Below are 57,671 nucleotides of genomic sequence, written 5' to 3' on the forward strand. Positions count from 1 at the left end.
TCATCTTCAGCGCCAGGCTCTTCACCCAGGTCCAGACTCATGTCGTCATCGCCCAGGTCCAGCTCATCTTCAGCGCCAGGCTCTTCACCCAGGTCCAGGCTCATGTCGTCATCGCCCAGGTCCAACTCATCTTCAGCGCCAGGCTCTTCACCCAGGTCCAGGCTCATGTCGTCATCGCCCAGGTCTAGCTCGTCTTCAGCAACGCTGTCTTCACCCAGGTCCAGGCTCATGTCGTCATCGCCCAGGTCCAGCTCATCTTCAGCGCCAGGCTCTTCACCCAGGTCCAGGCTCATGTCGTCATCGCCCAGGTCCAGCTCATCTTCAGCGCCAGGCTCTTCACCCAGGTCCAGGCTCATGTCGTCATCGCCCAGGTCCAGATCCTCTTCAGCGCCAGGCTCTTCACCCAGGTCCAGGCTCATGTCGTCATCGCCCAGGTCCAGCTCGTCTTCAGCGCCAGGCTCTTCACCCAGGTCCAGGCTCATGTCGTCATCGCCCAGATTAAAATCTAAATCCATATCATCTGTAGCGGAGTCGGCATCTGTTTCAGTCTCTGAAGGCATTTCCAAACCACTATCACCAGATTCGGTAGCCATATCCAGATCGTCGCCCATATCGGTATCCAGATCAAAATTTAACTCATCTTCATCTGTCGCCGCTTCTGTTGTGCTACTAAAATCCAGTGAATCAGCTTCTTCTCCTGGTATATCCAGGTCCATGTCCGCTTCGGGTGATGCGGCTTCAACATCTTCACTTGTCAATGCTGCTGTGGCAGCACCTGCCAGACCCACAGCCCCTGCAACAGCAGCAACTTCACCTAAGCCGCCATCTTCTGATTGTTTTAATAAAGGACGACCGGTTTCAAGCCCATCCCAAAGTTTTTGAGCAGTTTCCCACTCATCCCCCTGGCCTCCAGTTGCTTGGTGTAATGCCATTGCGTGACTTTCAAAAGCATCTACTTGTTTTTGTGCCGCATCCAATTCCAGACGTTTAAGCAGGAAAGGGGGGTGATCTGGATTTTCAGCCAATGCAGCATCCAAGACTTCTTCTGCTTGCTCAAAACGCTCATAAACAATATAAACTTCAACCTCTTCCAGCACATCTGCGGTATTTGGTGCTACTTTACCCGTTTCCGTCTCGACGCCCTGTCCAGTTAAAGCATCTTCATCCCAGGTATCTGACTCAGTAGAGGTTTCAGCCTTAGAAGACTCAAGTTCTGCTTCGGGCATTTCTCCCTGATCTAATGCCTCCATTTCACGCTGCACTTCAGCTTCCATGCGACGTTTTTTAACCATCGGTATGCCAATTAACAATGCCAGTAAACCGCCAATACCACCAGCGACACTCATCCAGCCACCTGGTATCATTTCATTAATCGTTGCCAGCCAGCCATCAATAATTGGCATGATGCCGCCATCTTGCTCCATAACAACCGTTTTAGGTGGTGTTGCCGGTGTGGTTTCTACGGTTTCAGCTTGCTCAACTGCTGCCACTTCAGTTGCTTCACCTGGAGCAGTATCAACATCGATAGCAGTTTCAGTAGCCGCCGTTTCGTCCTCAGCCTCTTGCGCATCCACATCTTCTGCTGTGCTTACAGAAGCATCTGCTTCTTCAGCAGTCGCCACTGTTTCATCTTCATCCGTTTCATCAGTACGACTGCCACCTGTCAAGTTTTTCAGAGAAATTCTTTTTACTGGTTTGCTGACAACTTCTGCTGGTGCTGCCTCTGGTGTCACTTCTGTTGTTGCAGCACTCTCTTCTGTTGTTTCAGTGGTTGCTTTCTCTGCTGTATCAGTCGTGGTTTCTACTTTTTCTGATGAGATTAGCGGGGCTGCCGCCGTTTCTACCGTTTCTACAGGTACTTCTGGAGCAGCTTTTCCTTGTCCTTCGGCCTGTTTAGCCAGTTTTGCTAAAACTTCACTATTAACCTGTAACAGTCTTTCCATTTTTGCTTGCGTGTCATCCATCATGCCACGCATTTCTGACAACTCTTTTCGGAATTGTTTATTTTCTTCTGCTAAAGCTTTATTTTCTTCTGCTAATGCCGTGATTTGCGCGCGTAAGGCACCATTAACCTTGTCGCCACTGCCACTTGCGGCTTGGCTGTCACCACCTGCGCTGAGAATGGATAAGCGGCCTTTTTCCGGCATCAGGGGAGTAACAGGCGCTATTGCAGGGGCGCTGGCAATGCGTTTAGTGCGTGCCGCTTTACTCGGTTTTGCCGCTAATTTATCTTGATAACGTCCCCAACTGCGTTTTTTCTGATGCATCATTTGCAATGCAGATTTATTACTGGCAGCAGCCAAATCTTCCTGTTCCGGCATATTTAATGTCGCGCCTTTGCGCAGCAAATTGATATTACCGCGAATAAATGCGTGAGGATTAGCCTCATACAGCGCAACCATCATTTGCTCATGACTGATATCTGTGCCACGACGCATACGATTTGCAATCACCCACAAGGTGTCGCCTTTACGAATTTTTTTACTTTGTATGGGACTCCCCGCTGTTTTTGTTGAGGTGCGAGGTTTATCCGTTGCAGCCGGTACAAGAGAGCCATCGGCAGTAAATATCATGCGTTTGGGCTGATCAGGACGTGTGCTGAGGGTGCGGGAAGTGGTGCTGGCAGGACGCTTACTACGGGTTGCTGTTTGTACAGCAGCAGGTGTTTCATCGCCATATATCGGCGGATCCAGTAACACCGTATATTCCCGCAAAATACGCCCATTAGGCCAATTAACTTCAATCAGGAAATTTAAAAACGGCTGAGTGACCGGTTGCAGGGTGGATATGCGAATTGCACCACGTCTGCCAGAGGTGATATGTACCTTGCTGAATTTCAGCGTCGAAAGAATCGAAGGTCGTTGCAGACCTGCACGCCGGAAAGCATCCTGGCTGGCCAACGTCGCTTTGACGTTGTCATCATCTCCCCGGGGAATTGAGAGCAATTGAACGGTTGCATTCAATGGCTGGTTTAACTTGGATTTGACCTGAATATTCCCCAGTCCCAGTGCAAAAGCACCGCTGCTTAGAGCCATGCTGATCAAGAGGCTCAATACTACAGCAAGTTTACGCGTCATTACAGTCTCTCCGTTCCATCACCATTTTTTATACGGATAGCAACCACCTTGAAAATAAAATTTTAAATAATTTCAAGGTGGCAATATTAAAAACTCTTAACAAGTTACTTTATAAGTTACCACTAACTATAAATTATATATAGTCTTTTATCAAAATTTCCGCAATCTGAATACTGTTGAGCGCAGCCCCTTTGCGGATATTATCGGCGACAACCCATAAATTCAGCCCTTTAGGGTGAGAAATATCTTCGCGGATACGTCCGACATAAACCGGATCGTTACCAGCACCCTCCGTCACTGCGGTCGGCCAACCACCATCTTCATGCGCATCAACGACCACCACGCCCGGGAAGCTTTCCAACAATTCACGCGCATGTTCAGCCGTGATTTTGTCACGGGTTTCAATATGCAATGCTTCAGAATGCCCAAAAAATACCGGTAAGCGCACTGCGGTAGGATTGACCTGGATATTATCATCTTCAAAAATTTTCTGGGTCTCCCACACCATTTTCATTTCTTCTTTGGTGTAGCCATTATCCATAAAAACATCAATCTGTGGCAATGCATTAAATGCAATCTGTTTAGGATAAACCTTAGTATCTACTTCTTTCATATTCAATAGCGCAGCAGTTTGTCCTGCTAATTCTTCCAAAGCAGGCTTGCCAGTACCCGATACCGACTGATAAGTGGCCACATTAATCCGCTCAATCCCTACCGCATCATAAATGGGTTTTAAGGCAACCAGCATTTGAATGGTTGAGCAATTAGGATTGGCGATAATATTGTGCTTTTTATACCGAGCAATCGCATGAGGATTCACTTCCGGTACAATCAGTGGAATATCATCGTCATAACGAAACTGAGACGTGTTATCAATCACCACGCAACCCGCTTTACCCGCGATGGGCGCATAGACTTTAGATACTGAGGCACCGGGTGAAAATAAACCAATTTGCACTTTAGAGAAATCAAATTCTTCGAGGTTGCCAATTGTCAGCATTTTATCCTTGAAGCGAATTTTTTTACCCGCACTGCGACTGCTCGCCAGTGGGTAGACTTTACCTACCGGAAAATTACGCTCTGCAAGAATGGATAACATGGTTTCACCCACGGCACCGCTTGCGCCAACAACTGCAACATCGTATAAACGACTCATTATTGCTATAACCTCTATCTATAAATTAAAATTATAAGTTGTGATGATAAATTAATACCACTCAGTTATGTAGAATCAGGAATGTCTAAAGTTATTAATTTATTATGTAGTTTTTCTATAAAACCCTTCATCTCGCTAATTAATTCATTTAAGCTTGGACTAGTTAAGTTAGTCTTTTCATCTCTAATATTCTTACCATTTCTGTGGACAATATCATGGCGTTTTGAAATGGCTGAATAAATATATGTCAATTCTGCTGGAGTTTGTAAATCTATCACAATAAGATATACTATGATATTACGCCTATTATGAAATAGCATCCCCTTACCACTAGTACCAAGAATATAATTTTCCTCAATGGAGTTTAATGTTTTATATATATTATTAACATTTATTTTTTCACTTTTAAACTTTAAATACTTTTCAATGAAAATTTTCTTTAAATTATCATCACTTGATATGGCATACTTAAATGTATCCATTAAATATGTTTCCATCAATGTAATAACATTAGCATAGAGCAGTCGTTCTAAATGGGCTTTATTTTCTACATTAATATCAGATAATTGCTCTATAGCTGATATATCAGTACAAAAATCGTCATATATTTTTTCTATACTCATAACTCTTTTTCTGTCATATAGTCAGCACAACCAATATAAATTACACCAGTTTCATTAATTTCAAAAATATGTCCATAGTTCCCTATTTCTTTTACAGTACTAAAATTCATTTTGTCCATTGAGTGCCAACCTCCATAATCATATTCTTCAGCATCATCATTATGAATATGATTTTTAATTTCATTTATTTCCTCTATTTCAGCTTCATCAAATATTTCTTCTACCTCTTCATTGCTCAATATTTTTACTATTCCTATTCCACTATTGAATCTTGATTTCTCGTCATCATTTAGCATATCTTCTATACACTTAGTGTCCAGGTTATCATTCATTTCTTCAATCCTGTTTATCATCATATTTATATAGAGTAGAGTCCAGTTGTTATAATCAACAACTGGATACTTAGGAGTGAGAATTTTATAACTTCAGCAACTTGGCTGGTCTTTTTCTCCATTTTCTACGTTGTGAAAACAGTTACATAGCTTGCTATGCGCCTGTTTTCACGCCTTGAAAATGAATGAAAATCCTGTGCCCAGTTTCTGTATTTATTTCATCCTCACTCCTTAATCAGTGAGAATATGCCTGCAACTATTTACAAAGCAGCCAAGACCGCATCACCCATTTGCGTGGTTGACACAGGTGTTTGTCCAGCTGCACAAATATCCGCAGTGCGCAGACCATCGGCTAAAACTTTCTGCACCGCAGTTTCCACCACATCAGCTAAAGCGGGTTGTTGCAGCGAATAACGCAGCATCATTGCCACCGATAAAATCGTCGCCAGCGGGTTGGCTTTATCCTGTCCGGCAATATCCGGTGCCGAACCATGAATTGGCTCGTACATGCCTTTATTGTTTTTATCCAATGACGCGGAGGGCAGCATACCAATAGAGCCACTGAGCATAGAGGCTAAATCTGATAAAATATCACCAAACATATTAGTGGTTACCAGTACATCAAATTGCTTGGGATCGCGTACCAACTGCATGGCGGCATTATCTACATACATGTGAGAGACTTCCACATCCGGGTAATCGCTGCTGATCCGGTTCACCACTTCACGCCATAACTCAGTGGATTCCAGCACATTGGCCTTATCCACAGAACATAATCTGCCATTGCGTTTTTGCGCTGCTCTAAACGCAACCCGGGCGATACGTTCGACTTCACTTTCCCGGTATACCAGGGTGTTATAACCTTCACGCTCACCATTTTCCAGGGTGCGCACGCCACGCGGTTGACCAAAATAGATGCCACCGGTTAATTCACGGACAATTAAAATATCCAGGCCCGCAACCACTTCTGGGCGCAAGGTTGAAGCTTGCGCTAATTCTTCAAACAATAAAGCCGGGCGTAAGTTGGCAAACAATTCCAGACCTGCGCGCAAACCTAACAGGCCTTTTTCCGGGCGAATCGAGGCATCCAGGGATTCCCACTGATAACCACCGACCGCGCCTAATAAAACTGCATCAGCGGCTTTCGCCAGGTTTAAGGTTTCTCCCGGCAAGGGGCCGCCTGTGGCATCAATCGCCGCGCCACCGACTAAAGCTTCCTGCATGGTAATATCCAGCCCTCGCTCATCACGCAGGTGTTCCAGGACTTTAACCGCTTGTGCAACGATTTCCGGGCCAATACCATCGCCCGGTAAAATAACAATATTCTGACTCATGTGATTTTTTCTATGTTAAAGATTAAATCTTGGTGTTATGCAAAAGCTTCTTTTTTGTACTTTAAGGCACAAAAAAACTGCTTTTTGCTTCACGCTGATTTTTGGTTTAATTTAGCCGCAAACATCCAAGGTGTTATCTGGGCTTGTTTTTGTTCATACTGACGAATTTCTTGCGCATGTTGCAAAGTCAGACCAATATCATCCAGCCCATTAAGCAAACAATGTTTACGAAATGGCTCAACTTCAAATTTAATAACCGGGCCTGAGGGCGCGCTAATAGATTGCGTTTCCAGATCAATGTTTAAGCGATACCCTTCGCTACGGGTAACAGCCTGAAACAGATTTTCAATGACATCTTCTTCCAAAATAATCGGTAAAATACCATTTTTAAAACAATTATTAAAAAAAATATCGGCAAAACTGGGGGCAATAATGGCGCGAAAACCATAATCTAACAATGCCCAGGGCGCGTGCTCCCGTGATGAACCACAACCAAAATTAGTGCGCGCCAATAAAATCTGCGCACCTTGATAACGTGGCTGATTTAACACAAAGTCCGTATTTAGCGGACGTGCGCTGCAATCCTGCCCGACTTCACCGCAATCCAGATAACGCCACTCATCAAACAAGTTCGGTCCAAAACCACTGCGGTGAATCGATTTAAGAAACTGCTTGGGAATAATTGCATCGGTATCGACATTGGCACGATCCAATGGCGCAACCAAGGCATCTAATGTTGTAAAAGCATCCATGAAAGGCAAAAAACCATCTGATTAAAAAAAAGCACATCATAGCATTATTAGACCTATGATTTCATATTTAACCTGAGTTCGACATAAGCTTCTTTTTGCGCTAATTGCGCAAAAAACCGCTTTCTTCTCACGCCAAGTTATTAGTAGCATGTACCAAATTTGACTGTTTTTTCTAAAAAAATCTTACGCCGGGTTCAAGTTATTTAGAAAATTTGCTAATGAAAATATCATAGGCCTGTGCTATGGTCTGCCCATCTTTTTCCTAAATTGAAGAGGCTTGGTGTTATGCTGGAAATCCGCATTCATGGACGCGGTGGACAAGGCAACGTGGTGGCGGCCTATTTGCTGGCTGCCGCAGCCTTTGAAGTCAACCGCTATGGGCAGGCGTTCCCCAATTTTGGCGCAGAACGGCGCGGTGCGCCAGTAACGGCATTTGTACGCATTAAAGACAGCCCGATTAAACGGCGCAATCAGGTGCAGACGCCGGACTTTCTGATTATTCAGGATGAGGCGCTGTTACATGTACCCGGCGTGTTAGACGGCTTAAAACCCGGTGGCGGCATCCTGGTCAATGCGCGCCAGCCCATTTCCGGCATCAGTAATGATTTTACCGTTGCGACCCTTCCCGCAACCGGATTGGCGCAGAAAATTCTGGGCAGGCCAGTGCCAAATACTGCTTTATTGGCAGCTTTTCTGACCCTGACGGACATCTTGCCGCTGGATGCCTTAAATCAAGCCCTGGGAAGACGTTTTCAGGGTAAGATTTTAGACAATAACCTGGCATTGATTGCAGAAGCAGCCACCCAGGTGCCGCAAGCAGCCTGGGCTGATTTACAAACGGAGGTGGCCTGATGTTAGAAGCACTAGAAGGCTCTCAAGCCCTGGCGCGCGCGGTGGCCTTATGCCGTCCACAAGTTATTTCCGCTTATCCTATCACCCCGCAAACCCACATTGTGGAGAATATTTCCAAACTGGTGGCTGATGGTAAGCTGGATTGTGAATTTGTCAGCGTGGAAAGTGAATTTTCTGCCGCTTCAGTGGCATTGGGCGCGGCAATGGCGGGTTCCCGGGCGTATACTGCCAGCGCTTCCCAGGGAATTTTGTTGATGGCAGAGGTGTTGTACAACATTGCAGGCAGTCGGGTGCCGCTGGTATTAACCTGTGCCAACCGCGCTGTTTCCAGTCCGCTTTCAATTTGGAATGATCAGCAGGATTCCATGTCAGTGCGTGATGCCGGTTGGATACAACTCTATTGCGCAGATAATCAGGAAGCCGTAGATACCACGATTCAAGCCTATCGCATTGCCGAGCGTTGTGAACTGCCGGTAATGGTCTGTGTGGATGGTTTTACCCTGACCCATACTTTAGAAGGCATTGATGTGCCGGAGCCGGAACAGGTGGATGGCTTTTTGCCTGCATATCAGTTCTCCCGCACCTTAACCCCTACTAATCCTATCAGCATGGGAACCCTGGTTTCTCCAGATTTTTATCCCGAAGCCCGTCACTCCCATCATCAGGCGTTACTCAATGCGGCAACAGAAATTATCGCAGCAGATGAAGACTGGGGCGAAGTCTGCGGACGTCGTTATGGTGGTTTGCTGAAAACGATGGGTGACCCGGAAGCTAAAACAGTGATTTTAAGCATGGGTTCAGTATTAGGCACTTTGCAGGCCTCATTACAGGAATACCCGCAACAGGAATCTATTAAACTGGTGCAACTGCGCTGCTTCCGACCTTTCCCACGTCAAGCGATACAACAGGCTTGCGCAGGTGCAGAACGAGTGATTGTGCTGGAGCGCGCCTTATCACCCGGCAGCGGTGGTATCGTCGGCAATGAGGTATTGGCGGCGCTCAGTGAAGTGGAAACCCGTCCACAACTGTTTAATTGCGCCGCTGGTCTCGGTGGGCGCGATATTCCGCTGGATATTGTGCCACGCTTGCTGGATGCAGCAAGTCAGGCTACGCCTGGGCATTTCCAGATTCTGGATGTGCAACTGGATAAATTACCACAAGAGGATCGCTGACATGCAGGAAACAACCATTCCCGCAACAAATTTGCGGCAAAAACAACCTCGTTTTCAGGGCATGACTGCCGGACACCGCGCCTGCCTGGGTTGTGGTGAAGCTTTAGGCGCGCGCCTGGTGACAGAGGCCGCTGGCCCTGATGTCATGATTGCCAATGCCACGGGGTGTCTGGAAATTTTTACCACATCCTGGCCAGAATCCGCTTGGCGCGTGCCCTGGATGCATTCTTTGTTTGAAAATACCGGAGCGATTGCCGCCGGTATGGAAGCGGCCTTAAAAGCCCAGAAAAAATCCACTAAGGTGCTGGCTTTCGGCGGTGATGGCGGCACTTTTGATATTGGCTTTCAGGCATTGTCCGGGATGCTGGAACGGGGGCATAATGTGCTCTACGTTTGCTTTGACAACGAAGCCTATATGAATACCGGTATCCAGCGTTCCAGCTCCACTCCGCACGCGGCGATGACGACCACTTCGCCCCCCGGCAAAGAACGCATGGGAAAACGTCATCTGAAAAAAGATATGGTATCAATTGTTGCGGCGCACCATATTCCTTATGCCGCTACCAGTTCTGTGGCATGGCCTTCAGATATTCGCAAAAAAGTACGCCGTGCAATGGCGATAGATGGCCCAACTTTTTTACAGATTCATGTGCCCTGTCCGCTGGGCTGGGGTTTTGATGGCGCAAAAACTATTGAGGTGGGACGACTTGCGGTACAAACCGGTTTATTTCCTATTATTGAAATCGAGCGTGGCGGTTTAACTGGTGTATTACCTATCCGTAACCCCCGACCTGTAGAAGATTATCTCAAGGAGCAGGGACGTTTCCGCCATTTATTCAAAAAAAATGATCTGCGCGCACAACAGGAATTAGCACATATTCAAGCGATTGCGGATCATAATATTGAAGTATACGAACTGAAAGGTCACGGCAGTAGCGCGTTTGATGATGAGGGCATGACGCTGGTACAACGTGGAGGACTGCGGCGGGCTTAAACCCCGTCCATTTTATATTGTTAAAGGCACACACGCCACAGGCGTGCGTGCCTTTAAAGCTTACAGTTTTTGCATCACCAGACAGGCATTGGTGCCGCCAAAACCAAAGCTGTTGGACATCACGGTTTTGAGTCCAGCATTTTCAATTTTTTCACGCACAATGGGAATACCTGCCGCGCCGGGGTCAAGCTCTTGAATATTGGCTGAAGCAGAAATAAAATCATTTTCCAGCATTAACAAGCTGTAAATGGCTTCATTGGAGCCTGCTGCACCCAGGGCGTGACCCGTCAGGGATTTGGTGGAACTAACGTGGGGCATTTTGCCATCGCCAAATACCGTGCGCATGGCTTCCAGTTCTTTTAAGTCGCCAGCAGGCGTGCTGGTGCCGTGAGCGTTGATGTAATCAATCGGCGTGGAAACGGTTTCCATTGCCTGCTGCATACAGCGCACTGCGCCTTCACCAGAGGGCTGAACCATATCGTAGCCATCAGAGGTTGCGCCATAGCCAATGACTTCGGCATAGATTTTTGCACCGCGTGCCTGCGCATGTTCCAGCGACTCCAGTACCACCACGCCACCGCCACCGGAAATCACAAAACCATCACGGTTGGCATCATAGGGACGCGAAGCAATGCCTGGGTTGTCGTTGTACTTGGAAGACAGCGCACCCATAGCGTCAAACAACATGGTCATGCTCCAGTGCAGTTCTTCACCGCCACCGGCAAACATCACATCCTGCTTGCCCATTTGAATTTGTTCCACGGCGTTGCCAATACAATGCGCACTGGTGGAACAGGCGGAACTGATAGAGTAGTTCAGCCCTTTAATCTTGAAGGCCGTGCTAAGACAGGCGGAAGTGGTACTGCACATGGTGCGTGGTACCATATAAGGCCCGACTCGGCGCAGCCCTTTTTTACGTAATAAATCTGCTGCCAGCACCTGATTTTCTGAGGAACCGCCACCAGAACCCATAATCAGGCCAGTGCGGGTGTTGGATACCAAGTCTTCACTCAGTTGCGCATCGGCAATGGCCTCACGCATGGCGATATAATTATAAGCTGCGGCATCACCCATGAAGCGTTTGAGCTTACGATCAATTTCAGCCGCCAGATCAATATTTAAACCGCCATGCACATGGCTGCGAAAACCTAAATCTGCGTATTCCTGCACAAAATTGATGCCGGAGTCTCCATTTTGTAAAGATTTCAGAACTTCCTGTTTATTATTTCCAATACTGGAAACAATGCCGATACCGGTAATGACTACACGTTTCAATGTATTTAACTCCTTAAAAGTTTTCGGTATTCTGGAATAAACCTACGCGCAGATCTTTTGCGGTGTAAATTTCCTTGCCATCTACCGACATGCTGCAATCGCCAATGCCCATGACCAATTTCCGTATAATAACGCGTTTCATATCAATATTGTAGACTACACGCTTTTTCTCCGGGGTAACTTGCCCGGTGAATTTCACCTCACCACCACCCAGCGCGCGACCACGTCCAGGGCCGCCCATCCAGCCAAGAAAAAAGCCGATCAACTGCCACATGGCATCTAAGCCCAAACAACCCGGCATTACCGGATCGCCAGGGAAATGACAATCAAAAAACCATAATGATGGATCAATGTCTAATTCAGCAACAATCTGGCCCTTACCATAAGCACCACCATCTTCAGTAATACTGACAATGCGATCAAACATCAGCATTGGCGGCATGGGCAGTTGTGCATTGCCAGGGCCAAACATTTTGCCCTGCGCGCAATCGAGCAGTTCATCGCGACTATAACTGTTTTGTTGGGTAAAGTTCGTTGAATTTGCCATAAAAGTGGTTCTTTAGTTGTTGTGAATAAGCGGTTAGGAGAAAAAGCTTTCTCGGGGATCCAGGGGCAGGCTGTTTGCCATCGTTTGGTAAAACTGCTGCGCTGTTTCATTATCCGCAGGCGGGGTGAATATCTGCAAAATCAGATACAAATCGCCACTGATTTTACCGGGCAGGCCACGACCTTTCAGGCGCATTTTTTTCCCGGACTGGCTGCCAGCGGGAATTTTAATACCTAAGGTACCACCCGGTGTTGGGATTTCAATGCGCCCACCTAAAGCAGCTTCCCAGGGGGTGATCGGTAAATCCAGATGTAAATCGCGCGCTTCAATTCGATATAAGGGGTGCTCTTCAAATGCGATTTCCAGATATAAATCCCCGGCTCTGGCACCATGTCTGCCAGGCCCGCCTTGCCCTGTGAGACGAATTTTTTGTCCGGCAATGACACCTTTGGGAATTTTGATATTCAAGGTACGTTTTTGTGAACGTAAGTGACCCTGAGCATTGGTTGCCGGAAGGTTTAACTGAATCGCGCGACTGGCACCAGAATACGCATCTTCCAGACTGATTAAAATTTTAGCGTGGTGATCTTCACCTTTTTGTGGAAAACCCTGGCTGCCAGTATGACCGGAAAAGCCGCTGCGCTGACCAAAAAAACTTTCAAAAAAATCACTAAAACCTGCGCCAGTGCCTGCACCACCTCTGCCACTGAATTCAAAACCTGAGTCCCAGTTTGGCGGTGGTTTGAATTGTTCGCCGGCACGCCATTGAGAACCCAATTGCTCATAAGCCGCACGTTTTTCGGGATCTTTTAAGACTTCGTAAGCTTCACCAATTTCTTTAAATTTTTGTTCAGCATTGGCTTCCTTGCTGACATCAGGGTGGTATTTACGCGCTAATTTGCGATAGGATTTTTTTAATGCATCCTGCGTGACATCACGGGGTACACCCATGATTTTATAATAATCCTTATATTCCATCTGGCGACCTCAGCGCACATCCAAAGATAATAATTGCTGGAGATAAACACCATAACCACTTTTTAATAAAGGGCTGGCCAGGCGTTCAAGCTGAGCATCATCAATATAACCCATGCGCCAGGCAATTTCTTCAGGACAGGCAATTTTCAGCCCCTGGCGTTTTTCAATGGTGGCAATATAAGCCGCCGCTTCCAGCAGCGAGTCATGGGTACCGGTATCCAACCAGGCCATGCCGCGACCCATGATTTCCACATTCAGTTGAGCATTATCCAGGTAGTGCTGGTTGATATCCGTTATTTCCAATTCACCACGGGGTGAAGGTTTAATCTGTCGGGCAATATCCACCACTTGATTATCATAAAAATACAAACCGGTTACCGCGTAACTGGAACGGGGTTTTTGAGGTTTTTCCTCCAGGCTGATGACCTTATTGGAACCTTTCTCAAACTCAACCACGCCATAGCGTTCCGGATCGCCGACTTTATACGCAAATACGCGCCCACCCACCGTCAGGCTTGCTGCCTTATGTAACTGGGTTTGGAAATCATGCCCGTAAAAAATATTATCGCCCAGAATCAAAGCACAGGGAGAATTACCAATAAACGATTTACCAATAATAAAAGCCTGCGCCAGACCTTCAGGTTCTGGCTGTACCGTATATTGGATGGAAATCCCCCATTGGCTGCCATTACCCAGTAATTGTTCAAAACGCGGAGTGTCTTGTGGCGTGGAGATCAATAAAACATCCTGAATTCCCGCCAACATCAGGGTAGACAGTGGATGATACACCATGGGTTTGTCATAAACTGGCAATAATTGTTTGGAGACGGCCTGGGTTGCGGGATGTAGTCGTGTACCGGAACCCCCAGCGAGAATAATGCCTTTCATTGTGCCCTTGTCCGTGATGTTGAATGAAAAGTCTGTTTTTAATCCTTGTTTTTAGCACCTGTTTTTAATGAGGCGAGTTTTCCCCATAAAAATAAAAACAGGATTAAAAAAACCGGTCAGTATATCAAGTTTTTAATTTTTTTAATGATTTAATCACTAATGCTCACTAATGGATGCTAAGGCTTTAGTCTTTATTTTGGATTATGGCGATAGATTTGGCATTTTTGCCTGGGCTGCATAATATAACAGCAATAATTCCAGCCAATCCATTTCTTTAACACCTGCATTAATATCATCTAGTTCCGCCTCATTCATCGCAGTGAGACGTTTTACCATTTTTTGTGGCATTTCGCGTTTGTTTGTTTGAAAATCTGACATGCTGTGGCGCAGGTAAGGCAGCCATTGTCCGGCAAGTATGCCCACTCCATTGTTATCAATACGCCCCTGCTTTTTATGACACCTCGCGCAATAGGTCTGGTGCAACGCTTTCCCTTTTTCCATTTGTTGTGGCGTAAGCTGTTTAAATGCCTGAGTTTGCTCGGCAGGGGTAAAACCTAGTGCTGCATAATAGCGGGATAATTGCTGAATTTTTTCTCTTTGTCTTAAGTCGCTGTTGCCTTGCAATAAATGCGCTTGAATAGCGTGGCCCTGAGCAGTTAAATTAGGGCGTTTATCCGCCTGAAATGCAAATAAAGCACGTTGCAGGGTTTTCTTTGCCAGTCCTGCAATAATGGGAATCTCAGGATTTGTACTAATGCCATCCACGCCATGACATTCCGCGCAAATATTAAGCTGGGATTGTACATAGGGCGCTGCTGGATTGGCTTCCTGCTGCTGGGCTGCTGCCAGACTGCTTGTTATCAATAATAGGTAAGCGGGGAAATGAGTTATCATCATATTACTTCTACTTTGTCAGATTCCAGGAAACCGCTATCACGCATTCCCGAAACAGTCTGTTTTAAAGAAAAAGTGACAAACTAGAATTACCAGGTCGGTGTTTTCTCAGTCACTTCATTCGTCGTCCAATCCCAATCAATTGACTGCCGTGCTGATTTTAGTTTACCTTTGCTAAAGTCCAGTTCCGCAAAGGCATATTGAATATAGTTATACACCAGTTTAACTGTTTCAGTGCCGCCGTCTTCAGCAGTAGGTTCAATCGTATAGTCGCTGATGTAGGCTTTTTTCATGCTAATCATCATGCTTTTATTATTTTTATAAACCGGGCTGGCTTCCCCCAGAGAGCGATAAATACAGATTTGCGCATCCAGGCACTGCCCAATCCAACAGGCTTTGATTAAGTTATCTGAGGCATTGTCATTGTATTTTTTAAATTCCAGTCCTTCATGATTACAACGTGCGGAGGGACCGAGTTCGCTGCTACGGGTTGCCGAGCTGACAGGCTGCGTAAAGCTGTGACTTAAGTCAAAAATCTCTATCCATTCTTTATGGGTTTTAACCTGACTGTTGCCTTTAAAAAAACTGCCTTTTTGATCAGTGGGGTAAATTTTCAGATAAATACTGGCAGCCATTTTCTCTTCCCCTTACCAACTTGGTAATTTTGCAGTGATTTCGTTTGTTGTCCAGTTCCAGTCAACCGCCTGACGTGCGCTTTTGAGCTTGCCTTGGGCAAAATCAAGTTCCGCAAATGCGTATTGAATATAATTATAAACCACTTTAATTTCTTCCGTGCCACCTTCCTCAGCACCTGGCGTAATGTTGTATTCAGTAATGTAAGCCCGTTCCATATTAATCACCAGGCTTTTATTATTTGGGCCTACAGGGCCTGTCAAATCCCCCAGTGAGCGATAAATACAAATGGTCAAATCCAAACACTGTCCCAACCAACAGGCTTTCATCAGGTTATCAGTGGCATTATCATTAAACTTTTTAAAGCTTGCGGGTTCATGATTACAACGTGCGGAAGGGGCCAGATCGCTGCTACGGGTCGCTGCGGTAATGGGTTGCTGGAATGTGTGACTGTATTCCTGAATCTCAATCCATTCTTTATGCGCCTTAACCTGAGAATTGCCTTTGAAAAAATCACCGGTTTTTGTCGTAGGATAAATCTTTAAAAAAACACTGGTACTCATGACCCCTCCTCTCAGCAACAAGATTGCCCGTATAATGCGGGTACAGACTGTATTATGATAGTTTTACGATGAACTATAAGCGCCAAGCCGTTCAAAACTATCGATAAAAGACAGTTGATTTAGTATCAGAATACAGTTACTTTAACAAGTTATTTTCCAGATTGAAAATTTTTTATTGAGGTTATTCTAAACCATGAATACGACAGCCATGCTTTCTACATCGTACCCTTTGGCTAAAAAAACGCTGAAAATGTTAGTGCTGCTTACCCCTATTGTCGCCACTACCGCTTGCGGTCGTTTTCAGAATATTTTTGAAGATCCTCAACCGGTGGCACAAGTGCCTGGCGGCACGGTTGTAGTGCCTTCCGTTGAAACCGGCGAAGGGGGAATGTCCTCGCCCGTAATTGCTGCGCCAAGTATGCCAGCAAGTGGGCGCTTCCATACGGTACAGGCGGGTGATAGTTTATATAAAATCAGTCACTATTATGGCATTGATTATAAAAATGTTGCGCTGTGGAATGGCATCAGCGCGCCTGCTTACACCATTCACCCCGGTCAGCGCTTACGCCTGGAACCCGCAGCAGGTCTGCCAGCACCGGTTGCCAGTGCACCAGTGCATAGCTATCCCAGTGCACCACCGGTCAGCAGCACACCGCCTGCGGCAAGACCCGTCCCACCGGTTGCCAAACCTGAATCTTCTGAGCCGGTCAGATATGAATTTGACTGGGATACAGGCACGATTAAACCAAAAAAACCTGCTGCGGTGGTTGCTTCTGTACCAGTAAGACCGATTCCTGTGATTGCAGCAACCCCCACAAGGGAGCTTGCGCCCATTGTTATACCTGAAAATATCCCCCTGGTTAATATGCCTGTGCCCGTGACTGCCGTTGCCAATGCCTCGCAATACCATACCGTCAAACGGGGTGATACACTGTATGCCATTGCCAATCAGTATGGTTTAAAAACGGCTGAATTAGCGGCCTTAAACGGTATCAGCAAACCTTATTTATTAAAAATCAATCAAAGCCTGTTAGTTTCAGCACCCTCTGTTGCTCCAGCAATTGCTATGGCACCGGCTGAGTTTCAAATTACACCACCGGCTATTCCAGTCGCCAGCATCCCTGTCACTGCCCAAGCTTCAGTTGCGCCAGCCGGTAGTGCAACGATTTATCACACGGTACAACGCGGTGATACACTCTACAGTATTGCCACACATTACCAGGCCAATTATCGTGATGTTGCAGCATTAAACAATTTACCCAAACCTTATCATCTAACGGTGGGACAAAGTTTACAAATCAACGCTGCAATGCCAGTAAATACCACAGTAACAACAAAATCAGTCAGGCCGCAGATTCATACTGTTGCCAAAGGTGATACGCTTTCCAATATTGCGCGTCAATATAACCAGAAATTACAACAACTGGCCGCATTAAACCAGCTAAAAAAACCCTATATGCTGCAAATTGGTCAGGCATTAAAAATTACTGAACCAGTACCTGTAAAACAAAGCCTGATGCTCGCCAGTGCAGCACCCATTGCGCTTGTAGCAACAACAGAAAAACAGGACAGCTTAAGCGGTGAAGTGATTTATCACACGGTGAACACCGGGGAAAGTCTGGCAAATATTGCCACGCAGTACCAGGTAGGACTGAATGAACTGGCTTTATGGAATGGGATTGCGCCGCCTTACCGGATTTATCCCAATCAGACAGTAACCATTTACCGCTAAGTGCAGCTTAATCATGCAATGGATAAAGCACAGTCAGTGCAATGGGCGCTTAAGCTGGCTGGCAATAATAGTATTATTCGGGCTTAATGCCTGCACCAGCCGTTATTACGCCGCGCCGGTTGAAAACCGGCAACAAAACGGCTATAGCGTGCCTGCCCCCGTTGTTGCCAAGCCTGCCAATAGCGCAACAAGGGCGGCATCCGCCAGTTATCAAGCACTGGATACTCAGGGCCGCCACCAGGTAAAGGCAGGCGATACCTTGTACCGTATTGCGCGGCACTATCAACAAAGCGTCAGGCAATTAGCAGCCTGGAATCGTTTATCGCCCCCTTATACCGTATATCCCGGTCAGGTTTTACAAGTCAGGCCGGTTGTGGCAGCGCCGGTACAAACTTCACCACGCACAGTGCCACACACAAGCAGTCAACGTCCAACGCGGCAGCTTGCACCGCGTGCCATGCGCCCGGTGCCTGCGCAAAGCCACGCCCGTACATCCGTTAATTGCACACCTAATGGTGGTTTAAGGCATTGGCGCTGGCCCACCCAGGTGCATAAAATCAGCACCACCTTTACCCGCAGTGGACGGCGTGGCATCACAATTGCGGGGCAAACCGGACAACCGGTACTTGCCGCACATGCCGGTAAAGTGTTATACAGTGGTGTGGGCGTGAATGGCTATTATGGGGATCTAATTATTATTCAACATCACCCGGCCTGGTTAAGCGTTTATGCTTACAATCGTACACTACGTGTACGCGAAAATGATCAGGTACAAGCCGGACAGATCATTGCCTCAATGGGAAAAAACAGCCAGGGACAAACCGCCCTGCATTTTGAAATTAGTTGTGATGGTAAAACCGTCGACCCCTTAAAATTTTTACCTACTTTTTAGGAAAATTATATGTCACCGCGTCCGCCTAAGTCTGATACAGCACAGCAAAAAGATAAAGCGAATGTGGAAAAATCAGCCCATGAAACAGCCGTGACAAGTTCACAGATTTCATCAGTCAGTGATGATGACATTGTGGAACTTCCTGATAAAGCCCTGCATGAAATCAATCAGGCGCTGGAAGAAAATGAGCTGGAAAAAGAAATCTTTGTACCCAGTGAAACACCTTTATTTGGCGCAAATAACAATGATAGTGAAAGAGATCCCACCCGCTTATATCTCAATGAAATCGGCTTTGTTCCCTTATTAACGGCTGAAGAAGAAATCAATCTGGCCCGCCGCCTCCAAAAAGGTGATGAAGCTGCGCGCAAACATATGATTGAAGCCAATCTGCGTCTGGTCGTTAAAATTGCAAGACGGCAGATGAACCGGGGACTGGCACTACTCGATTTGATTGAAGAAGGTAATATCGGTTTAATGCGTGCCGTTGAAAAATTTGATCCTGAACGTGGTTTTCGTTTTTCAACCTATGCCACCTGGTGGATACGCCAAACCATTGACCGCGCCTTAATGAATCAAACCCGCACCATACGCCTGCCAATTCATATCATTAAAGAAATCAATCTCTATGTTCGCGCCACCCGCTATCTAGCCCATGTTTTAGGACGCGATCCCACTCCCGAAGATGTCGCGCGCCACCTGGATCATCCGATTGCAACCGTTAAAAAAATGATGGGCTTGAATGAGCGCACCACCTCGGTTGATGCAATACGTAATGACGATCAGGACAAGTCCCTGCTCGACACCCTGATTGATGAAAGCACGCCCGACCCATCAGAAGTACTGCAAGATGATGATTTACACCGGCATATCAACTTGTGGTTATCACAACTCAGCAACAAACAAAAAACTGTGGTGGAATATCGTTTTGGCCTGCATGGCAAAGAAGTTTCAACCCTGGCAGAAGTAGGTGAAATTATCGGCATCACCCGCGAACGGGTGCGCCAGATTCAAATTGAAGCACTACACCGATTGCGTGATATTCTGGAACGGGAAGGCTTGTCTGAAGATGTCCTAAAGTAGGGTGGAATAGCGCAGCGTATTCCACCCTATGATCTATTTATACCCTTTCAACAAAATATACAGCTAACAATACAAATCCAGGTTAAGCAATGGAACTGACACAAATTATTTTCCTCGCCATCCTCCAGGGACTCACTGAATTTTTACCCATTTCCAGCTCCGCGCATCTAATTTTACTGCCTTACCTGCTCAACTGGCCCGATCAGGGACTGGCTTTTGACGTGGCGGTGCATCTGGGCAGTTTAGGCGCGGTACTGTGGTATTTTCGTCGGGACTTGCATCTTTTGCTGGGTAATTGGTTCAACAGCCTGCGCGGACGCGCGCAAACGCCGGAAAGTCGTCTGGTCTGGGGCGTGGCCTTAGGCACCATTCCCGTTGCCTTATCCGGCCTGCTGTTTGCTGATGCCATTGAAACCCATTTACGCAATATACCGGTGATTGCCTTAGCCACTATCGGTTTTGGTGTGTTGCTGGGTTATGCGGATTGGACGGGGAAACGCCAACGCAGTGAATACCAATTAAACTGGAAAGATATTTTGATAATTGGTCTGGCACAAGCCTTAGCCCTGATTCCTGGCACTTCACGTTCCGGTATCACGATTACTGCGGCACTATTGCTGGGTCTCAATCGTACCGCTGCTGCGCGTTTCTCATTTTTATTATCAATCCCCGTCATCCTGCTGGCAGGGGGTTATGACATCTTAAAACTACTGTTGCAGGAAGCCAGCGTTGATTGGTTTGCCCTGCTGTTAGCAGCGGTTATTTCCGGTTTAATGGCTTATGCCTGTATTTACACTTTTATCAAACTGCTGGATAAAATTGGGATGCAGCCTTTTGTCATTTACCGTTTGTTGTTGGGTTTTGGTTTATTATTATTCTGGATATATTAGTCTGATGCCAGCGGCCAACGCGGTCTGGCACCAAAAGACAGGCTTTGCTGTTGCCCCCGCTGTAAATGAATAGCACCGGCATAGGCGATCATCGCACCATTATCCGTGCAGAATTCCAGACGCGGATAAAAAACCTCAATGCCTTGTTGCTTCAGTCTATTTAACTCGGTACGTAAAGCAGCATTGGCACTGACACCACCAGCCACGACCAGACGTTTCAGACCCGATTGTTTTAAGGCGCGTTTGCATTTAATCAGCAGTGTATCCACCACCGCATCCTGAAAAGCGCGGGCAATATCCGCTTTGCTTTGCTCGTTTTTGAATTCAGCTTTCTGCCAGGTATTCAGGGCAAAGGTTTTTAAACCACTGAAACTGAAATCCAGTCCTGGGCGGTTGGTCATGGGGCGTGGGAAACGGTAAATATCCGGGCGTCCTTGTTGTGCCAGCCTGGAAATGACCGGGCCGCCGGGATAATCCAAGCCTAACATTTTTGCCGTCTTATCAAAGGCTTCACCTGCTGCATCATCAATGGATTCACCCAATAATTGATAATGCCCAATGCTTTCCACTGCAATAAGTTGGGTGTGACCACCGGAAACCAATAAGGCCAGAAAAGGAAATTGTGGGGGATTATCTTCCAGCATGGGGGCTAATAAATGGCCTTCCATATGATGCACGCCAACAGCAGGAATCCCCAATGTCCAGGCCAAAGCACGGCCTGTGGCAACGCCCACCAGCAATGCACCGATTAAGCCAGGGCCTTCCGTATAGGCAATACCATCCAGTTGCTGCTTGGTGGTATTGCTTGCGGTTAAAACCTGCTGAATCAGCGGTGTCAATTTACGGATGTGATCCCGCGAAGCCAATTCCGGCACCACGCCACCATAAACGCGATGCAAGTCTATCTGGCTGTATAAAGCATCTGCCAATAAGCCTTGCTCAGTGTCATAAATCGCAACTCCGGTTTCGTCGCAAGACGTTTCAATACCCAGTACACGCATATCAGAAATGAATACCCGCAGCAGACATCAGCCCCAGCGCACCGGTGATGATGAGATAAAAAGCAATAATATAATTCAGCAGCCTGGGCTGAATCAGAATGGCAAAACCTGCCAGTAAAGACAACAAATAAAACAGATTTTGGCTCATAATATGATTTCCTGTTTCGGGAATGTCTGTTAAGGCTTTCCCGGAACATTGGGTCTGACGCTCCAGGAAATACGCTACGCTACATTGCCCGAAGTAAACGCTGAAATCCAGTACCTACTATCAAAAACTTAGCGTGAGACGCAGGCAGTTTTCAGCGCCATAAGCGCTGAAAGAAGCCTGTGTCGAACTCCTTTTAAATAACCTGTAGGCCTGCATTTTCCAGCATCCGTACTAAACGGATCAAAGGTAGGCCAATGACCGCAGTAGGATCAGTACCTTCCATTTTATCCAGCAAGGCAATACCAAAACCTTCAGATTTAAAGCTGCCGGAACAGTGATAAGGTTTATCTTTTTGCAGGTAGCGTTCAATTTGTACATCTTGCAGTTGACGAAAGTGTACGCTAAACACCACAATATCGGTCTGACTTTCTCCGGTCGCGGTATTATACAAACACAAACCGGTAAGAAAATCGACTTGTCTGCCACTGGCCATGCGCAATTGCTCGACTGCACGATCATGACAGCCGGGTTTGCCCAAAATCGTATCACCAACTACTGCCATTTGATCAGAGCCAATAGACAAGGCATGATCATAATGTTCTTTGGCTTTCATGGCTTTTTCTTTTGCCAAACGCTGCACCAGTGCTTCCGGTTTTTCACCAGGTTTTGCGCTTTCATCAATATTAGGCGCAAACAATTCAAAAGATAAATGTAAGCGTTCCAACACAGTTTTACGAAATGGGGAAGTCGATGCCAACACCAGGGTAGGCTTATTTTTTTCAGTTATCAGAGACATAAAAACCTTGCCAATTACACCTTAAATTCTTCAAAAAAATTCTTTACCTTGTCCAGCCAGGATTGTGACTTTGGACTATGGGGCATGTTACTTTCTTTCATGGAATCATCAAAAGCTTTAAGCAACTCTTTTTGCTGTGCGGTTAAACGTACCGGTGTTTCCAGCACAACTTTACAATGCAAATCACCCACCGGACCGCCACGCACCGGTTTCACGCCTTTACCATGCAAGCGAAAAACTTTCCCCGTCTGGGTTTCTGTGGGGACTTTTAACACCACCCGCCCCCCTAAAGTCGGTACTTCCAGTTCGCCGCCCAAGGTTGCGGTGGCAATGCTGATGGGTACTTCGCAAAACAAGTGGCTTTCTTCACGGGTGAAAATAGGATGGGTTTTGACGTTAATCTGCACATAAAGATCACCGGCTGGGCCACCATTTGCACCCATTTCACCCTCACCGGACAGGCGAATACGATCCCCGTTGTCAACCCCGGCAGGCACTTGTACGGATAAGGTTTTATGCTCTTGTATACGACCATCACCGCCACAAGCAGGACACGGTTCTTTAATCATCTGCCCTTGCCCATGACAAGTCGGACAGGTCTGCTGCACGGAGAAAAAGCCCTGCTGCATACGCACCTGACCATTACCGCCGCAAGTGCTGCAAGTCACCGGCGCGCTGCCTTTTTTCGCGCCACTGCCATTACAGGCACCACATTTGCTCTGGGAAGGTATTCTGATTTTAACTTCAGTACCGGCAACAGCCTCTTCCAGTGTTAAGCCCAGATCATAACGTAGATCCGCGCCACGATAGACCCGGCTTTTACTGCCGCCACCGCGTCCGCCACCGCCGCCAAACATATCACCGAAGACGCTTTCAAAAATATCGCTGAAACCAGCGCCACCGCCGCCGCCAAAACCAGCACCACCCATACCGGCAGCACCATCTAAACCCGCATGACCAAATTGATCATAGGCTGCGCGTTTATGCTCATCAGAGAGCACTTCATAGGCTTCTTTAACTTCTTTGAACTGCGCTTCCGCTTTTTCATCCCCTGGATTTCTGTCAGGGTGATACTTCATCGCCAGACGGCGATAAGATTTTTTCAGCTCAACTTGCGTGGCGTTATTTTTAACGCCGAGGACTTCGTAATAATCACGTTTAGACATAGTGTATTAGGCTTTTGACAGAGTAAATAAAAACAGACTTATTCAGTATGAGGAAAAAAAACCTTATTTAAAATCTGCTCTTGTGTATAAGGGCATTGTTCAGGAAAAGTTGCTGTTGGCAAACCTGTTTCATCACTTGCAAGCTCTACTGCATCTTGATATGCCTCTGTAATGACATCGGGCAACCGGGACTTTAGCCCCGGCGATTTACGTAAGCGTCGATTCAGGCGTAGACGCTGCTCAATGATGGTTGCCTTCCAGCTATCTCCCTTAAATTCTTGCCAGCGCTCGGATAATTGCGCATATTGAAATTGCCATTTTAACAGATGTGCCAACAAGATAATTAAACGGTTTTCCAACTCATTACGCTCAGCCCTGCCCATTTCTTCCAATTCTTCTAATAAATGTTGAATATCTAATTTGGAAAATTGCCCTGTTTTTAACAGAACCGCGTTTTGATGCGCCCAGGCAGTATAATTTTCCTCGTATAAATGGCTTAAGGTTTTCATATATTTAAATCTTCTTTCCGATGTAGAAAGCATAACCATAAAAATCTTTGTATTTATAATACAATTCAGCTTCAATCCGTTGGTTTTCCACGAACTCCTCGGCAATTTTATTGCCAGCATACTTTTTCAAAAATACTTCCTGCGCAAATACTTGTGGCGCATAAAAATGCTCTATCCAGCAATTTTCCGGCAGCACAAAAGCAGCAACTGGCATGTACCCGGCTTTTTGCATTTGCATGAGCTTACGTGGAATCAGGTCTATTTCCGGGTAAGCATCTTCCCAGAAGGTTTCAATTTCCGCAGGTCGCTCCTGGGTAAACCATGAGGCTTCTGAAACGGCAATAAAGCCTCCCGGCTTTAAAAATCTGCGCCACTCGTTGATACCACGTTCAAACCCGATATTGTAAATTGCGCCTTCCGACCAGATTAAATCCAATGTTTCATCTTGAAAAGAAAGTTGATCCATTGAACCAACAACACCATTCACCCTGTCTTGAAGCTTTAGTTTCTGACTGTTTGCATTAAATAAATCGATAAAAATTGGAAACAGATCAATACCTGTAATATGACCGGGTGCATGATTCGCCATAACCATTGTCTGACCACCGGTTCCGCAACCAATATCGGCAATTTTTGATTTACCCGTCAAATTATCAATAAAGCTCAAAGCCTTGGCAGTCACTTCAGGGCTTCCAGGCCCTTGCCGTTCTATGGTCGAAAAATACTCGCAAATTAATTTTAAGTCGAACTCATGAATTGATTTATTTTCATCGCTCATCATTCTTTCCCTTTCTATAGATTTTTATATATTAAACTTCCAAATTGCGTACTGTTAACAAGCCAAGTATTATCACTACTGGGAAATTATTTATCTAAAAATCTATATACTGGACTATTAGCCAAACAGGGTTGAAAAAATCTGTGTAAGTTTTGTGCAAAAACAAGGTGTCATTGAACAGATTTTACTCCTCCTAGGAGGCTATCCGAGAACAGAGGCCGTAGCGAGGGAAAGCTGGTTTGAGGCAGATTTTTTCATTATTTGAGGCAAATATTGGGTATATTTAACGAAAATAAGGGAGAAATCTGACCAAATCCAGCTTTTCCGCAGTAGGTCTTGTGTTCTCAGACAGCCTCCTAGCTACTTAACTATTCGTAGTGCGTCCACAACCTGAGAATCTTGACGATACGCTCACGCTCTAACACTTGATATACAACACCGGGCTTAAGAATCAGCTTGTATTTCAGTGCTTTCATCAAACTCAATTAATTCATTCAAAAGATTATCACAAATATTGACACTTTGTTTATAACCCTCACAATCAATTAAAAAATTATATCTGTATTCTTCTGCACAAACAGTAATTACTTGGAGTGCCATAAAATATTTTGTTTTATCTGTTCTAAATTTTGTACTCACGATGACCTCCTCTAATAATTTTTGTAATTTATGAGATTTGCTATATGATCCAAATTGGCTTTTTGTTTCTAGTAAATGCTTAAAAAATAATTCCATCATTTGCTGGTAATGGAAACATTCTATTGAACAATCATTAATGTCAGCTTTTGATAACAAATCAATGGCCATAGCATGTTCCCACGCCTTTCCAGCAAGATTTTCAATATTCTTAAATTGCTCTAGTTTTTCTTGATAGGTAGTTGCAATGTTCATTCAATCATATCTGCCTTTGCTAACTTATTTTTAGCCAAGTAGGGTGGATGAAATGCTGCCACAATATTTGTTTTTTGTTATAATTACCTTGTTCCCAACGTCCTCGTTAGGAATGCAGACCTGGAAGCTTCTGCCTCCCGTATCCACTCAGCAAGCATGAGCTTGCAAGCAGCAATTCCCGCTCAATCTTCCAGTCCCTGTAATATGGAGTAGAAAATCACCATATTTGACAGCTTTGTGGACACAGAGAACGTAACTATCAGCACAGCAATCGATCAGGGCGGGAATTGCTGGCTTGCAAGGTAAATATTATCAACGCTGGAACTTGGTAACGAGCTAATTTGATCTGCTCTTGCCTCTGGTTAGATTATTCATTATTTTGAAATTCTTTTGATAATGGCTCAATAGAAATAACAAAAGACAGAGCATTAGTGAATTTGTCATAGATCTCTTCAGATGTAAGGCCTAAAACAAACAGTGCATAATTATCATGGGCTAACTGATTTCTTAAGTTACCTAATTCTAAAAAGTCTCTTATTGAGGAATTTAAGTTCTCATCTTCTTTAACTTTTTTTATCATGAATTTTTTAAAATCTTCACCAAAAAGGCCAAAAAAACTATTTGCATTTTTATCTCTCCAATTAAACAGAGTATGGTATTGCCTTGATAATGCTTTTTTAGTAATAAAGCTATATGTTAATTTACATTTTTTAGTATCCAGAACATCAAGAATAACATTGCAGATTTTTGTTTCAAAATAACTTGCACATGCTAAAAGCAGGACTTTTGAAAACTGCCCTTTGTACTCTGTTGCAAAACTAATTTCATTAGCCTTCTCAAGCCAGTGATAATTGTTTATGTAACTCTTATAAAGTTCTTCAACCGCAATAAGTGCATCATCTTCCAATAAATTATCCTCTCAAAACTACATTTGCTCTTTCTAACCGTCCAAGCACGCTTGTTTTTAATGTTGTTTTACCATAGGTAAAATACTGAAAGTCATCATCATCTTTTAATCTATCAATAAATTCAGCAGTAATTGACTTTGCATTCAAATCTTGATTCTCAATAGCTGATTTTGTTGAGGCATAAAAAACAGACTCAAAAAGCATAATACTAAATCTATTTGATGTGATTCTAAAATTTGTTATATCTAAACCTTCACATCCATCTAAAAAAGATGACCAAATATTATTGTAATATTTGATTTTCTCGTTATCAAAAATTTTTGCATGATTTGCAAATTTATTTATAAAGCCATTAATTGTAGCCTTGTAGTTATCAACAAAAGTAACCATGGCAAACACTCGTAATATTGCTTCAACATCATTTAACCGTATATCAGGATTATCTTTACCAAGAAGCTTTCTCCATCTTTTATCTTTATTCATTTCTAATAAAGATTTTAGAAAGTTTGAATGGTAGAGACTCATTCTTATTTCCTGAGCACCTAAATTAACTCCACCACTATTGAGACGGTTAAAAATCTCAAACATTGCTCCACTTTCTTCACCACCTGACGCAGGTTTAACAACCATATTTCTTATTGTGGCTAAATCTAATGATGTTTTGAATTCATCTAATGTCTGATAATTTTTACCATTAAAGCGATTTCCACCACCCTCAATAATCCCATCAAGTTTTAAATTAAATTTTTGAAATAATTTATCATCTGCCATTACATCATCCGGCATATGACCATGCTCATCAAAAACATCACGTAATTCTGCTCTTTTTTCTTTTCTTGGAAAACGACCTTTTACAAAATAGTATATTGTCATTAATCTTTGCTGACCATCAATGACAAGGAATTCATTTCTGCCACTTTCATAAAGAAATATTTGTGGAATTGGCAAACCAATAAGTAAAGATTCTATTAGTTTCGATGCGCGCTTTAAATCCCATACGTAATGACGCTGAAATGATGGAATTTTAAACACCCTCGATTCAATAAAACTGACAATTGTTAAAATGTTAAAATCATTTGGAGTTGTTGTTAGTTGATATTCATTCAGAGGATAGCCTTCTTCCTCTTTCTCAATATCTAGCTCTAACTCTTTTTCTTGAGTGCTCATTTATTCTCCGTTTGTTTATTTACAATAATATTGATGGCCGATTGTTTATTGAGTCTAACTTGTTTTTAGCCATGTAGGGTGGGCGAAATGCCGCCACAATATTTATTTTTGGTATGATTTTTATCGGCATTTTGCCCACCAATTGCCATTGATTGGGGAAATGGTGGGCAAAATCCGTGTAAGTTTTGTATAAAAATAAGGTTTATTGGACGGATTCTGCCCACCCTGTCATAGGAAGCAAAGCATTCCTGAGACCGTCAGACTATAGAAAAGACAACAACTTACGAAGACCTAAAAGAGTTGTCTTTTCTATAGCTGACTACCTAGCTGAACAAGTAAAAAACTTTATTCAATATAATGAAAACGACAAGTAATAATTCTTACCGTATAATCAACAACTTCATAAACCAATCGGTGTTCATTGGTAATACGTCTTGACCAGCAGCCCTGTAAATGATGTCTTAACGCTTCAGGCTTTCCTGTAGCTGTAAATGGTGTTCTGGATATTTCTTTAATTAGATTATTTATTTTCTATAAAATTTTTTATCTGTTTTTTGCCAAAACAAATAATCCTTCCGGGACTCATCTGTAAACAGAATATTCATTCTTCAATCAAATCACGCTGTATCATTTTCCCTGAACGTGCGTGTTCCAGTGAATTCAGTAACTATTTTGCATTATGTGGGTTAGACAACAGATAATGCGTTTCTTGCCAGGCATTATAATCATCTAATGACATAATCACGACATTATGTTGATTTTGGCGTTGAACTTCATAAGGCTCATGTGCTCTATAAACCTGCTCACACAGATTATCCAGATCCTGTTTGGCTTGTTTATAAGTGATGTTTTGCATCATGATCACCTTTGTTATATAACGCGCGGGGTGAGCTAAATTTACTTTAATATCAGCATTTTGCCCACCAATTGTCATTGATTGGGGAATGGTGGGCAAAATCTGTGTAAGTTTTATACAAAAACAAGATTCATCGGATGGATTCCGCTCACCCTACCTGACTTTCTCTGCGTCCCTGTACCTCTGCGGGAGATAACAAGTGTATTTAGTTTGGATGTTCTTCATTCTCATAAATATAACTGAAATATTCACCTGACTCTTCCTGTACATTGTCAATTGTGATTTCTTCATTATCTTCTATTGCATGTTTTTGACATAAATCTATATAAAGTTCTTTTGAATAGTTGAATAATGCTGTGTTAATGGCATTAGATTCTTCATTGCTTTGATTGGATTTATCCAAAAATATGGTTATTGCTTCTATAACACGCTTTATAAGCGGGATATATTCGGCATCATCTAAACCCATCTTTTCATTATAATCATTCAGGGATTTAATTATTTCCTTCCCTATCCCTTCAGCTATATTGTCTTGTTTCATATTTTACTTCTTTTTATTGTTCTTCTTCAAGATCATCATTTAAATCTATATATTCCCACATTTCATTTTCATGCAGCCAAACTGGGTCAGCATTTCTTCTTATGAATTCACCTTTGTTTACCTCGTTCCCAACGTCCTCGTTGGGAATGCAGACCTGGAAGCTCATGCTTCCCGTATCCATTCGGCAAGCATGAGCTTGCACGGTAAGCGTTACCAAGCTGGAGCTTGGTAACGAGGTAAAATTTTAACCACCATTTTTACTCTCAAGAAATAGCTTTAGAAAAATAACATACTTCTGGTAAATCTTTAAAATGACGATCTGAAGTGATTAACTCAACCCCAGTTTGTTGGGCAGTACTGTAAATCATTGCATCCATTGCAGCCAATTTAAATTGACTTGCCATATCTGCTGCAAGTAAGGCAAGCCCTGTATCTAGAGTAATCACTGTTCCTTGCTCAGTAATTGCAATAACATCCAGCGCTGTTGCTTCGTCTCGTTCTCGGCACACCCAGCGATAAAGTTCATATTGTTGCACACTGGGAATGATTAAATCTTTGGGTTGCTGCAAATAGGGTGCAAAACTATCCACCAGCACGCCATCAGTCAGCCACTCATCCAACCGCAAGTATCAACCAAATACTTCATATTCGTTCATTTCGGTCACGATACCCTTCAGGGTTTGCACCTTTTAATAAACCACGAACTGATGCCATCGTGCGTTTAGGTACAAGACTGATAACATCACCTTTAACAACACAGACAAATTGCTGCCTAACTTGTAAATGCATACGTAGCCATAAGTCAGGCGGCAATGCCAATTGATGATTATCTTGAAGGATAGCATTTTCCATTACATTAAATCCCAATTATTAAATTAACCATGTAAGGAGAGGAAGACAGCCCTGTTCTTACAAGCTTTAATATTAGCATTAAATCATCATAAAATTTTGCCCAGCATTTTTTCCTTATGTACTTCAACCAAAATCGCCGCAGAAGCGGCGAAGTATTCGTTCCCAGCAAGATGCTGGGAACGAGAAAATAAAGAAGTTAAAAAATCAGTATGATTTTTTAAGATTTTTTATCCTTAACTTCTTCAAACTCTGCATCAACTACGTCATCATCAGCTTTTTTCTCAGCCTGACCCGCATCAGTGCCAGCGCCTGCTGCGGCAGCAGCGGCAGCGGCAGCAGCCGCATCACTAAAGCCCTCCGGCCCCGCAGCGCCAGCCGCACCTTCAGCACCACCGGCATTGGCGTACATCTGTTCTGCCAATTTACCGGACACTTCGGTTAAGGCTTTGGTTTTGCCTTCGATTTCTTCCAGGTCATCACCTTTAACAGCTTCACGCAAGGCTGCAATGGCTTTTTCAATGCGCTCTTTTTCATCTGCTTCGACTTTATCACCCATTTCACCAATGGATTTTTCCGTAGCGTGAATCATGGTATCAGCCTGATTACGCGCATTGACTAAGTCATGGAATTTTTTATCTTCTGCGGCATGGGCTTCGGCATCTTTGACCATTTTATCAATTTCTGCTTCATCCAGACCACTGGAAGCAGTAATACGAATGGACTGCTCTTTGCCGGTGGCTTTGTCTTTTGCAGAAACGTGCAAAATACCGTTAGCATCAATGTCAAAAGCCACTTCAATCTGCGGAATGCCACGCGGTGCTGGAGGAATATCGCTTAAATCAAAACGTCCCAGTGATTTATTGGCGGAAGCCATTTCGCGCTCACCCTGCAATACATGCACAGTTACCGCAGTCTGGTTGTCATCAGCGGTGGAAAATACTTGTGAGGCATTGGTTGGGATGGTGGTGTTTTTATCAATTAACTTGGTCATCACGCCACCCATGGTCTCAATACCCAGAGACAATGGGGTAACATCCAGCAACAACACGTCTGTAACATCACCGGATAATACACCGCCTTGAATGGCTGCGCCCACGGCAACCGCTTCATCAGGGTTCACGTCTTTACGGGAGTCTTTACCAAAAAATCCAGAAACGATTTCCTGCACCTTGGGCATACGGGTTTGACCACCAACCAGAATGATTTCATCAATTTCAGAAGCACTCAAGCCAGCATCCGTTAAGGCCGTTTTGCAGGGCGCAACAGTACGCTCAACCAACTCTTCAACCAGCCCTTCAAATTTTGCACGGGTCAGTTTGATATTCAGGTGTTTAGGGCCGCTGGCATCGGCGGTAATATACGGCAGATTAATATCAGTCTGCTGGGTAGATGACAACTCAATCTTGGCTTTTTCAGCGGCTTCTTTCAGACGCTGCAAGGCCAGTGGATCATTGCGCAGGTCAACGCCGGAATCTTTTTTGAATTCTTCGACAAGATAGTCGATGATACGCATATCAAAATCTTCACCACCGAGGAAGGTATCCCCATTGGTGGATAACACTTCAAACTGGTGCTCGCCGTCAACTTCTGCAATTTCGATAATGGAAATATCAAAAGTACCGCCACCTAAGTCATAAACGGCTACTTTAGAGTCGCCGTGTTTTTTGTCCATGCCGTAAGCCAGTGCTGCTGCGGTTGGCTCGTTGATAATGCGCTTGACTTCAAGACCCGCAATACGTCCGGCGTCTTTGGTTGCCTGACGTTGGGAATCGTTGAAATAAGCCGGTACGGTAATTACTGCTTCGGTGACTTCTTCGCCGAGATATTCTTCAGCGGTTTTTTTCATTTTCATCAGGATGCGCGCAGAAACTTCTGGCGGTGCCATTTTCTTGCCTTTGACTTCCACCCAGGCATCACCATTGTCAGCGCCGACAATGCTATAAGGCACCATGCTGACATCGCGCTGCACCACATCATCTTTGAAGCGGCGACCAATTAAACGTTTGATTGCAAACAGGGTATTATCAGGATTGGTAACGGCCTGACGCTTGGCGGATTGTCCAACCAGAATTTCTTCATCATCTTTGGCAAATGCAACGATAGAAGGGGTGGTACGTGCGCCTTCGCTGTTTTCTATCACGCGCGCCTCTTTGCCTTCCATCACCGCAACGCAAGAGTTGGTTGTACCCAGATCGATCCCGATAATTTTACCCATTGTTAAATTCCTCTCCTAAATAATAGGTTTTTTTAATTCCAATATGTTTTAGCTGCTTGAGGATGTTGGGGTCTTGCTGTTTTTTTCAAGCAGTATCATTAAGGATTATTGGCAGACAATAACCAGCGCAGGGCGCAGTAAACGCCCATTTAATTGATAACCCTTTTGGTGGACATGTAAAACCGTGCCGGATTCTGCTTCAGGGTTAGGAGCCATTGACATGGCTTCATGTAAATCTGGATTAAATTTTTCATTGGCCGGATCAATGATTTCGATATTAAATTTATCTAATGCCCCGGAAAACATTTTTAAGGCCAATTCATTACCTTCACGCAAGGTGTCTATGCTGGCCTGTTCCTGTGTTGCTGCTTCCAGACCCATTTCCATGCTGTCTTTAATGGGTAATAATTCCAGCGCAAAATTTTTCAGTCCGTATTTATGCGCATCTTCGACTTCCCGGTTCAGGCGTTTACGGACATTTTCCTGTTCTGCCTGTTGGCGTAATAACTGCTCCTGCAATGCAGTAATTTTTTGCTGTGCGGTATCTAATTCGATTTTCAGCGCATTGGCATCCAGTTCAGCGTCTGCTACAGTTTTTTCAGTGCTGGCTTGCTCTTCAACCACCTCTTGCTCTGCTTCTTCAGTCTCCGCTGCTGCAACCGTTTCCGGGCTTTCATTGTTGTCTGTTACGGTTTCCGTGCTGGCAGCTTCATTAACGTCTGCTGTTTTATCGTTCACTTCAGCGGCTTCTGTTTCTTTGCTCATGAGGTTCTCCTGGATGAAATTTTTGAGTACAGGTTATGGGGCTGGATTACAGTGCTTCAAGGGGAAAGGCGTGATTTTGACGATAAGCCGCGTATAAATCCAAACTGGGTTTAAAGTTGTGGGGAATCGCTTTAAAAACTATCAGGCTTAAAGCATGAAAACCATGATATAGCAAGCTACATCATGGTTTTCACAAGATTTTGGCGGCTTTCATCGCAATAAGCGATGAATGAAGCCTAAATCGAACTCAGGCTAACTTGCTTTTCAGTAGTTCATTAACCTGTTTAGGATTGGCTTTACCCTTGGTGGCTTTCATAACCTGGCCCACAAAGAAACCAAATAACTTATCCTTGCCACCTCGATAAGCTTCAACCTGGGCGGCATTATTACTGATGATCTCATCAATCACCGCTTCAATCGCACCGCTGTCCGTGACCTGTTTCAAGCCTTTTTGCTCGATAATGGTATCGGCATCACCTTCCTGGTTCCACAGGGCTTCAAAGACCTGTTTTGCGATTTTCCCGGAAATGGTGTTATCTTCAATACGCTTGAGCATACCCGCCAGTTGCGCGGCGGACACCGGGGATTGGGTAATATCCAGGCTGTTTTTATTTAACGCACCGGCAAGTTCGCCCATCACCCAGTTGACACACAGTTTGGGGCTGCCGCCGGATGCTGTGATGACAGCTTCATAATAATCGGCTAAGTCGCGACTGGACGTCAGTATTTCAGCATCATAAGCGGATAAACCAAAATCTGATATAAAGCGATGTTTTTTATCATCTGGCAATTCCGGCAAGGTGGCTTTGACTGCATCTAAAAAGTCATCTTCCACTGTCACTGGCAATAAGTCGGGATCGGGGAAATAACGATAATCGTTGGCTTCTTCCTTACTGCGCATGGGGCGGGTTGTATTGTTATCAGCATCGTATAAGCGCGTCTCCTGACTCACTTCTCCGCCACCTTCCAGCACGTCAATCTGGCGCTCAATTTCGTAATTAATCGCGCGTTCTACAAAGCGGAAAGAATTCAGGTTTTTTAATTCAGTACGGGTGCCAAAAGCTTCCTGGCCTTTAGGACGCATAGAAACATTGGCATCACAGCGCAAAGAGCCTTCCTGCATATTGCCATCGCAAATCTCCAGATAACGCACCAGAGAATGGATTTTTTTCATATAAGCCACGGCTTCTTTGGCGGAGCGCATATCTGGCTCAGATACGATTTCCAGCAATGGCGTGCCTGCGCGATTCAAATCAACGCCGGTTTTACCGTGAAAATCTTCATGCAGGGATTTACCGGCATCTTCTTCAAGATGAGCGCGAGTAATACCAACAACTTTAGTTTTACCGTCAACCTCAATTTCCGTTTTACCGGTTTCAACAATCGGCAGTTCAAACTGGCTGATTTGATAACCCTTGGGCAGGTCTGGGTAAAAATAGTTTTTACGCGCAAAAACAGAACGTCTTGCGACATTAGCACCAATAGCTAAACCAAATTTAGCCGCCATACGCACCGCTTCTTTATTCAGTACCGGCAAGACACCAGGAAAACCCAGATCCACTGTACAGGCTTGCGTGTTAGGCGCAGCGCCATAAGCCGTGGAAGCACGGGAAAAAATTTTACTTTTGGTTGCCAATTGGGCATGAATTTCCAGGCCGATAACGACTTCCCATTCCATAGTTCACCTTATCTTTCTTTATTTTAAATTAAAACAACGCGAGATTTTAACGCGATCAGCGCAAAATAGTGAATAAAACCTGAATCAATTTTACCCAAAAATGCTTAACTCCAGCGCGTACTATAAATAAATAGTGTGAGAGTTTGACGGCTTTCATCGCATTAAGCGATGAATGAAGCCTAAATCGAACTCAGATCATTTACTTGCTCAAGTCAATGATTTTGCCTTCACGCGCAATATGACAACGCAACGGAGATTGTGCCTCATCAACCACTTTTAATACATCTTGATGCAATAAATCAATCTTATTGTCATCATAATTCGGATCAACATGAAACAAATACAGATCCCCTACCTTGGCATCAATTGCAAACTGCGTGGTTTCAAGGTAACAGGAATGTCCCCAGCCCCGTTTTTTAGCGTAGTCTTCTTTCGTGTATTGTGCATCATGAATAAATATATCGGCTTGATTGATATCCTTCAGCGCATTTTCTCGCTCTTCTTCCTGCATGGCAAGAATCAAGCGATGCTCTTCTTCTTCCAGTTCTTCAGCCCGCATCCGAATATTATGATCAATAAACGCCAGTTCATTATCTGATATGTAAACCAGGGATTTTCCGGCAAACTCAATATGATAACCAAAGGTTGTGCCAGGATGATGGACATTAAAATGGCGAATCTTAAACGGGCCTTGCTGAAAAGATTCCTGATGCGTTGGCAAATATTTGATGTCTGCCAGCCAGGTTTCAACTTCGACCGGGAAATAAGGGCTTTGCATTTGCCCGGAAATACGTTGTTCAATTTCTGCGGGGCAATCGCCTGGGCCAAAAAAATTTACTTTCCAGCCCGGTACAAACGCAGGCACAAAAAAAGGCAAGCCAGAAATATGATCCCAATGGTAATGGGTGAGTAAAATCGTAACTTCACGAATTTCTGATTGCCCCATCAGCATATTGCCTAAGGGAATAATGCCCGTGCCGCCATCGCAAATGAGCAAATGCCCATCCGAAAAAATTTCAATGCAGGAGGTATTCCCCCCCACCTTCAGGTGGCTGGCAAAAGGGGCGGGATAGGAACCACGCACACCCCAGAAGCGTAAATAGTGATCAGGTAAAGTCATCCAGTTACAGTCATTGGTATTAGGAACGAGGATTTTATAATTCCCGAAACCAGGCTGGCCTTTTTCTCCATTTTCTGCGTTATAAAAACACTTACATAGCTTGCTATGCGCCTGTTTTCATGCCTTGAAAATGAACAAAAATCCTGCGCCCGGTTTTGGTTCTTATTTCATCCTCGTTCCTTAGAAAAATATTTTCCAACCGATTGTACAGGATTTACCCGCATTTCATCCAGTGATTCTTCATGACGAGGGGGCTTTGTTTGCCTGCTCATTTAAAGCAGGTGGTTTGCGGGTCGCGTGTTGGTAAACCAATGCGCGAATTTCTTTAAAACGCAGCGGTTTGATCAAAAAATCCAGCGCACCCAATTGCTTTGCAATATAACGGTCCTGGGCATAGTCTTTAGAAGTAACCATTACTACGGGTGTGGTTTTTTGATGGGAGAAGTCGCGCAGTTTTTGTAAAAACGTAAGGCCATCCATTCCTGGCATAATAATATCCAGAAATATCAGATCAGGGGTATGTTCGGCAAGATAGGGCAAGGCATCAAGTGGGGAAGTAAACCCCTGAAAGTGAATACCTAAGGGTTCGAGACTGAACTGATACAACGAGATTGAAGTTGTACTGTCATCTACCACCACGATGATTGGCATTTTTTCTGTCATCGACTCTAAACCCGTTTGTTATGAAATCCAAGTCCTGCTTGCATAATAAACAAATGGAGCCCCGGGAGGGAATCGAACCCCCAATAAGTGATTACAAATCACCTGTTATACCATTTAACTACCAGGGCACTTAATTTTGCTTGCAAAGCCTGTTAACCAAGGCTTTTACGCTTAATCTGCCGACTGCACTTCATGAGCAAGCGCGTATTCTATGCAATTTCTGTGCTTAAGGCAATACCTTATATTTATATTTTTTACAGCAAGGCTTCATTCAGCCAAGTTAACCTTTACAGGATATGCGTTTTGGTCTTAGCACCTTAAAGGCATTTACAAAAGATTTCAATATGCCTGTGCGGTTTTCTGGTATTTTCAAATACAACCAATACTGCCGAGCACCTTGGTAACGCCGTAAAATTTTAACCTCATGAAAGCCTAAATGATGCAGTTGCACCATTCTACGCTGTGCGCCATCTGCATCCCGAAAAACTCCCAAAGAAATCGAATTATCGGCATTTAACTGGTAATCCCGAATCCCTCTTTGGGTTAATTGTTGTACCATATATTGTGCCACAGCGCGCGTTTGATAGGCAGGTAAATATACTTTGGAAGTCGTTAATTTAGGTTTACCCTGTATTTTCAGTTTGCTGCGCATCCCTTTTTTCTGAAACCAGCGTTGTGCATGTTCAGCACTTTGGCGCTTTGAATAGGTGCCTGTGCGATAACATAACTGTTTTGATGATTTTTTATGTTTTTTGCGGGGTATTTTTTTTGCTGACACGGATTTTGCCGTGCTGGTTTTTTTCTCAGGTTTTTTTTCTGATTTTTGAGCACTGGCAGTTTTTGGGATAACCAGTGGTGGCGTTGCTTGTGGCAAGGCCATTGGTAATTTGGCTAAGGTTTGCGTTGTCATTGCCGTGCTTGTTGCAAAAGGCCCTAATTGTGGTGGCGGCGTGGTCATTGCCTGCATGGCCTTTTTTGCTTGCGGCGTGCTGCTGAGCACTGCCGGAGAGCCAGACAGCGCGGCAGGTAATTTCATGAATGCGGGTGCGGCTGAAGCTTGATTGGCACCACTGCTCGTATCCGTTACAGGTTTTGCCTTTGCTTCGGGTTTGATACGAAATTGTCGTAAATCGCTGAATGCCTGCCCCATATTATCCGGTAAATTAGAGAGTTTTTGCACAAAAGCGGGATCTTTCTGTCTGCTGCCTTGCTGCTCGCTGACAGTCTTAGGTTGTGGGATCGGCATTGATGGGGTTGCTGCTTGTGCAATTATTGTTGTCGTCAACTCATCACCACTGACAGTACCTGCCTGTATTTTATTTTCGCCAGCTTCTGTTGGCGCTTCTGCCAAGTCAGTTACAAGGGGCTGTTCCGTGCCGTCCTCATTGACAAAAGGAGGGGCAACAGTTTTAGAAATGGCTGGAGGTTCAGTTGCGCCTTTCATTGCAACAGCGATAACTTCAGCTTCAGCAGGTGTTATGGATGCTGTTTGCGTTGCAGGGCTGGTCTGTAATAAAGCCGCCGGTGCCTGCTCGGATAATAGCGCAAGTTGTGGAACACCCTTGGGTAACTTGGCAACTGATGTTTTTTCAGCTTGTGGCGGGGCATAAAATTGCCAGTAATAAAAGGCTGCTAAATTGCCTAATAATAAAAATAAAGCAATGCTTCTCATGATGTTTTTTCCGCAATAACCGCAATACCTTGCAGTACCAATTCAGGCACCCAGTGGCAGGTATCGGGCAGGTAAGGATATAAAATTTTTGCATCCCCGCCTGTCAGCAGGCAAGTGACCGGCATTTTAGTATTCTGTTCCACTTCATTTAATAAACGCATAACTGCTCCAGATACAGCATATACGGTGCCAATTTCTATACATTGTTGCGTATTCCGTCCCCAATATTGCTGCTGTTTTGGATTTGATTCCCGTTTGCTATTTTGTTGGATTTGAGCGCACTTAGTCAGGGTGTTTGTGCTTGCTGACAAGGCATGGGTGCGCTGCCCCAGAGATTGTGCCATCATTGTTAATCCAGGTAAAATCATTCCACCTTTATGATGACCGTTTTTATCTAAAATATCCACTGTTACCGCTGTGCCACAGTCAACAACACAAACATTTGCACTTGTTTTTTGACGCGCTGCCAATAACGCCAGCCAGCGATCCACGCCCAGTTGCTGCGCCTGTTCATAGCCATTTAACACACCAAAAGCCTGGGTTTGTACTTTTACCCAGTGCAGCGGTACATCCCAACGCTGCGCCACCCATTGCGTCAATAAGCGGTTTTGTGCGGGACTGACAACACTGGCTATCCAGACTGCTTCAGGTTTTTCGGCTAGTGTAATCTCATTTAAGGCACTTAAATTGTAAGCACTATCGTGCATTTTGCTACAACGAGATTGCTGTAGTAAACACCATTTTAAGCGTGTATTGCCAGCATCAAGCAATAAAATCATAACCAGGATAATAAAAACAAAACCATACCCAAACTTGCCAGTACAACGCCCAGCAATGGCATATTCAACACATACAGGCTTTCCAGGGCAAGAATCAAAGCACCACTGATGAGCAGCGCGCCACCACCGATAGAAAACCGGTTTTTCTGACCTAATTGTTCAACTTCACTGCGTAAGGCGCGTAATTCTGTAATGGTTTCCGTGCGGTGTTTGCGTACATGACGGATTTCCGCAAGATTATCATGAATTAATCCCGGTAATTCCGGCAAAGCCTCTAATAATTCAGGCATGTGCTCTTTGAAATTATGAAAAACTGCGCGCACCCCGATTCGCTCACGCACCCAACGCTCCAGAAAAGGCTGAGCCGTTTGCCAGAGATCCAGGTCAGGATAAAGCTGCCGCCCCAAGCCTTCGATATTAAGCAGGGTTTTTTGCAACAAAACCAACTGTGGCTGAATTTCCATATTAAAACGCCGCGCAGTCTGAAACAATCGCAGCAACAGTAAACCGAAAGAAATTTCTTTCAGTGGGCGGTTAAAAATCGGCTCACAGACACTGCGAATTGCACTTTCAAACTCTTCCACCCGCGTACCTAGCGGCACCCATTCGGAATCAACGTGCAACTGCGCAACCTTGCGATAATCACGGTTAAAAAAAGCCAGAAAATTTTCTGCCAGATAATGCTGATCGGAAGGGTTTAAGGTGCCAACGATACCAAAATCCACTGCGATATAAGCAGGATATTCGGGATTGGTTATGTCGATAAAAATATTTCCGGGGTGCATGTCGGCATGAAAAAAATTATCCCGGAATACCTGGGTGAAAAACACCTCAACACCGGCTTCAGCCAGATAACGAAAATTAACCCCCGCATCTCTTAAAGTTTGCATATCACTGACGGGTACGCCATGCATCCGTTCCATGACCATGACATTTTTATGGGTGTAATCCCATTCCACTTCAGGAATATAAAGCAGTTCAGAGTTTTCAAAATTACGCCGCAACAAGGTACAGTTAGCCGCTTCCTGAAATAAATCCAATTCGTTATACAGGGTGTGTTCAAATTCCTGAACCACTTCCACCGGTCGCAGTCTGCGCCCATCCGCAGAATAACGCTGTGCCAGATGTGCCAGCAGATACATGACTTCAACATCCTGACGAATTTTAGGACGGATGCCGGGGCGCACCACCTTAACCACAACGTCTTCACCATCATTTAGCGTGGCTTTGTGTACCTGGGCAATGGATGCCGCAGCCAGTGGTTCTGGATCAAATTCACGAAACAGAACATCTAAAGGTTTGCGATAGGCCTGGGTGATAATCTCCTCAGCCTGACCGGGAGGCAAGGGCCTGACCCGATCCTGTAGCTTGGCTAATTCCTCAGCAATATCATCAGGCAGTAAATCACGCCGGGTGGATAAAATCTGCCCAAATTTGATAAAAATCGGGCCTAACTCTTCCAGCGTATGACGGATACGCTCACCTCGGGGACGGGTTTTATCACTCAGCCAATAGCTTGGGGTTAAATATAAAGGTAAACGAAAAACCCAGGAAACCTGAGTTTCTTCAAGCATTTCATCTAAACCATTGCGTACCAGGGTATGGTAGATGTTAAACAGGCGTAAAACCTGACGAAAAGGAAGTAAAGAAGCCATATCACGCGCTTTTAATTAGGAAACAGGCAAAACGTATTATATTAACCCGAATTCCATATCAATTTCAGATTAATTTATAGGCTACTGCCGGAATCAAGGGAGACAATATCTGTATAAACCTGCTTTATGGTTTCGTTATACTGGACATTTGTTGCAAAAACATTTTTACTCTTTCCATGAGCACCTGTTTTTTTTGAATATCTTGTTGTGGAAAACAGCATTATCCAATAAACAGGTGTGCTTCTGATTAAGTTACCTATTTAAGGAATTTCTATGTATATCGTAACTGGCGGTGCCGGTTTTATTGGCAGTAATATTGTAAAAGCCCTCAATGAACGCGGAGAAAGCGACATTCTGGTAGTCGATAATCTGGAAAACGGCATCAAATTTAAAAATCTGACAGATTGTGAAATTGCTGATTTTCAGGATAAACGTGATTTTATTCAGGATATTCGCCAGGGCAAAACTGCTTTTGATCCGCAGCGTGTGCGCGGTGTATTTCATCTTGGTGCCTGCTCTTCCACCACCGAATGGGACGGGCGTTATATGATGGATAATAATTATGAATACACAAAAACACTGTTTCTGGCTTGCCAGGAATATCAGATTCCGTTTTTATACGCTTCCAGCGCCTCGGTTTACGGTGATGGTAATGTATTCAGTGAGCAGCGAGACCATGAAGCACCGCTGAATGTTTACGGTTATTCCAAATTTTTGTTTGACCAATATCTGCGCCGGTATATGGCAAAACATCCACAGCACAGTCAGGTTGCGGGTTTTCGTTATTTCAACGTGTATGGGCCGCGTGAGCAGCACAAAGGCACCATGTCCAGTGTCGCCTTTCATTTTAATAACCAGGTTCAGGAAAACAGCAAGCTCAAATTATTTGAAGGCTGTGATGGTTATGCCAACGGTGAGCAGCGCCGGGACTTTATTTATGTCGGTGATGCAGTTGGCGTTAATTTATGGTTCCTGGATAACCCCGAAGTTTCCGGCATATTCAACGTTGGTACCGGGCGCAGCCAAAGCTTTAATGATGTTGCCAATGCCGTGTTAGCTTGGCACCAGCAGGGGGAAATTGAATATATTCCTTTTCCTGAGCATCTCAAAGGCCGCTATCAGAGTTTTACCCAGGCAGATATCAGCACCTTGCGTCAGGCGGGTTATGATAAACCCTTTAAGACCGTAGAAGAAGGGGTGAAAGCGTATCTGGAACAGTTGAACACGCTGGAAACCAAATAAACATCTATAGCGCCTAACGTAGGCCAAGCGTACCAGTTGCCACCAGTTTTTGTTCAATGTTCAGTACTGGAAAGTACACGAGTATTGGCAATGCTGGCGGCCTATTGCAATAGACTTGTTGTCAGGAACTTGGTTCGGTGTGTAGATAATGCTGTTCCCTTAGGAGTGAGGATAAAATAAATACAGAAACTGGGCGCAGGATTTTTATTCATTTTCAAGGCGTGAAAACAGGCGCATAGCAAGCTATGTAACTGTTTTCGGAACACAGAAAATGGAGAAAAAGACCAGCCAGGTTGCTGAAGTTATAAAATTCTCGCTCCTTAAGAAACTAACCCCTGCACAATTTCACTATAATGTGTTTCATCTGGTGTTAAATAACCATAACGCACCATAAAATCAATAATCACTAAATTGCTATTGGTTTTAAATTCATCAGTCTCTTTAACCTTTGCAATCACTTCATCAATTGGCAGACAATAAAAATCTTCAACTTCGCCATCGGTATTTTGTGGCTTAAAGTCTTCAGGTAGAAAGATATCATATAAAAACAGGGTATTGGACAAACAAGTCTGTTCCTGATCCATAGTATAAGTCAGTAACCCCACGGCTTTTGCCTGTTTTACCAGTTTTTCCGGGATATTCGCTTCTTCTGCCGACTCTTTCAGCAACACTTCCTGGGCAGTGTAACCCGCAGTTAAACCACCAGCAACCATTTGATCCAGGCGTAAGGGGAAAATTGGGCAAGCAGCACTGCGTCTGGCGATCCACATATGCAATTGCCCATCGCGCCAGGTTAGACCATTAAGATGTATGCCGTATTTACGTACACCAAATAAACTGGTTGCACCACGATCCATTTCCATTAATGCTGGCAAAGTAAAGTCGGTACACACGCGATAGTATTCATTGCGGCCTCGAAAATAATTTTTTTGCTGCCAGTGGCTTAATATCTCTGCCAGTGCGTGAGTGCGTTGCACTGGTGTATGCAAGTGATCCTGGAGAACGATGGCCTCAGATGTGACAGTAAAAATATCAGGATGTTCCTGAAACAGTTCAATACGGCTGTGGTGAATCGCGCCTACGGCCTGGCTTTGAATATAAAATGGAATAAAATGCTGCGGATTGTGCTGGTTGCATTGTGTTACCCAGCGTAATAATTTTTTTGACATGATTTAACCTGGATTCTACCTATGGTTTTTTATCCAAAACACTTAAATCTGGAGCGCAGCATCAATAACTTAGCGTGAGGTGAAAGCGACTTTCAGGAGCACAGTGTATGAATGAAGCTTACACCGAACTCAAGTTATCTATAAAATAACCAGATGCGCCCGAATCCCCTGCGCTGTAATTTGCTGTAAAATTTGTGCCGACCCCACTTCACCTAATTCATATTGTATGATCATTAAATGCGGGTTATCCGATTCAAACACGGCAGAAGCCACGCCTTCTGTTTCACAAACCGCCTCTTCCAGACGCTGGCGTTCTTGCGCATTGGTAATGTCATCAATTTGAATCATAATATCAACAAATTGATAAATACCAATCTGACGAATCAGTAAACGAATGGCATCCAGGTCTTCTGCACTGATTTCTGTAATCATAAACCCTAACATATAAAGATTGTTATTAATGGGTTTACTCCAACGGCTACTGGCGCGAAAGTGAATGTAAGATTTACCGCTTTCCTGTTGGTTATCGTGGCTGGGCAATTTTTCCAGATGGATGCTGAGCAAATGTTCTTCTTCTAGCGCTATGGGTTTCTCACTTAACACCATAACCCCCATGGTGGTAATATCGGATAGATAACCGATAATACGACCTTCTTTTTGATCGATGACAGGCAGATATAAGACCAAATCCCAGCGGCGATTACGGCGTTTTTCTTTGTGAGTATCCATCGCGCTAACTTATTGAATCAAACTGCTGAGGATAGGCGGATTACGCAACGGATGCGGCTGCCCGTCCTTACCTTGCTGAAATAGTGCATGTAAAATAGCATCTTCCACCTTATCTGCACCTCTATAACCACAGCGATTTTTATTCAGAAAAAATGCAAAAGCATACAAGTTTTTGCCACTACGATCAGGGATATAACCAGCCAGTGTACTCACCTGGTGCAAGGTACCGGTTTTTCCACGCACCCGGCCTTTGGCAGGGGATTTTTTCAGGCGTCGGGAATGTGCGCCAGAAGCCCCCATCACGCGCAAAGAGCTTAAAAAATCTGGGCCAATATCAAAACGTGGGTAGGTTTTAACTAATAAATCAGTCATCGCACGGGCAGTGAAACGATTTTTTCTGGATAAACCAGAACCGTCTGTCAAATGAATGTTTTGCAGGGAAATGTCTTGCTGTTGCAAAAACTGACGAACCAGGCTTAGCGCATTCTCGTGACTGCCAGCCTGTTTGGTTTTTTCAGCAGCCAGTGTTTTTAATACCTGCTCCGCCATAAAATTACTGGAATAGGTATTTAATTCTTTTAAGATAATCGACAAGGGCGCTGATTTATAGCGATATAACATTGCAGAAGCCACTTTATCATGGCTGATATGCACCTTATCACGCACCCGTATACCTTGTTGTTGTAAAAAACCATGAAATGTAGCAATCGCATAATGTGCGGGATTATTGACGTTCAGAAAAAACACCTGCTCTGAAGCATTGACTGGCAAATGACCTTTGACTTCAATAGGTAAATGTTGATTGGCTAAAACGCTTTTGCGTTGTGCCCAGATGCCCTTACGCTTGTGATTTTTTCGGGTATTCTTTGTGGTTTTGCCTAAATTCATCAACTGCATATAAGCAGGATTCGGTTGCAGCCAGACATTCAGATCATCACCCACCTCATCACCCGGCTGCACATGCACGGCTACGCTGTTAAAATTCAGCGATAAAGCACTGAGCTTGGCATCATAAGCGCGTTGACTGCGTTTAACTTTCCAGGCAGGCGCACGATCATACTGATCAAAATAACTGACATCGGCAATTAAATTACCTGTAATTTCAGTAATACCACTTTGGCGCAATTTACGCGCAATTTCCCACAAACGTTCAGTATTTAAGGTGGGATCGCCCCCCCCTTTTAAAATCAAATTACCTTTGATTTTTCCTTGCTCAATTTTACCCGTATGCCGCACATCCGTGGTAAAACGAAATTCAGGCCCCAGGTAATGCAGGGCGGCTGCGGTAGTGACCACTTTTTGTATGGATGCAGGCAACAATGCCTCATCACTGTTGTAACTGAATATTTCTTTACCATCAGGCACGGATACCACGCGAATTGAGGTATTTTCAGCATTCAGGCAGCTAGGTTGCAGGGCTGTTTTAATTTGCCGGGAAAGCGTCTGAGGCTCTGTAGCCATGAGCGAGGTTGAAAAGGAGAATAGCAAGCAGCTAATTGTACAATTTAATAAAAATTTTCTCAGCATATCAAGCATTCCTTACATCATTATTTTTACAGGAAAACATCCAAATCACTCAAACCAAACAAGCTTCATAAAACAACATAAATGAATAAAGCACTATATTGCGGGTAAAATCTGAATTATTTACTTTGAATATAAAGTATATAACGAATTAAACTGAAAGTTTACTTTTATTCAGCATTCTGGTTTTACATTCCCATCCAATTTTTTTCTATGAGATTAAATAAATACACCCACCAAAGCCCCAGTCATACATGTGGCTAATGTACCGGCGATGATGGATTTCAAGCCCAGTCCTACAATTTCCTGGCGGCGTTCCGGTACCATAGTGCCAATACCACCAATCATAATGCCAAGGCTGCCAAAATTTGCAAAACCGCATAAGGCATAGGCCATAATTAAACGGCTGCGCTCGCTCAATGCGGTTTCAGGTAATTGCGTCATGTTCAAATAAGCCACAAATTCATTGAGAATGGTTTTCACGCCCATTAATGCGCCAGCCGCTTGCGCCTCACTCCAGGGAATGCCCATTAACCACACAACGGGAGCCATGAGCCAGCCTAATATGCGTTGCAGGGTCAACGCTTCCTGATTGATTGTGGGTAAAAGTGCCAGCAGGCTGTTGATAAGTGCAACCAGCGCAACAAATACCAGCAGCAAGGCGATCACATTAATTAACAGTTGTATGCCATCTAATGTACCTTTGCTTATCGCATCCATTGCACTGTGGGCTTGTTGCGGCGGCAGTAATGCACCCGCTGTCGGCTCCTTGGTTTCGGGCACTATAATTTGGGCAATGGCAATCGCCGCTGGAGCACTGATAACAGAGGCAATCAGCAAATGCCCCATTATATCCGGCACAACATCGCGCAGAATATTAGCATAGACAACCAATACGGTACCGGCTATGGTTGCCATGCCGGTTGCCATCAGCGTAAATAATTCGCTGCGCGTTAATTCCTTGAGATAAGGACGAATAAACAGGGGTGCTTCTGTCATGCCTACGAAGATATTTGCCGCAGTGGACAAACCCAGTGCGCCACCAATATTCAGTGTTTTTTGTAAGCCCCAGGACAGGCCACGCACAATCCAGGGTAGGATGCGCCAGTAAAACAGCAATGCGGACAAGGCGCTGACAACCAGCAACAAGGGCAGCGCCTGAAATGCCAGGATAAAACTGTTGTGGGGCGCGCTGGTGGTAAATGGCGTTTCGCCACCACCCACATAACCAAAAATAAATGAAGTACCCGCACGCGTCGCCGCTTCCAGCGCCAATACAGCGTCATTGAGCAGGGAAAATACCGTCTGTAAAAAAGGCAGATTTAATAACACTGAAGCCAGAATCAATTGTACAAGCAAACCAGCCGCCACGGTTTTCAGTTTTACTGCTCGATGGTTTTCACTTAAAGCCCAGGCCAGCAGTGGAAAAGTGAGCAAGCCCAGGATACTTTGCCAAATCATCAAGCCGCTTCCTTCCCTTGTTTTTAAGGTGCCAAACGAAAATTAAAAGCCATCACCCGTCCATTGCGCAGCACTTCAATGTCCACTGTTTGATTCGCTGCCAGTTGTTGCAAGACTTGTAAACCTTTTAATGGTGAATCCAGTTTGACAGCATTTAATTGTGTCACAATATCACCTGATTTTAAGCCTGCTTCTGTAAATAAGGCGGGTTGTTTACCAGGGTGAATGCGATAGCCCATGAATTTTCCATGCTGGCGCAGGGGCTGAATTCTAATGTAATGACCAATTGAAGCCGGATTTTCCAGAATCTGCTGGCGTTGTTTAGCAAGCTTATTTTCCAAAACCGATATGGGTTTGTTTGTCGGCATGGGGGCTGCTGAATATTGTAATTTAGCTGAGCTGTTTTTTTTACGTATCAGCTTCAGGGTTTCATAGGTTTGATTACGTTGCAATATTACACGATCAACCTGTATATCATGCAGCTTAACGCCACCAGGCAAGGTTGCACCAATCTGATATTCCTTGCCCTTGCTTTTAGGCACGGAAACCACAGCGATGGCTTGTTCTTTATCATCGCTGAATAAGGTGCCTTGCAGTGTCAGAGCAAGTTTTGTCTCTGGAATTTTTTGCAAAGCCTGGGACTGAATTTGCCGACTTGAGGTAGATAAACGCTGGCCTAATAAACTGTTTTGCAGCAATGGCTGAATGTCCAGCTTGGCTATACCGGGCTGGACAGAAGAGGTGGATGTTATATGTTGTTTTTGGGTTTGTGCTAATGGGCGTTGAATCTGTAACCAGCCTTGCATTAAATGATAAGCAGCGAATGCCGCCAGACACAAATTCAATAAAAATATCCAGGGAAAAGCTTTTAAGCGCCCCAGGAATGCAAAGTCTGGCACAAACACTAGTGACTGCGCGCTAATGCCTGAGCGCGGCTACGGGCTTCACGCAGACAACTGGCATCACCCATACCATCACAAGCCAGTGCAATTACCGTCCAATTGCGAATGCGCAGCCATTTATTATCACTGGACAAGGTATTGGATTTTGCTGCAAGACTGGCGGCTTTAGCCCACTCTTCCTGATTCAATCTGACGCCTGCCAGATTATGCCATAACACCGGATTTTGTGGCGCAATGCGCAATGCCCGTTCAAGCAGCGCCGCAGACTGTTCGCTATTGCCCTTGCTGAATTCTTCATGTGCACTTTTGAGCAGGGAAGAAACAGCCGCAGAAGCGTCTGCGGCTGACAGTGGCAGACTAAATGCCAGCAACCCTAGCAGCAACAAGACTTGTTTCAGCATCGCTGTATATTTCAAAAAAGACAATAACATTATTAATTTCCAGTTACTTTTTTCAGGGTATTATCCCGGACTATAAGCCAACATGCCAGAGTCCTGGTTTACGATAAAAGGTATTTTCACCGTTCCAGCACGTTGCGTCAAACTGCCTTTAGGCGCATGGACTCTACGCCATTGCACATATTTAGGTGATGTCTTGCTTAACGATGACGCTTTTGCAATACGCATAAAATCAGCCCACACTTTCATTGCACCCCCGCCGCCGGTTAATTGAATGGATTTATTATCATCGCGCCCAACCCAGGCAACCGCCAGTAGATCACTACCGTAACCGGCAAACCAGCTATCGCGATAATTATTCGTAGTACCGGTTTTTCCTGCCAATCGCATATGCTCAGGTAACAGCGCTTTGGCGGTGGAACGCCCTGTGCCACCGCGTACCGCCTGTTGCAAGGCATGATTAAGCAGGAATACAGAGGCAGGATTAAAACGTGGTTCAACCTGCACACCATAGCGGTTTAACGGTTTACCATCATGCGCCAGAACATCACGAATGGTACGCAAAGGCGTACGGAAACCACCGCTGGCCAGGGTTTGATACATTTGCGTGACTTCAACCGGGCTGAGATCAATACCACCGAGCAAGGTTGCAGGATAAACGGTGATATCTTTATCCAAACCCAAGCGAATCAGGGTGTTTTTCACCGTATCCAAGCCCAATTCAAAACCCAGGTGTACTGTCGCCAGGTTATAGGAATAACCCAACGCCTTAAACAGTGGCACCTTGCCGTGGATTTTTCCGCTGTAATTACGCGGTTTCCAAACCTTGCCGGTTTGTTTATTCGTCCATTCAAATTTGCTGTCATCCAACGAGGAAAGCAAGGAATAGGTACGGGAATTCTCCAGTGCCGTCAGATAAATGGCTGGTTTGATTAAAGAACCTACCGAGCGCTTAGCATTTAATGCGCGGTTAAAACCACTAAATCCCGCCCGGCGATCACCAATCACTGCCAGCACTTCACCATTTTCAGGGCGCGTCACCACCAGTGCACCATTGAGTTTGCCACGCAATTTACGGTTTTGTTTTTCTAATTTATGTATGCGTTTCACCATTGCCGTTTGTGCCTGACGTTGACGCATGGGATCCAGGGTCGTAAAAACCTGCAAACCTTCAGAACGCAAATCTTCTTCCCGGTAATCCTCTTTTAACTGCAAACGCACCATATCCAGAAAAGCTGGATAAGGGGTTTTACTGCGTGGCTGTTTTGCCACCACATTCAACGGCTCACCTAAGGACTCTTCCATCTGGACTTCGCTAATCACGCCTTGCTGATACATTTGTTTTAAGATCAAGGCACGGCGTTTTTTCGCCTTTTCCGGGTTTTTACGTGGATTGTAATAGGATGCGCCACGTATCAAACCCACCAACAGCGCAATTTCAGGAATATCCAACTGTTCCAAAGGTCGGTTAAAATAAAACCAGGAAGCGGTAGCAACGCCATGAATTTCATGCGCACCGTTTTGACCAAAATATACTTCATTTAGATAGGCCTCCAGAATTTCATCTTTTTCGTAATGTAATTCCAGCAATAAAGCCATGCTGGCTTCATTAAACTTACGCTTGAGTGTACGCTCTGGCGTCAGAATCAGGTTTTTAACCAACTGTTGCGTCAGCGTACTACCCCCTTGTGACCAACTGCCGCCTTTGATATTCATCCATACGGCACGACCAATAGCATACAGATTAATGCCATTGTGCGTATAAAACTCCCGATCCTCGACTGCAATCAAAGCCTGAATCAGCAAGGGTGGCACTTTCTTGATTTTTACCAGGCTGCGATCTTCTTTATGCGTGGGGTAAATTTTGGCAATCTGCATCGGATCCAGGCGCAAGACTGGCATAAATTTGCGTTTTTCCAACTCTGCAATATGCGTGATTACCGTACCTTTATTTTTAAATCGAATCCGAATTTTCCGCGCAGGTTCCTTACCATCCCAAAAGCTGAAAGGACGGGTATACACAAAAACATCCCGTCCACGGGTGTAATAATCCCCTGGTTTGTCTAAACTCGAAGTTTTGCGATAACCTGAATCTGATAATTCTGTTTGCACCTCAGCCAGTTTGATTTCCATCCCCGCATAAATTTCTAACGGGCGCGCAAATACCTTGGCAGGCAAAGCCCAGCGCTTACCCTCAAAACGCTCACGCACTTCTGCATCCATAGTCAGCGCGTAAGATAACAGGGGTATGGTAATCAGCAGCAATAATAACCAGCGCAATTTAAACAGGAAAAAACGCTGATTGTGCACTTTTTTCTGGCGCTGTTGCCGTAACTGGGAACGTCTTTTATAAGTTTTTCCGTGAGCCATTTCTAAATAAACCTTGCAAATCAACAAGATGAACTAGATTGCTATAATTTACTTTACAATCTCATCCTTAAGATTATGATAATACATGAATCTTTTATAAAATCATACATCGTTCCTATGTCTGGAAGAAGTATTTTTAAGGCAAACTGGCCTCTTCCGCTTCCTTATCTTTACCCATGCTGAATTCCTTGGCAACATGGAAGCCATGACAATCCACGCAGGTTGATTGCAAGCGGCTGTCATCATGCACGCCGCCGTGACAATTACGACAGGTCTCAATATCCGGCAACAGAATTTCACTGCTGTTATTGGACTCCTGCGCCAGATGACAACTGGTGCAATTCATGGTCTGGTGTTTAATATGTGAATAACGGGCGCGGGGTAGCCAGTCCGAGTTAATACGGATGGGGATAATACGCCACTTTGGCGGACTTTCCTGCACCTTTTCAACTTGATGGCATTCAACGCAAACACTGAACTCAAACACCTCTTCGGCAACTTCTTCCGCTTTCTCCCGCGCCCAGTTCAGCGCGATCATGCGCTCTTCGCCTTCCAGTTCCTCATCGGGAAAACGCTCAATTTGCACGATTTCCGGCACATCAAAGTCGTTACGATAATTACCGCGCAGTGCCTGAGTGCTGTAATAATCTAAAATGGTGTAAAGCACCTCTCCCACTTCACCATGCGGCACAACGCGATCCAGTTCCATCGGCTCAAAGCTGAGTTTATGGCATTCCTGACAGTGCTGTTCAAAATTGATCGGCTTAAAGCCTGCCCCGCCTGGTTCTAAAGTATGGCAATCATCACACCATAAACGATAAATGCCATCAATGGTTTCCAGGCCTTTACGCGAAAGATGCACATCATGTGGATGTTCCAGATTTGATTGCTCCATATAACGGACTTCATCATCCATTGCAACCCGTTTGCTGATATCCTGACCATCAATATGACTGGTCAAGGTTGGTTTAAATGCTGGATGCTGCTCACCAAAATCTCTCGCATCTTCCAGCGTAGTATTCACACCCTGTTCACTTAAATCTTTATGGCAATCACTACACAACTGATCATCACGGTTGATCAGCGCGTGTTTGCCATTATGCTCAATATGGCAGATGGCGCAACGGTCATTAAAGCGATCCAGTTCAAAAAATTCCGGGTCAACATGAGGATGGGTTTTATCGTGACAGGCCACGCAGGCTTTATCCTGCACCGGCTCAAAAGGCGTTTGATGGCAGGTGGTGCAATCTTCACGGAAAAAATGATGGGCTGCCGCAACCTCGCCGGAGTTCCAGAAATTATCTGTTAACAGTTTCGGCATGGCTGGCAGCTCTACATATTCCTCGTCTGTAGACAGGTATTCTTCAATATCTGAAACCCAGGGCTGATACCAGTCAGCTAAATAAATATAAGTCAGTGGCAGGGCAAAAAACAGTAATAATATGCTGAAAAAAGACCACAAAGACAAGCGCCGCATATTCAGCTTGGTATCACTGAGCGATAACTGCGCGCGAGTCTGGATATGCTCATCTATGTCCCGCAACAAACGCCGGGTTTCCACTTCCAGCACCAGATCATAATTTTCACGGGTACTGACGTGGATCAGCGAATCACCAATCCGGATGGTGTCACCGGGTTTAATCAGCGTGTTTTGTACCAGCTGATCATTAACCCGCACCCCGGATACTGAACGGGTACGCAGCAAAAAACGTCCCGCCGCTGCGGTGGTAATTTCCGCATGTTGCAGCGCGACGCGTAAATCCGGCAAAAATACAATTTGCTCACCGCCGCGACCAATAGTGATCGGCAGACCATTATGAATGCGATCACGATAGACCGCGCCGGATTTAGCTTGGCGAATAATCGTACTAATAAGACAAAGCATGATAATAGACTTCAGAAGTTAAGGAGTGAGGATGAAATAAGTGCAGGAACTGGGCGCAGGATTTTTATTCATTTTCAAGGCGTGAAAACAGGCGCATAGCAAGCTATGTAACTGTTTTCACAACGCAGAAAATGGAGAAAAAGACCAGCCAGGTTGCTGAAGTTATAAAATTCTCGCTCCTAAGTAACTTTCCAGGCATTAAATGGGTGTTACGCAAAAGCTTCTTTTTCGCAGGTTTTGCAACTTTGGAAACACGAAAAAACTGCTTTTGCTGTATACCAGTACAGTAACTGGTAAAAACAAATAATAACTTCAGGACTGGCAGTCCTTAAAGGACTGCCAGTCCTACGCTCAAAGTTATTATGTGAACTTAGTGTTCGCTGTACTAGTTTTCATCTGCATCTTGCTAACATTAATTTTAATTATTATAGCTGCTGCGTAACGTAAGCGAAGCAGCAACTATTACCAATATAAAAACACCGTAACAATATGAATAATCAACGCTGCCAGCATAGCAAAAGATAAGGGTACATGCACATAACGCCAGATATCCATCCAGGCCTGATAACGCACACTGCGGCGCAGACGCCCCACCAATGCATTTTTGCGCTCCAGCAACTCCAGTAAACGCCGCATTTGTCCAGCTTGTTCTTTGTTTTCAGTATGCAATAAATGCTCGGCAATCACAAACATGGCGTAATCATGGCTTTCATCGCCACTACCGCTACATGACTTTTTCAAGGCCTGGCGCTGTTGTTTGGAAATTTTACGTTGCAAACGGGGGTTAGCAGCGGTTAACTGCTGCCAGACATTGCCACCTAAAACGGTACGCTCAATGGAATGTAACAAAGCCGTGTGAATCTGCTCATTCAAGCCTTCACCCAATTCCAGCACTTCCTGTTCCAGGTCAATGATTTCATGCAATATCAAATCCTGTGTCATGCCCCCCTGATTATCCGCCATTTTTTGCGGTAGACGCAAATATGCACTGACCCCATATAAACCACTGAATACCACCAGCATCATTAACACATAAGCCAGGGTATGGACATTCACGCCAAACTGGAAGCCGGTGTGCAAAGTGACTATCATCACCGTCGCCAGTCCCAGATAGATATGCGCAGAGACCCAGCTTTGTACACTGCCAATGTAAGAGCAATAGCAACGTTTACGCACCCCCAGCCACATCAGCCATAAAATTAATAAGCTGCCAAGAATACCCGTTGCGTAACCCAGTTGCGTACCACCATTATGCGGTACACCCAGCCCGGTGTCTTCCACCAGATACAACAGCAACACCAAAGCCGACAACAGCAGCGCAATTTTAAGATGCAGCATCTGACGATAAAGTAAAAAAGATTGATGCATTAGATTTTTTCCAGTAAACGGCTATCCACTTCCTTGAGTACGGTTGCTGTGGTGCTTAATACACCCGCCATATCTTTCCAGTTGGTGGCAGATGCGGTCAAAGACAAATCAATTAACACCAGCCCTTTCTCAAAACAATCCACCCATTTGGAAGATTGCTCCTTGTGCAGAAAATTCAAAATATCCGCTGTATTTTTCTGCCAGACCAGACCTTCCTGCACCTTACCTTGCATTTCTATAGTCTGTTTGATTTTTCGGTCAACCATCAGTTCCAGTTGGGTTAAGGCTTTGCGTAATCGGGTGCTTTTTACGCTTTTAATTTCCTGGGATAACTTACCAATATCAGTAATACACTGTTGCAAGGATTTAGAGACTTTATGGGAATTAACATCAACCCCCTGTAATTTATTAAAATATAAATCGTTATTGCTTTTTGCAGTACTGATTGTTGTTGTTACGTTAGTACCAAAAAGAAAGTTTAAAAAACCTTTGGCGGCTTGTTTGAGCTGTGATGTCGTTTTACCCTTTTTATTTTTATTATAGGATTTTTTCAGTTTCTCCAGCTCTTTAGTCACTTTTTTTCGTGCCTTATCGGCATCAATTGCCAGCTTGTAAACCTGGGTGGCTAATGCCGCAACAGCCTTGACAATACCATAAATGCCCACAATTAAACCAAACCCTGCCGAGCCAATAGAGCCAACCACGCCAACCGTAATGCTGCCAAGTTCCAAACCAATGGCAACGGCGGCTTTTATTTTATACTTTTTATATTCGGCTTTGGTTTTAACATAATTATCCCAAGCTTTATTCATGCCAGTAATGGCTGCTTTTTGCAGTTTTTTCATCGCCTCCTGAATATCTTTTTTAAATTGTTGAATGCCCTGGCCTTTTTCTTTGGAAGTAACATCATCTTTGGTCAAACACAGCACGTCCAATTCTTTAGCTTTTTTAATCAGACTTTGCAGCATTTTATTGTAGGCGGTGGTAGCGGGATTTGTGAGTTTTTGCTGCAACAGGGGGTCTTTGTTAATTTTTGCAAAAATTGTATTATCAATTTCACAGGCAACGGTAATCCAGACGGGCCGGGTTTTTGTGGCCTTCAAAGACTTTAATTTGGATTCATTGACGATTGCTCGCCATACGTCAAACTCTAATAAGACTAATTGTGCCATGTCCTGTTTCCCCTTTTGTATAATGCGGCAGAAATCACAACAAATCAGATACACTCAGTGTTCTCAACATCTAGGAGGCTGTCCGAGAACACAAGACCTACTGCGAAAAAGCTGGATTTGCTCAGATTTCTCCCTTATTTTCGTTAAATATACCCAACAACGCCTCAAATAATAAAAAAATCGTAACCGTTCACCTACACCCCACATATAGGTATAAAAGGGGACGCTACCCTTTTATTAAGAATTATTGTAAACTTAACTCATGCCCAGAATCGCTCGTACAGTTTTTGCAGAACTTCCGCACCATATTATCCAGCGCGGTAATCGTCGTGGAAATGTATTTTTCACTGATGAAGACCGTGATGTTTATCTGGAATGGTTACAGGAATATTGCCAGAAACATGAGGTTGAGATATTAGCATATTGTCTGATGACAAATCATGTTCACTTGGTTGCTGCTCCCAAGACGGAATCCGGGTTGCAGCGCGTCTTCAAACCCATACATATGCGTTATGCTCAATATATCAATCGCCAATATGGATGGTCTGGTCATTTATGGCAAGGTCGCTTTTTCTCCAGCCCTCTTGATGAAGCTTATTTGTGGTTTTGTGTGCGTTATGTAGAACGCAATCCGGTCAGGGCGGGCATGGTTGAACGGGCAGAAGATTATCTCTGGTCAAGTGCTGCTGCGCATTGCGGTTTAAGAGATGATGCTTTATTAACAACAGATTCCATTCACTGCAAAGTTTTTGAAGATATTTCAGATTACTCAGCCTGGTTAGGCGAGGATGATAACGATACACAATTGAATATCATGCGACGCAATATTCAAAAAAACTTGCCTTGTGGTTCGAATCCATTTATTGAGCAATTGGAACGGATTTCTGGACGCATATTAAGTTTTCGACCCATTGGTAGGCCTAAAAAAGCAATAAAAGGGTAGCGTCCCCTTTTAATCCAGATATTGTCGAGCTATTGATTCGTATTATTCAGAAAAAAGGGCTTAATAAAAGTAAACGCTATCCTCAATTTGTCTTTACCAGCCATCAAATCGAACTTATGAAATCCTTAAGTAGTAAGCGTTCTATTTTCTTGGCTGAAAAAAATCGACATGGGGCAAGTAGTATTCAGTGTGCCGCAGATTTTGAAGGTATTGGTGGGGTACGGGACACCTACGCCAAGTATAAACATGGAAGATTAGGGGCGGTACCTAAATTAAGTGAAAAATTAGAACATAAAAGGGGACGCTACCCTTTTATTAAGAATTATTGTAAACTTAACTCATGCCCAGAATCGCTCGTACAGTTTTTGCAGAACTTCCGCACCATATTATCCAGCGCGGTAATCGTCGTGGAAATGTATTTTTCACTGATGAAGACCGTGATGTTTATCTGGAATGGTTACAGGAATATTGCCAGAAACACGAGGTTGAGATATTAGCATATTGTCTGATGACAAATCATGTTCACTTGGTTGCTGTTCCCAAGACGGAATCCGGGTTGCAGCGCGTCTTCAAACCCATACATATGCGTTATGCTCAATATATCAATCGCCAATATGGATGGTCTGGTCATTTATGGCAAGGTCGCTTTTTCTCCAGCCCTCTTGATGAAGCTTATTTGTGGTTTTGTGTGCGTTATGTAGAACGCAATCCGGTCAGGGCGGGCATGGTTGAACGGGCAGAAGATTATCTCTGGTCAAGTGCTGCTGCGCATTGCGGTTTAAGAGATGATGCTTTATTAACAACAGATTCCATTCACTGCAAAGTTTTTGAAGATATTTCAGATTACTCAGCCTGGTTAGGCGAGGATGATAACGATACACAATTGAATATCATGCGACGCAATATTCAAAAAAACTTGCCTTGTGGTTCGAATCCATTTATTGAGCAATTGGAACGGATTTCTGGACGCATATTAAGTTTTCGACCCATTGGTAGGCCTAAAAAAGCAATAAAAGGGTAGCGTCCCCTTTTAATCCTTCGACCCATTGGTAGGCCTAAAAAAGCAATAAAAGGGTAGCGTCCCCTTTTAATCATTGGTAGGCCTAAAAAAGCAATAAAAGGGTAGCGTCCCCTTTTAATCTTAAACCTAAACCAATTATTGGAACTGCCTGTTAAAATGGGCGAACGGTGAGTTATCATTTAATAAATGTAGAAAATTTTATACATTCCCAACTATAATGAATGATATGAATAACGAAAAGCCAATTACCTGGGTTGACTCGGCCTTAAAAGATTTGCTGAAATTTCCTGACAAGGCCAAACGGGAAACAGGATTTCAACTGCATCGCATCCAATACGGTGAAGATCCCGACAACTGGAAACCTTTTAATCAGATTGGCGCGGGAGTCAGAGAAATACGCATTAGCGAAGATAACGGCATTTACCGGGTGATGTACGTAGCAAAGTTTGAGGAAGCTGTTTACGTGCTGCACGCATTTCAGAAAACATCACAAACCACCACTAAACACGATAAAGACATTGCGAGCGCACGCTACCAGCGTGTACTCAACTGGAGACGACAACATGGACACTGATACTGACACATGGCATATCACGCCCACAGGTGGTAATGTTTTTGCCGATCTGGGGTTTGAGCCGGTAGAAGCGCAAAAGCTTAAAATCA

General features: G+C 44.4%; 57 protein-coding genes and 1 tRNA gene (1 of these 58 running past the window's edge). 12 read left to right on the forward strand and 46 right to left on the reverse strand.

Annotated features, from left to right (window positions below; translation table 11 throughout):
- From QUF61_RS07065 to leuD, 6 genes are all read right to left on the reverse strand, one after another.
- The coding region (locus tag QUF61_RS07065; protein ID WP_289681145.1) for a type IV pilus assembly protein FimV at nucleotides 1–3,077 on the reverse strand (3,077 nt) is incomplete at its 3' end.
- A gap of 133 nt (nucleotides 3,078–3,210) precedes the next feature.
- Complete coding sequence (locus QUF61_RS07070) at nucleotides 3,211–4,233, reverse strand: aspartate-semialdehyde dehydrogenase (protein ID WP_103921067.1); 1,023 nt, start codon at nucleotides 4,231–4,233, stop codon at nucleotides 3,211–3,213.
- 65 nt (nucleotides 4,234–4,298) lie between these two features.
- Nucleotides 4,299–4,856, reverse strand: coding sequence for a hypothetical protein (locus QUF61_RS07075; protein ID WP_103921066.1), 558 nt, complete (start codon nucleotides 4,854–4,856; stop codon nucleotides 4,299–4,301).
- Nucleotides 4,853–5,188: a hypothetical protein gene (locus QUF61_RS07080; protein WP_289681146.1), complete on the reverse strand. Its 336-nt coding sequence runs from the start codon at nucleotides 5,186–5,188 to the stop codon at nucleotides 4,853–4,855. The genes QUF61_RS07075 and QUF61_RS07080 overlap by 4 nt, the downstream gene beginning before the upstream one ends.
- Nucleotides 5,189–5,448: 260 nt before the next feature.
- On the reverse strand, nucleotides 5,449–6,522 hold the full coding sequence (gene leuB / locus QUF61_RS07085; protein ID WP_103921064.1) for a 3-isopropylmalate dehydrogenase: 1,074 nt from the start codon (nucleotides 6,520–6,522) through the stop codon (nucleotides 5,449–5,451).
- Nucleotides 6,523–6,611: 89 nt separating this feature from the next.
- Nucleotides 6,612–7,274: a 3-isopropylmalate dehydratase small subunit gene (gene leuD, locus QUF61_RS07090; RefSeq protein WP_103921063.1), complete on the reverse strand. Its 663-nt coding sequence runs from the start codon at nucleotides 7,272–7,274 to the stop codon at nucleotides 6,612–6,614.
- A 285-nt stretch (nucleotides 7,275–7,559) separates the two neighbouring features.
- On the opposite strand from leuD, the gene QUF61_RS07095 reads away from it, so the two are divergent.
- From QUF61_RS07095 to QUF61_RS07105, 3 genes are read left to right on the forward strand one after another with little or no spacing between them, the layout of a single operon-like run.
- On the forward strand, nucleotides 7,560–8,126 hold the full coding sequence (locus tag QUF61_RS07095; RefSeq protein ID WP_103921062.1) for a 2-oxoacid:acceptor oxidoreductase family protein: 567 nt from the start codon (nucleotides 7,560–7,562) through the stop codon (nucleotides 8,124–8,126).
- On the forward strand, nucleotides 8,126–9,298 hold the full coding sequence (porA, locus tag QUF61_RS07100; RefSeq protein WP_289681147.1) for a pyruvate ferredoxin oxidoreductase: 1,173 nt from the start codon (nucleotides 8,126–8,128) through the stop codon (nucleotides 9,296–9,298). The genes QUF61_RS07095 and porA overlap by 1 nt, the downstream gene beginning before the upstream one ends.
- A gap of 1 nt (nucleotide 9,299) precedes the next feature.
- A complete protein-coding gene (locus QUF61_RS07105) occupies nucleotides 9,300–10,292 on the forward strand; it encodes a thiamine pyrophosphate-dependent enzyme (protein ID WP_103921060.1) in 993 nt (330 codons plus the stop codon).
- A gap of 60 nt (nucleotides 10,293–10,352) precedes the next feature.
- On the opposite strand, the gene fabB is transcribed toward QUF61_RS07105, so the two are convergent.
- The 7 genes from fabB to QUF61_RS07140 all read right to left on the reverse strand — a co-directional run bounded on the left by fabB (nucleotide 10,353) and on the right by QUF61_RS07140 (nucleotide 16,070).
- On the reverse strand, nucleotides 10,353–11,567 hold the full coding sequence (fabB, locus tag QUF61_RS07110) for a beta-ketoacyl-ACP synthase I (protein WP_289681149.1): 1,215 nt from the start codon (nucleotides 11,565–11,567) through the stop codon (nucleotides 10,353–10,355).
- A gap of 13 nt (nucleotides 11,568–11,580) precedes the next feature.
- A complete protein-coding gene (gene fabA, locus QUF61_RS07115) occupies nucleotides 11,581–12,114 on the reverse strand; it encodes a 3-hydroxyacyl-[acyl-carrier-protein] dehydratase FabA (RefSeq protein WP_103921058.1) in 534 nt (177 codons plus the stop codon).
- A 33-nt stretch (nucleotides 12,115–12,147) separates the two neighbouring features.
- A complete protein-coding gene (locus QUF61_RS07120) occupies nucleotides 12,148–13,092 on the reverse strand; it encodes a DnaJ C-terminal domain-containing protein (protein WP_103921057.1) in 945 nt (314 codons plus the stop codon).
- 9 nt (nucleotides 13,093–13,101) lie between these two features.
- Nucleotides 13,102–13,980 (reverse strand): glucose-1-phosphate thymidylyltransferase RfbA, encoded by an 879-nt coding sequence (gene rfbA, locus QUF61_RS07125; RefSeq protein ID WP_103921056.1) that lies wholly within the window; start codon nucleotides 13,978–13,980, stop codon nucleotides 13,102–13,104.
- Between the two features lie 201 nt (nucleotides 13,981–14,181).
- Entirely contained in the window at nucleotides 14,182–14,877 is a 696-nt protein-coding gene (locus QUF61_RS07130; RefSeq protein WP_289681151.1) for a c-type cytochrome, read from the reverse strand.
- 86 nt (nucleotides 14,878–14,963) lie between these two features.
- Nucleotides 14,964–15,509, reverse strand: coding sequence for an Hcp family type VI secretion system effector (locus QUF61_RS07135; RefSeq protein ID WP_103921054.1), 546 nt, complete (start codon nucleotides 15,507–15,509; stop codon nucleotides 14,964–14,966).
- Nucleotides 15,510–15,521: 12 nt separating this feature from the next.
- Nucleotides 15,522–16,070: an Hcp family type VI secretion system effector gene (locus tag QUF61_RS07140; RefSeq protein ID WP_103921053.1), complete on the reverse strand. Its 549-nt coding sequence runs from the start codon at nucleotides 16,068–16,070 to the stop codon at nucleotides 15,522–15,524.
- Between the two features lie 193 nt (nucleotides 16,071–16,263).
- Here QUF61_RS07140 and QUF61_RS07145 point away from each other — a divergent pair, with 193 nt between their 5' ends.
- The 4 genes from QUF61_RS07145 (at nucleotide 16,264) to QUF61_RS07160 (ending at nucleotide 20,664) form a co-directional block, all read left to right on the forward strand.
- Complete coding sequence (locus tag QUF61_RS07145) at nucleotides 16,264–17,802, forward strand: LysM peptidoglycan-binding domain-containing protein (protein WP_289681154.1); 1,539 nt, start codon at nucleotides 16,264–16,266, stop codon at nucleotides 17,800–17,802.
- A 13-nt stretch (nucleotides 17,803–17,815) separates the two neighbouring features.
- The gene (locus tag QUF61_RS07150; protein ID WP_103921078.1) at nucleotides 17,816–18,694 is read left to right on the forward strand and encodes a peptidoglycan DD-metalloendopeptidase family protein; all 879 of its coding nucleotides are present in this window, start codon (nucleotides 17,816–17,818) and stop codon (nucleotides 18,692–18,694) included.
- Nucleotides 18,695–18,703: 9 nt separating this feature from the next.
- Nucleotides 18,704–19,774, forward strand: a complete 1,071-nt coding sequence (rpoS, locus tag QUF61_RS07155; protein ID WP_289681156.1) for an RNA polymerase sigma factor RpoS — start codon at nucleotides 18,704–18,706, stop codon at nucleotides 19,772–19,774.
- Nucleotides 19,775–19,863: 89 nt separating this feature from the next.
- Entirely contained in the window at nucleotides 19,864–20,664 is an 801-nt protein-coding gene (locus QUF61_RS07160; RefSeq protein WP_103921076.1) for an undecaprenyl-diphosphate phosphatase, read from the forward strand.
- On the opposite strand, the gene tsaD is transcribed toward QUF61_RS07160, so the two are convergent.
- The 23 genes from tsaD to ubiB form a co-directional block, all read right to left on the reverse strand.
- The gene (gene tsaD, locus QUF61_RS07165) at nucleotides 20,661–21,665 is read right to left on the reverse strand and encodes a tRNA (adenosine(37)-N6)-threonylcarbamoyltransferase complex transferase subunit TsaD (protein WP_289681159.1); all 1,005 of its coding nucleotides are present in this window, start codon (nucleotides 21,663–21,665) and stop codon (nucleotides 20,661–20,663) included. The two genes, QUF61_RS07160 and tsaD, sit on opposite strands and share 4 nt — an antisense overlap.
- 1 nt (nucleotide 21,666) lies before the next feature.
- Nucleotides 21,667–21,813: a DUF3096 domain-containing protein gene (locus QUF61_RS07170; RefSeq protein ID WP_103921074.1), complete on the reverse strand. Its 147-nt coding sequence runs from the start codon at nucleotides 21,811–21,813 to the stop codon at nucleotides 21,667–21,669.
- 193 nt (nucleotides 21,814–22,006) lie between these two features.
- Nucleotides 22,007–22,609 (reverse strand): Maf family protein, encoded by a 603-nt coding sequence (locus QUF61_RS07175; RefSeq protein WP_103921073.1) that lies wholly within the window; start codon nucleotides 22,607–22,609, stop codon nucleotides 22,007–22,009.
- A gap of 14 nt (nucleotides 22,610–22,623) precedes the next feature.
- Nucleotides 22,624–23,775 (reverse strand): molecular chaperone DnaJ, encoded by a 1,152-nt coding sequence (gene dnaJ, locus QUF61_RS07180; protein WP_289681162.1) that lies wholly within the window; start codon nucleotides 23,773–23,775, stop codon nucleotides 22,624–22,626.
- Nucleotides 23,776–23,813: 38 nt separating this feature from the next.
- Nucleotides 23,814–24,284 carry a DUF29 domain-containing protein gene (locus QUF61_RS07185; RefSeq protein WP_103921071.1) on the reverse strand — a complete coding sequence of 157 codons (471 nt, stop codon included), beginning with the start codon at nucleotides 24,282–24,284 and terminating at the stop codon, nucleotides 23,814–23,816.
- Between the two features lie 4 nt (nucleotides 24,285–24,288).
- Nucleotides 24,289–25,065 (reverse strand): class I SAM-dependent methyltransferase, encoded by a 777-nt coding sequence (locus QUF61_RS07190; RefSeq protein WP_289681164.1) that lies wholly within the window; start codon nucleotides 25,063–25,065, stop codon nucleotides 24,289–24,291.
- A 441-nt stretch (nucleotides 25,066–25,506) separates the two neighbouring features.
- A complete protein-coding gene (locus QUF61_RS07195) occupies nucleotides 25,507–25,953 on the reverse strand; it encodes a HEPN domain-containing protein (protein WP_289681165.1) in 447 nt (148 codons plus the stop codon).
- A gap of 367 nt (nucleotides 25,954–26,320) precedes the next feature.
- The gene (locus tag QUF61_RS07200; RefSeq protein ID WP_289681166.1) at nucleotides 26,321–26,860 is read right to left on the reverse strand and encodes a HEPN domain-containing protein; all 540 of its coding nucleotides are present in this window, start codon (nucleotides 26,858–26,860) and stop codon (nucleotides 26,321–26,323) included.
- 4 nt (nucleotides 26,861–26,864) lie between these two features.
- Complete coding sequence (locus QUF61_RS07205; protein WP_289681167.1) at nucleotides 26,865–28,028, reverse strand: DUF262 domain-containing protein; 1,164 nt, start codon at nucleotides 28,026–28,028, stop codon at nucleotides 26,865–26,867.
- Between the two features lie 345 nt (nucleotides 28,029–28,373).
- Nucleotides 28,374–28,556: a Txe/YoeB family addiction module toxin gene (locus QUF61_RS07210; RefSeq protein WP_407080050.1), complete on the reverse strand. Its 183-nt coding sequence runs from the start codon at nucleotides 28,554–28,556 to the stop codon at nucleotides 28,374–28,376.
- Nucleotides 28,557–28,695: 139 nt separating this feature from the next.
- Nucleotides 28,696–28,887 (reverse strand): type II toxin-antitoxin system Phd/YefM family antitoxin, encoded by a 192-nt coding sequence (locus QUF61_RS07215; RefSeq protein WP_289681168.1) that lies wholly within the window; start codon nucleotides 28,885–28,887, stop codon nucleotides 28,696–28,698.
- Nucleotides 28,888–29,089: 202 nt separating this feature from the next.
- Nucleotides 29,090–29,425: a hypothetical protein gene (locus tag QUF61_RS07220; RefSeq protein ID WP_103920881.1), complete on the reverse strand. Its 336-nt coding sequence runs from the start codon at nucleotides 29,423–29,425 to the stop codon at nucleotides 29,090–29,092.
- 263 nt (nucleotides 29,426–29,688) lie between these two features.
- Nucleotides 29,689–30,045 carry a type II toxin-antitoxin system VapC family toxin gene (locus tag QUF61_RS07225; RefSeq protein ID WP_289681169.1) on the reverse strand — a complete coding sequence of 119 codons (357 nt, stop codon included), beginning with the start codon at nucleotides 30,043–30,045 and terminating at the stop codon, nucleotides 29,689–29,691.
- Between the two features lie 22 nt (nucleotides 30,046–30,067).
- A complete protein-coding gene (locus tag QUF61_RS07230) occupies nucleotides 30,068–30,277 on the reverse strand; it encodes a hypothetical protein (protein WP_289681171.1) in 210 nt (69 codons plus the stop codon).
- A gap of 217 nt (nucleotides 30,278–30,494) precedes the next feature.
- Complete coding sequence (gene dnaK / locus QUF61_RS07235; protein ID WP_289681173.1) at nucleotides 30,495–32,492, reverse strand: molecular chaperone DnaK; 1,998 nt, start codon at nucleotides 32,490–32,492, stop codon at nucleotides 30,495–30,497.
- Between the two features lie 105 nt (nucleotides 32,493–32,597).
- Nucleotides 32,598–33,257 (reverse strand): nucleotide exchange factor GrpE, encoded by a 660-nt coding sequence (gene grpE / locus QUF61_RS07240; protein WP_289681174.1) that lies wholly within the window; start codon nucleotides 33,255–33,257, stop codon nucleotides 32,598–32,600.
- Between the two features lie 247 nt (nucleotides 33,258–33,504).
- Complete coding sequence (gene gatB, locus QUF61_RS07245; protein WP_289681175.1) at nucleotides 33,505–34,935, reverse strand: Asp-tRNA(Asn)/Glu-tRNA(Gln) amidotransferase subunit GatB; 1,431 nt, start codon at nucleotides 34,933–34,935, stop codon at nucleotides 33,505–33,507.
- Nucleotides 34,936–35,134: 199 nt separating this feature from the next.
- Nucleotides 35,135–36,055 (reverse strand): MBL fold metallo-hydrolase, encoded by a 921-nt coding sequence (locus QUF61_RS07250; RefSeq protein ID WP_289681176.1) that lies wholly within the window; start codon nucleotides 36,053–36,055, stop codon nucleotides 35,135–35,137.
- Between the two features lie 240 nt (nucleotides 36,056–36,295).
- Nucleotides 36,296–36,718, reverse strand: a complete 423-nt coding sequence (locus QUF61_RS07255; RefSeq protein WP_289681177.1) for a response regulator — start codon at nucleotides 36,716–36,718, stop codon at nucleotides 36,296–36,298.
- Nucleotides 36,719–36,772: 54 nt separating this feature from the next.
- Nucleotides 36,773–36,846: transfer RNA gene (locus QUF61_RS07260), tRNA-Thr, on the reverse strand.
- Between the two features lie 152 nt (nucleotides 36,847–36,998).
- Entirely contained in the window at nucleotides 36,999–38,390 is a 1,392-nt protein-coding gene (locus tag QUF61_RS07265) for a hypothetical protein (protein WP_289681178.1), read from the reverse strand.
- The gene (locus QUF61_RS07270; protein WP_289681179.1) at nucleotides 38,387–39,169 is read right to left on the reverse strand and encodes a type III pantothenate kinase; all 783 of its coding nucleotides are present in this window, start codon (nucleotides 39,167–39,169) and stop codon (nucleotides 38,387–38,389) included. The genes QUF61_RS07265 and QUF61_RS07270 overlap by 4 nt, the downstream gene beginning before the upstream one ends.
- Nucleotides 39,166–40,824, reverse strand: a complete 1,659-nt coding sequence (gene ubiB / locus QUF61_RS07275; protein ID WP_289681180.1) for a ubiquinone biosynthesis regulatory protein kinase UbiB — start codon at nucleotides 40,822–40,824, stop codon at nucleotides 39,166–39,168. The genes QUF61_RS07270 and ubiB overlap by 4 nt, the downstream gene beginning before the upstream one ends.
- Nucleotides 40,825–41,097: 273 nt before the next feature.
- On the opposite strand from ubiB, the gene rfaD reads away from it, so the two are divergent.
- Nucleotides 41,098–42,066: an ADP-glyceromanno-heptose 6-epimerase gene (rfaD, locus tag QUF61_RS07280; RefSeq protein WP_289681181.1), complete on the forward strand. Its 969-nt coding sequence runs from the start codon at nucleotides 41,098–41,100 to the stop codon at nucleotides 42,064–42,066.
- Nucleotides 42,067–42,386: 320 nt separating this feature from the next.
- On the opposite strand, the gene QUF61_RS07285 is transcribed toward rfaD, so the two are convergent.
- The 10 genes from QUF61_RS07285 to QUF61_RS07330 form a co-directional block, all read right to left on the reverse strand.
- Complete coding sequence (locus QUF61_RS07285; RefSeq protein ID WP_289681182.1) at nucleotides 42,387–43,235, reverse strand: DUF4743 domain-containing protein; 849 nt, start codon at nucleotides 43,233–43,235, stop codon at nucleotides 42,387–42,389.
- Nucleotides 43,236–43,373: 138 nt separating this feature from the next.
- Nucleotides 43,374–43,964 (reverse strand): PilZ domain-containing protein, encoded by a 591-nt coding sequence (locus tag QUF61_RS07290; protein ID WP_289681183.1) that lies wholly within the window; start codon nucleotides 43,962–43,964, stop codon nucleotides 43,374–43,376.
- A 9-nt stretch (nucleotides 43,965–43,973) separates the two neighbouring features.
- Nucleotides 43,974–45,425, reverse strand: a complete 1,452-nt coding sequence (gene dacB / locus QUF61_RS07295; protein WP_289681184.1) for a D-alanyl-D-alanine carboxypeptidase/D-alanyl-D-alanine endopeptidase — start codon at nucleotides 45,423–45,425, stop codon at nucleotides 43,974–43,976.
- Nucleotides 45,426–45,707: 282 nt separating this feature from the next.
- A complete protein-coding gene (locus QUF61_RS07300) occupies nucleotides 45,708–46,949 on the reverse strand; it encodes a NupC/NupG family nucleoside CNT transporter (protein WP_289681185.1) in 1,242 nt (413 codons plus the stop codon).
- 23 nt (nucleotides 46,950–46,972) lie between these two features.
- Nucleotides 46,973–47,848, reverse strand: a complete 876-nt coding sequence (gspC, locus tag QUF61_RS07305) for a type II secretion system protein GspC (RefSeq protein ID WP_289681186.1) — start codon at nucleotides 47,846–47,848, stop codon at nucleotides 46,973–46,975.
- 5 nt (nucleotides 47,849–47,853) lie between these two features.
- Complete coding sequence (locus tag QUF61_RS07310) at nucleotides 47,854–48,282, reverse strand: hypothetical protein (protein WP_289681187.1); 429 nt, start codon at nucleotides 48,280–48,282, stop codon at nucleotides 47,854–47,856.
- 30 nt (nucleotides 48,283–48,312) lie between these two features.
- Nucleotides 48,313–50,619, reverse strand: coding sequence for a penicillin-binding protein 1B (gene mrcB / locus QUF61_RS07315; RefSeq protein WP_289681188.1), 2,307 nt, complete (start codon nucleotides 50,617–50,619; stop codon nucleotides 48,313–48,315).
- Nucleotides 50,620–50,755: 136 nt separating this feature from the next.
- A complete protein-coding gene (locus QUF61_RS07320) occupies nucleotides 50,756–52,504 on the reverse strand; it encodes an FHA domain-containing protein (protein WP_289681189.1) in 1,749 nt (582 codons plus the stop codon).
- A gap of 462 nt (nucleotides 52,505–52,966) precedes the next feature.
- Nucleotides 52,967–53,872 carry a hypothetical protein gene (locus QUF61_RS07325; protein ID WP_289681190.1) on the reverse strand — a complete coding sequence of 302 codons (906 nt, stop codon included), beginning with the start codon at nucleotides 53,870–53,872 and terminating at the stop codon, nucleotides 52,967–52,969.
- Nucleotides 53,872–55,044: a hypothetical protein gene (locus tag QUF61_RS07330; protein WP_289681191.1), complete on the reverse strand. Its 1,173-nt coding sequence runs from the start codon at nucleotides 55,042–55,044 to the stop codon at nucleotides 53,872–53,874. The genes QUF61_RS07325 and QUF61_RS07330 overlap by 1 nt, the downstream gene beginning before the upstream one ends.
- A gap of 262 nt (nucleotides 55,045–55,306) precedes the next feature.
- On the opposite strand from QUF61_RS07330, the gene QUF61_RS07335 reads away from it, so the two are divergent.
- From QUF61_RS07335 to QUF61_RS07350, 4 genes are all read left to right on the forward strand, one after another.
- Nucleotides 55,307–55,987 (forward strand): transposase, encoded by a 681-nt coding sequence (locus QUF61_RS07335; RefSeq protein WP_289681192.1) that lies wholly within the window; start codon nucleotides 55,307–55,309, stop codon nucleotides 55,985–55,987.
- Between the two features lie 340 nt (nucleotides 55,988–56,327).
- A complete protein-coding gene (locus QUF61_RS07340; RefSeq protein ID WP_103918277.1) occupies nucleotides 56,328–57,008 on the forward strand; it encodes a transposase in 681 nt (226 codons plus the stop codon).
- 226 nt (nucleotides 57,009–57,234) lie between these two features.
- Nucleotides 57,235–57,582: a type II toxin-antitoxin system RelE/ParE family toxin gene (locus QUF61_RS07345; RefSeq protein ID WP_289681193.1), complete on the forward strand. Its 348-nt coding sequence runs from the start codon at nucleotides 57,235–57,237 to the stop codon at nucleotides 57,580–57,582.
- A protein-coding gene (locus tag QUF61_RS07350) for a helix-turn-helix domain-containing protein (RefSeq protein ID WP_289681194.1) crosses the window boundary here: on the forward strand, nucleotides 57,572–57,671 show its 5' portion. The gene runs 197 nt beyond the window's last position; only the first 100 of its 297 coding nucleotides appear in the window; its start codon is at nucleotides 57,572–57,574; its stop codon lies beyond the right edge, outside the window. Before QUF61_RS07345 ends, QUF61_RS07350 begins: the two co-directional genes overlap by 11 nt.

This window comes from Candidatus Venteria ishoeyi (genome assembly GCF_030378065.1).
In the GTDB taxonomy this organism is placed as follows: Bacteria; Pseudomonadota; Gammaproteobacteria; order Beggiatoales; family Beggiatoaceae; genus Venteria; species Venteria ishoeyi.

Bases quoted from the DNA above. Each gene is read 5' to 3' on its own strand.
- dacB (WP_289681184.1), bottom strand. From the start codon at position 45,425: ATGGCTACAGAGCCTCAGACGCTTTCCCGGCAAATTAAAACAGCCCTG.
- rfbA (WP_103921056.1), bottom strand. From the start codon at position 13,980: ATGAAAGGCATTATTCTCGCTGGGGGTTCCGGTACACGACTACATCCC.
- QUF61_RS07075 (WP_103921066.1), bottom strand. From the start codon at position 4,856: ATGAGTATAGAAAAAATATATGACGATTTTTGTACTGATATATCAGCT.
- QUF61_RS07105 (WP_103921060.1), top strand. From the start codon at position 9,300: ATGCAGGAAACAACCATTCCCGCAACAAATTTGCGGCAAAAACAACCT.
- QUF61_RS07175 (WP_103921073.1), bottom strand. From the start codon at position 22,609: ATGTCTCTGATAACTGAAAAAAATAAGCCTACCCTGGTGTTGGCATCG.
- leuD (WP_103921063.1), bottom strand. From the start codon at position 7,274: ATGGATGCTTTTACAACATTAGATGCCTTGGTTGCGCCATTGGATCGT.
- QUF61_RS07265 (WP_289681178.1), bottom strand. From the start codon at position 38,390: ATGAGAAGCATTGCTTTATTTTTATTATTAGGCAATTTAGCAGCCTTT.
- QUF61_RS07320 (WP_289681189.1), bottom strand. From the start codon at position 52,504: ATGCTTTGTCTTATTAGTACGATTATTCGCCAAGCTAAATCCGGCGCG.
- dnaK (WP_289681173.1), bottom strand. From the start codon at position 32,492: ATGGGTAAAATTATCGGGATCGATCTGGGTACAACCAACTCTTGCGTT.
- rpoS (WP_289681156.1), top strand. From the start codon at position 18,704: ATGTCACCGCGTCCGCCTAAGTCTGATACAGCACAGCAAAAAGATAAA.
- tsaD (WP_289681159.1), bottom strand. From the start codon at position 21,665: ATGCGTGTACTGGGTATTGAAACGTCTTGCGACGAAACCGGAGTTGCG.
- QUF61_RS07325 (WP_289681190.1), bottom strand. From the start codon at position 53,872: ATGCATCAATCTTTTTTACTTTATCGTCAGATGCTGCATCTTAAAATT.
- QUF61_RS07300 (WP_289681185.1), bottom strand. From the start codon at position 46,949: ATGATTTGGCAAAGTATCCTGGGCTTGCTCACTTTTCCACTGCTGGCC.
- QUF61_RS07310 (WP_289681187.1), bottom strand. From the start codon at position 48,282: ATGTTATTGTCTTTTTTGAAATATACAGCGATGCTGAAACAAGTCTTG.
- QUF61_RS07230 (WP_289681171.1), bottom strand. From the start codon at position 30,277: ATGGAAAATGCTATCCTTCAAGATAATCATCAATTGGCATTGCCGCCT.
- QUF61_RS07160 (WP_103921076.1), top strand. From the start codon at position 19,864: ATGGAACTGACACAAATTATTTTCCTCGCCATCCTCCAGGGACTCACT.
- QUF61_RS07215 (WP_289681168.1), bottom strand. From the start codon at position 28,887: ATGATGCAAAACATCACTTATAAACAAGCCAAACAGGATCTGGATAAT.
- QUF61_RS07190 (WP_289681164.1), bottom strand. From the start codon at position 25,065: ATGATGAGCGATGAAAATAAATCAATTCATGAGTTCGACTTAAAATTA.
- QUF61_RS07130 (WP_289681151.1), bottom strand. From the start codon at position 14,877: ATGATGATAACTCATTTCCCCGCTTACCTATTATTGATAACAAGCAGT.
- fabA (WP_103921058.1), bottom strand. From the start codon at position 12,114: ATGGCAAATTCAACGAACTTTACCCAACAAAACAGTTATAGTCGCGAT.
- rfaD (WP_289681181.1), top strand. From the start codon at position 41,098: ATGTATATCGTAACTGGCGGTGCCGGTTTTATTGGCAGTAATATTGTA.
- dnaJ (WP_289681162.1), bottom strand. From the start codon at position 23,775: ATGTCTAAACGTGATTATTACGAAGTCCTCGGCGTTAAAAATAACGCC.
- QUF61_RS07140 (WP_103921053.1), bottom strand. From the start codon at position 16,070: ATGAGTACCAGTGTTTTTTTAAAGATTTATCCTACGACAAAAACCGGT.
- leuB (WP_103921064.1), bottom strand. From the start codon at position 6,522: ATGAGTCAGAATATTGTTATTTTACCGGGCGATGGTATTGGCCCGGAA.
- QUF61_RS07145 (WP_289681154.1), top strand. From the start codon at position 16,264: ATGAATACGACAGCCATGCTTTCTACATCGTACCCTTTGGCTAAAAAA.
- QUF61_RS07070 (WP_103921067.1), bottom strand. From the start codon at position 4,233: ATGAGTCGTTTATACGATGTTGCAGTTGTTGGCGCAAGCGGTGCCGTG.
- QUF61_RS07250 (WP_289681176.1), bottom strand. From the start codon at position 36,055: ATGACTTTACCTGATCACTATTTACGCTTCTGGGGTGTGCGTGGTTCC.
- porA (WP_289681147.1), top strand. From the start codon at position 8,126: ATGTTAGAAGCACTAGAAGGCTCTCAAGCCCTGGCGCGCGCGGTGGCC.
- QUF61_RS07170 (WP_103921074.1), bottom strand. From the start codon at position 21,813: ATGAGCCAAAATCTGTTTTATTTGTTGTCTTTACTGGCAGGTTTTGCC.
- QUF61_RS07290 (WP_289681183.1), bottom strand. From the start codon at position 43,964: ATGGATACTCACAAAGAAAAACGCCGTAATCGCCGCTGGGATTTGGTC.
- QUF61_RS07185 (WP_103921071.1), bottom strand. From the start codon at position 24,284: ATGAAAACCTTAAGCCATTTATACGAGGAAAATTATACTGCCTGGGCG.
- QUF61_RS07205 (WP_289681167.1), bottom strand. From the start codon at position 28,028: ATGAGCACTCAAGAAAAAGAGTTAGAGCTAGATATTGAGAAAGAGGAA.
- grpE (WP_289681174.1), bottom strand. From the start codon at position 33,257: ATGAGCAAAGAAACAGAAGCCGCTGAAGTGAACGATAAAACAGCAGAC.
- QUF61_RS07080 (WP_289681146.1), bottom strand. From the start codon at position 5,188: ATGAATGATAACCTGGACACTAAGTGTATAGAAGATATGCTAAATGAT.
- QUF61_RS07340 (WP_103918277.1), top strand. From the start codon at position 56,328: ATGCCCAGAATCGCTCGTACAGTTTTTGCAGAACTTCCGCACCATATT.
- ubiB (WP_289681180.1), bottom strand. From the start codon at position 40,824: ATGGCTTCTTTACTTCCTTTTCGTCAGGTTTTACGCCTGTTTAACATC.
- QUF61_RS07095 (WP_103921062.1), top strand. From the start codon at position 7,560: ATGCTGGAAATCCGCATTCATGGACGCGGTGGACAAGGCAACGTGGTG.
- QUF61_RS07330 (WP_289681191.1), bottom strand. From the start codon at position 55,044: ATGGCACAATTAGTCTTATTAGAGTTTGACGTATGGCGAGCAATCGTC.
- QUF61_RS07270 (WP_289681179.1), bottom strand. From the start codon at position 39,169: ATGATTTTATTGCTTGATGCTGGCAATACACGCTTAAAATGGTGTTTA.
- mrcB (WP_289681188.1), bottom strand. From the start codon at position 50,619: ATGGCTCACGGAAAAACTTATAAAAGACGTTCCCAGTTACGGCAACAG.
- QUF61_RS07335 (WP_289681192.1), top strand. From the start codon at position 55,307: ATGCCCAGAATCGCTCGTACAGTTTTTGCAGAACTTCCGCACCATATT.
- QUF61_RS07285 (WP_289681182.1), bottom strand. From the start codon at position 43,235: ATGTCAAAAAAATTATTACGCTGGGTAACACAATGCAACCAGCACAAT.
- QUF61_RS07255 (WP_289681177.1), bottom strand. From the start codon at position 36,718: ATGACAGAAAAAATGCCAATCATCGTGGTGGTAGATGACAGTACAACT.
- QUF61_RS07220 (WP_103920881.1), bottom strand. From the start codon at position 29,425: ATGAAACAAGACAATATAGCTGAAGGGATAGGGAAGGAAATAATTAAA.
- QUF61_RS07150 (WP_103921078.1), top strand. From the start codon at position 17,816: ATGCAATGGATAAAGCACAGTCAGTGCAATGGGCGCTTAAGCTGGCTG.
- gatB (WP_289681175.1), bottom strand. From the start codon at position 34,935: ATGGAATGGGAAGTCGTTATCGGCCTGGAAATTCATGCCCAATTGGCA.
- QUF61_RS07135 (WP_103921054.1), bottom strand. From the start codon at position 15,509: ATGGCTGCCAGTATTTATCTGAAAATTTACCCCACTGATCAAAAAGGC.
- QUF61_RS07195 (WP_289681165.1), bottom strand. From the start codon at position 25,953: ATGAACATTGCAACTACCTATCAAGAAAAACTAGAGCAATTTAAGAAT.
- QUF61_RS07345 (WP_289681193.1), top strand. From the start codon at position 57,235: ATGAATAACGAAAAGCCAATTACCTGGGTTGACTCGGCCTTAAAAGAT.
- QUF61_RS07120 (WP_103921057.1), bottom strand. From the start codon at position 13,092: ATGGAATATAAGGATTATTATAAAATCATGGGTGTACCCCGTGATGTC.